This is a genomic window from Mycoplasma pogonae (assembly GCF_054170725.1).
In genome coordinates this window covers 1-48,681 of sequence record NZ_JBSWZS010000013.1, presented here as the reverse complement: position 1 = coordinate 48,681, position 48,681 = coordinate 1, and the positions used below count along the sequence as shown (strand labels likewise).

Here is a 48,681-nt window from a genome sequence, read left to right as displayed (position 1 = left end):
AAATTTTAGTTTCAATAGTTGTTTGGTCACTATTAAAATCAATTGTTTTGGCTTCATTAATGAAGCTATCTTTAGCAGCTTGTGAAAGATGATTTAAGTCATTGATATTAGTATCTACTTGTCTTAATTTAGTATTAATTGCACTAAATTTAGTAGCTACAGCATCAAGCGCTGCTTTATAACCATATTTATTAATATTATCTAAATCTGTTGTGATATCAGTTCTAGTTGAATCTAATAAGTTAGTTAAACCATCAATAGTTGTTTTAGTGTTAGCTAGGTTCTCATTTCCATCAAGAGCAGCTTTAGCAGCATCGGCTGAAATAATTGCACCTTCTGATTCGGCACTATTAGTATCATTATATAAGTTTTTAATTAATTGTTCTTTTAATTTTTCCAAAGCTAAATCATAATTATTTTTTTCTACACCGCTTGCTAATTTATAGTTTGGATCAGTTTTGAAATTTTTTAATTCAGTAATTTTAGCTGTTAAACGATTATGTAAATCTAAGGTTTTGCCTGCTTTAGTGTCAATTGCATTAACTTCTGATTTGGTGTCAGTTTTAGGTTTATCTATGTCATGTAAAATAGCAGTTTTTGTATCATCATTTAAAGGATTATAGATTCCTGTAGCGCTATTAACTTTATCTCTAATTTTTGTTTTGTCATCATTAACTTGGGTTAAACCATTTAGTGATTTTAAAGCATCAGTTATTTTAGTAATTGCATCTTGAACTATCGCTAGTGTTACTCCTGATTTATATGTTTCATTTGTTAACTCAGCTAAATCTGTTTCAATATTAGTATAAGTTTTGTCTTTTAAAACTGATTCTAAAGCATCTTTAACTTTTTGGTTTTGATCATTTTTATTTTCTGAAGTTGCCTCAGTATATTCTGGTTGTGTAAGTGCAATTTTATATTTAGCAACTTCAGATTGTAAATTATTAAATTTATTATTAATTGCTTGAGCCTCGGTGAATTTAGTATCAATTTCTGATTTAATATTAGCTGCATCTTGATTTAAATCATTAATATTTCCAAATTTTGCTTTAAACTCATCTTGAAGTTCAGAAGAAAGATGATCCAATGCTTCAATTTCTGTTTTTTTAGTTTCAATATAACTATTAACATCGGTAAATTTAGTTACTAAATTGTCTAATTTTGTTTTATCATCAATCTTTGTTAAATCTTTAAGTTCAGAAATAATTGTATTTTGCTTATCAGCTGGTAAGTTTATTAATGCCTTAATATCTCTTTCTGCATTAGAAAGATTGGAATTACCATTTAAAGCGGCGTTTGCATCATTGATAGGTTTGATAATATTTGCAATTTCTATTGTTGATTTATTAAATAAATTATAATTTTTTAATTGAGTTTCTAAATTTGTAATTTCAGTGTCAAAAGTATTTTTTAATCCAGTATTAGCAAGTTTATAATTTGCATTATCTTTTACTAATTTCATTTCAGCAATTTTAGCTGTAATCGTTATATTGTCAGCTACTGCTTGGCTAGCTTTTGAAACAATTTCACGAAGATTAGAATAAGAAGTTGCGGTATTAGCAGCTGCTTTAATACCATCTTTAGTAGCGTCGTTCAAACTACTCAAAGGATCTATATCTAATTGGTCAATTATATTTTTAATTTCTGTGTCACCATTTAATTTAGCATAGTTTGTTTCAATATTAGCAATTGCTGTTTTAACTAGATTTACATCATTAGTTGATAATTTTTTATCATCAACATTAAAGCCGTTAGTTAAAGTTGTTGCAGTAATATCACTTAATACTTTTTTTAATTCAGAAATTACTTCTTGATCAACATTTGCAACATTTTGAGTCACATCATGTTTTGATTTACCAATTTCATCGGTGTAATTTTTTAAAGCTGCTTTTAATTTAATTAATTCCTCTTTTAATGAATTATTTAATGTTTCAGATGCATTAACAATTTCATTAATTTTTGTTGTAGCTGTAGCTTCATTAACAAATGAAATGTCAATTTTCCTCAAATTTTCTATTGCTTTATCTTTAGTAATTTTAATTAAATGTGATAAGGTATTAATTTTAGATTTAGCTGCTTCAATTTTATTATTAATATTAGCAAATAGCGTCTTTGCAGTTTCTAAATCAGCTTTTGAAGTAATTTTTGTTAAATCTGCTAATTTTGTTTCTGCTTGACTTTTTTGATCGTTACTTAAGTGGTCTAATGCTTGAACTTCTTTAATAACATTTTTTAAATTATCTTCACCATTTAATTTACTTTCAGCAATAGCTATAGTTGAATTATTTAAATCAGTAGTTGCAGCAGATCTTTTTGTATCATCAAATAAATTTTCTTTTAAATGATCTTCTAATTTTTTAATAATATCATCAAATTCTTTTTGCTTTGTGGCGTCAGATAATTTGTAATTTGTTTCTATAAGTTTTTCTTTTAATTTTTCAATTCTTTGTTTAATTTGACTAGTTACTAATGCTGTATCATCAATTACTTTATCTAATTTTTCTAGTTCTATTAATGATGTTGAATTATTAATTTTATTTTTGAAATTAGTTACATCATCAGTTGGTAATTCATTAAACTCTGACTTACTATCAACTTTATCAATTAAATCTTTTTTCTTATTTGCAATTTTTGTTGCTAAGACATTTTCGCCATTTAAGGCATCTTTTGATTTTTCGATTTTTGTTGATACTTCACTAACTTTAATTAATAAAGCATCTAATAATGCCTCTGTATCTAATGAATCATCAGTTCCAGGACCAATTTTTAAAGTATTGATTCTTTCTGTAGCAGCTAACACTGAAGGTTTTGTAATTTTTGGAGCAACGATTTCATTTAATGCTGCATACACAGCATTATTTTGTTCATCTTTGTTATCAGCTTCATCATATTTAGTTGTGCCAATTGTGCCAACATAAGCATTAAATTTAACTTCAATTTCATTTGTATATTTATTATTTAATGCTTTTGTCTTATTAACAATTTGATCTAATTTTGTTTTAAAATTAGCTTCCGTTTCACTGGGATCAACTTTATTAAAACTATTTAATTTGGCCTTAACTTTTTCAATTAAAGTATGAGATAAATGCTCTAATCTTTCTATTTCTTTAATGGCTTTATTAAATCATGCAGTTTTTTTAGCTTCTAACTTAATTTCATCAATTTTATTTTTGGCTTGTTCCGCAAAAAGATCACTAATATCTATATCACCTAGTTTGTTTTTAAATGTTGTTTTTTCTGAAAGAATTAAATTATCAGTTGCATCAATTATTGTTTTGGTGGTTCCAATTTTATTATCGATATCACTAAATAAATTCTTAGCATTATCTAAAGTTGTTTTTGAAGTAATTTTTGTAAAATCTGATATTTTATCTGTGGCTTGTTTTTTTTGATTAATACTTAAATTTGTTAAATTATTAATAGCTGTTTTTGTTGCCGTTAGATTGCTATTGCCATTTAAATCATTTTTGGCACTTTCTGCTTCATCAGCTAAATTAGTAAATGTATTAGGCGGCGCATCTAAAATATTTCCTGTTTTAGCTAATTCTTTTTTTGATGCATCTAAACTTGTATCAAATTTAGTTTTTTTACTATCATCTGCCAGTATATAATTAGGATTATTTTTATATGATTCTAAATTAGTTATTTTATCTTTTAAAACTTTAAATGCTGTTGCAACATTTAAAGCTTTTGTATCTAGTGGGTTTAGCGTTTCTGTATCAGTAGCTGCATTAATTTGCTTATTAATTTCAATAATTGTTTCTGCATTTAATTCAGTTAAAGGCGAAACGCCTAACTTATCTCTTGATTCTTGTTTTCTTTTGTTTAATAAACCATTTAAATTATTTTTAGCTGTTTCAGCATTAGTAATTAGTTTATCTAATGAAGTTATAGTTTTATCAGCGATATTTTGAATTTCAATTTTGTTTTTTAAATTAGTTAATTCTGCATCAAAAGTATCTTGTAGAGCTTTTGTAGCTAAGCTATAATTTTCACTTGTTTTTCCAGCTTCTAATTCAATAAGTTTAGCTTTTCATTCATCCATTTTATCAGCTAATGCTTTAGCTTGAGTTTCTATTGGAGTTAAAGCACTAATATCTGAAATTGCATTAATTTTTGTTTCAAATTCAGTAATTGTTGCTGCATTTAATTTATTAAATGGAGATGTTTTTAATTTTGCTTTTAAATCTACCTTAGCCTTATTTAAATTATTTAAAATTGTTGCTTCATTTTTTACAGTATTAATTTTTGCTTTTAAAGCATCAATTGATTCAATTGTATCCTTTGCGTCAAAAGTACCTAATTTATCAATAAAAGTTTTTTTCTCAGCATCTGATAAATTTTTATGAGCATTAATTTCTGCTTTTGCATTATCAATTAAATTTTGTTTATCTCTTTTTTTAGCTACATCATTACCATCAAGTGCTTTTAAAGCATCATCAATTGATTTAATAGTAGCATCAACAGCGGCTGCATTTGTTGCATTTATTTTTCTATTATTAAGATTAGTAGAATTAGAAATATTAGTAATTTTGGGAGACTCTAAAATTAAATTTAAAGCATCTATAACTTTATTATCTAAATTAATTTTATTTGTTGCAAGATCATGCTGCTCTGTACCGATTGTATCAGTATACTCTTTTAATTTATTTTTTAAAGCATCAAATTTATCATTAGCAGCTTTAAGATCAGCTAACTTTTTATCCAAAGTAGTTTTGTCAGGAATAGTTACCTTATCATCTATGCTATTTTCCATTTCTGTTTTTGTAACATCATCTATATTTAGTAAACTAGTTATTTCTGCAATGGCCTTATTTTTATTTTCTCTACCTTTTAATGTACTTTTAGCATTAGATAAATCAACTTCTGCAGTTTTAAAATCAGATTTTGAAGCATCATTTCAAAAATTAATTCCACTAGTATTTTGAGCATTATCAATTTTATTTTTTAAAGCTGTAAATTTTGCATCATAATCTAATTTTTTATTATTTTCAGCTAACCTGTAATCAACTTCAGAAGCAACAGAAGTTTTATAATCATCAAGATCTCTAAGTGTGTTTTTTGCATCACTATATTCGCTACCCAATTTATTTAGTTTTGTTTCAATGGCTATTAGATCAGAATCACTTACTGCATCTATTGCAGAACCTATTGTTGCAATCGTTGATGGATTTCATTCATTAAATGGCACCGTTTTTAATTTAGCCTTTAAAATATCTTTTTTGTCAGAACCATCAAGATTATTATAAGTATTAATAATATTGTTTTTTAACTCTTCAATTTTAGTAGGGTTAATGTCCGAGTAAGATGTATTTATTGTCCCAGCAAGAAGAGCTGAGTCAAAAGCACTTTTAGTTCCAGTTGTTGATGTTAAATATTTCGTACTTGTTTTTTTATTTTTGTATTCATCTAATGTATTTTTTAGAATAAGCATTTGATTTTCTAAATCATCAGTTTGTTTTTTATATGCATTTACTTTTGCTAAGAAAGTGCCATTTATATTGTTTTGTTCATCAGATTCATTTCTTTTTATTTTTTTTAGTTCTTTTGTAATTTCTGTTTCTAAATTGTTTTTTTGTGAATTTGTTAAATTTCTTTTACTATTAATAAGTTTTTTGATTTCATTTGTAAAACCATTTAACTTATTTAAACTTTGTAAAAATTCACTTCTTCTCCTTTGTATTGTAGCAATGTCAATGATTGAATAATCATCTTTAAACATGTTTTTAATTGCAAAAAATTGGGATTGGAATTCTAGAGCCAATCCCATGTCAGCGTGTTTATATAAATCTAAATATGGATTTGAATCATTATAAATAATGCCATTAGCAAAAGAATAATGAATGCGTAAATCTTTCATCATTGTATTAACTCATTTTATATCTTTTGTTATGAAGTGTTTTTCAAGAGAAGGTAAAAAAGCTTTTTTTTGAGCTGATGTTAATGAATCGAAAGATCTGTTAACTCAATTCTCGATTGATTCACCTTCTCGCGGACCTGTCGGCTCCGAAGAAACTATAGAAGCAGCTAATAAAACAGGGATACTACCCATTAAAAAGAAACAATTTTTTTTAATATTTTGATACTTCTTATTTTTAAAATTTTTCATAAAACCTTCTTTAAAAGTTAGATTTAATAGCTAAAATTGTGTTTATAAGATAAATTTTTAATTAACGAATTTAAAGGTATTAAAATGATTCTAAAAAATCAAATTTAACACTAGGAAAAACTAATAAAATGAAGCTTCGATATATCCATTAATATTAGTTGTTATATTCTAATATATATATATATATATATATATAAGAAGCATTTAATTAAATTCATTAAATTAAATAAATATTTTTCAGAAAATTTCAACAAAAATAATCTAAATTAAGGTTAAAAAAATAAATTTTACATAAAAAAATATCCTGCTAGTTCCTTATAACTTAGCAAGATATTAGTTTATAAATTCAAATAATTTGGCTATTTAATTTTGTGCTTAAATTTGGTAAATAATAAGCCAATAGAAATAGGAATTAAAGCAAATAATGATAGCAATCATCAAATTTTATTTGAATTTGTTTCATTAGTTGGTGTGGGATTGTAAAAATCTTGAAATTTTGATACATCAACTAAATCAACTTGTTTAAGTTGTTGCAATTCAGTAACCTTTTCATAATCAGCATTTGCTTCAGCTAAAGCAATATTAGCATTAATTTTTTCAAGCTTTAGTAATGCATTTTCAGCTTCTTGTTTAACTTCTGTTATTTTTTGTTCTCAGTCATTTTGATTACTACTAATTGCATTAATTAATTTTTGTAATGTTGCTTTAGAAACTTCAGATAATGACTTAAATTTTTCATCTGTAGTGAATATTTCTGCTGCTGCAGCTTTGGTTTTTAAAATTTGTGCTTCACCGTCAAGCGCTTTAATTGCAGCTTTTGTTGCTGCAATTGTTTGTTCAACTTTAGCCATATCAGTACCATATTTAAAAGTGTTTGTATTAAAGTTAAAGTCTAAATCTTTACGTGTATCAGATAAAACAGTATTTAAAGCTTTTGTTACAGCAGTATTTTGTTGATTTTTATTAGTTGAAGCCTTATAAATTGATGTTTGGTGTAATGAAATATAATCTTCACTAGCATTTTGGAATGTTGGGTATTTTTTGTTTAAGGCAACTGCTGTTTGAGTCACATTATTTGTGTGTTCAAGATTATTTACCTTAGTTTGATCAACATTAATAGCAGCTGCTTCTACTTTTAAAATAGACCTGAATTCTTGACTTAATTTTAAAAGAGTTTCAATTGTAGATTTGTTATTGCTGATAGTTGTATTAACTTCTACTAAGTCACTAACTCTTTGGGTTAAATCAGTTAGTGTAGTTTTTGGTAAGCTTAGCTTAGCTTTTTCTCTTTCATTTGCTGGGATGTGTTCTAAACCAGCAACTTTAGTTTCAGCATTAATTAAGTTTGTATTACCATTTAAATTTGTTAAAGCAGTATCTGCATTTGTTTTATGTTTTTCTAATTCCGCATCAGATGTATCTTCTAATAAATTTGTTGCTTTAAAAGTGGTTAAATTTGCTAAAGCATCATCAACTGCTTTAATTTCTGGATCATTAGCTAATTTATAATTAATTTCAGGTTTAATATTTTCTAAATTTGTAATAGTTTGAAAAATAGTGCTAAATCTTTTAAGGGCCTTTACACCTTTGGCATCTACTGCTTCAACTTCTGATATAAAATTGGCTACATTAATTTGTTTATTAAATTCTGTTTTTGTTGCTTCATTGAAAACAGAAAATTCAGCCCCTTCATTTGTTTTAGCTTTTGTTTTATTTTTTTCTGATTCTAAATTAGTATCACCATCTAATGTAGCTATCGCAGTATTAATTGTATTAATTGCTGATTCAATATCAGCAACTGTGGCATTTACTTTTACTTTACCTTGCAATTCATTTGTAACACTTGGTGTAGTTGAAGCATCTAAAACTGAAGTTAATGCCGAAGCAACCTCAGCATCCTGAGATAATTTTATCCCTTCTGTTGCATCAACATATTTTGCTTGTGACATTTGAGATTTATAGTTATCATAAGCAGCTTTTAATTCAACAAATTTACTATTTAATGCTTGTGCATTAGTTATTTCTGTGTCTGACTGTGTTTTCATTTGTGATGCTGTAAGATCAGTGACATCAATTGCATCTAATGTTTCAATAAATTTATCTTTTAATGCATTACTTAAATTAATTAAATTATTATTAATTAGTGTTTTTGCTGTTGATAAATTAGTGTTAATCTCAGTAAATCTTACAATAGCATCATCTAGCTCTTGTTTTGAAAGAAGTTTTTCTAATTTTAAATTTGCTTGATTTCTTTGTAATCCACTTAAACTAGATAAAAGATTAATTTGCCCTTTTGCAAAAGTTAAATTAAAAGTTCCATTTAGTTCTAAATTATTTGCTTCAGCTAATTTAGCAGTCGTAGCTTCGCTAGTTGTAGAATCAAATAAATTGGAAGTATTAGAAGTTAATAGTGCGTCTAGAACATTGGTGAATTTATTTTTTTTATCTTCGTCTGCTAAATTAAAGTTTTCAGCTGGATTAGTTTTTTGAGTTGTTAATTCTACTATTTTAGAATTAAGTTGGCTAACTAAAGTTTTAGTTTTTTCAACATTAGTTTTAATGGGTTCTAATCCTTCTTCGTTATCAATTTTTTCTAATTCTGTTTCTAATCAGTTTTTAGCTACTTGAGCTAATTGATTTAAAGGTGCATCATTTAAAGAATTTTTAATTTCTTGCTTTTTATTTTCTAAAACAACCTTATCACCATCTAGTGATTCTGCTGCTTCAGTAATTTTTTGAATTGCTGCAGTAATTTTTTCAGTTGTAGCTCCTACTTTTACTTTAAATGTATTAACACTATAATCAGCATTTAGACGACCACTATTAACTCTTTCAAGTGTGTTTGCATTTTCTCCAGTACGAGATGGATCACTAAATACTGATTCCAAGGCTTTAAAAACTTCTTCATCTTGCGCTGCTGCGTTAGATGCTTGAACATATTTTTGCGTAGTTAATAAATCTAAATATTTTTTAAGCTCTGGAGCAACTTTTTTGGACTCACGATCTAAACCTCGAGCTTTTGATTTCAATTGATTAGTTTTTACTTTGTATTGAGCTACTTGAATACTTGGGTTATCAGTTTTAATTTTTTCAAGCTGAGATTTTAAATCATTTTTTAATTCTTCAGATAAACTTTGTAAACCTTGAATAACACCCGTAGTTTCTGTTTTGATACTTTCAATAGTTTCTGCAGGTTTTGCCGTTGTTGTAGCAGCACTATAACTTGTAAATGTGACTGCTGTTGGATTTGCTACATTTGTTTTTGGAGCAATTGTGCTAAAAGCAAAAACTGCAACTGCTAATGGTGTTGCAGCTAATACTAATAATACGCTCCTCCTTATAAATTTAGAATTTTTGCTTTGACTTTTAAAACTTTTCATAATACCTTTTCTTAATTTAAATTACAATAATTACAATAAATATCATTAATTAAATTTTGATTAAATAATTGATATTTATTAATTTGCTTTTTAACTAGTGATACTTTTTGCAAATTTTACCCTGGATGTAACAATGAATATACTTGTCCTTTAAAGTTATAAGTAATAGTTATTTTATATTTTAATATATATAAGATATAAATATTGAAAAATTTATTTTTTTATAAAATTTATTTCAAAAATTGGTTTTTATAATTAGGAAATTATTAATTTACTTTATTTAAATAAAAAAAAATATCTTACTAAAATTTTTAAATAATTCTTTAAGATATTTTTTTAGATATTAATCGTTTGAAATAAAGTTATTTCTTCTTTTTGAATTTAAAAAAAATTAAGAATCAAATTGCCAATGGAATTAGAGCTAATAATGATGATAATAATCATCAAAGTTTGTTTGGCGAATTTCCTGATGTTTCATCACCATCTTTATATTTTTCACTAGGCAAAGTTACTAAACTCGTTTCTTTAGCTTCTTGTAATTTTACTACTTCATTAGTTAACCCAGCAATTTTAGCCTTAGCAATTGCTAAATCAATTTTCAAATAAAGATTTAGTGCATTATTAGCTTCTAATAAAACATTGCTCAGTTTGTTTTCTCAATCAGTTTCATTAGCTCCTATTTCATTCACCATTTCTTTTAATGTTTGTTTGGTTGCGTATGATAAAGTTTTATATTCACCAGCAGTTGCAATGGTGTCGAGCACATTTTGTTTTGCTCTAATAACCTCTTGATTACCATCTAGTTGTGCAATTGCATTTTCAATTGCTTTTAAAGCAATATTGATATCAACTACACTAACTCCATGCTTGAAAGTGCTGGTTTGAGTCACTTCTCCGGCACTTTGGACATGATTTGAAAGAATGCTATTAATTGTAGCTACAACTTTTTGATTTACTATAGCATTATTAGTTGCAGCTGTATAAGCTGGTGTTTGTTGTACTGATAAATAATTATCAAGATCTAATTTAAAGTCGATAAATTTATTATTTAAATCAACTGCATTATCTTTAACATTATTTGAGTTTTCAATATTTTTATCTTTTGATTTTGATAAATCAACATGAGAAGCATCTTCATTTAATTTATCTTTAGTAGCTTGATCTAAGTTTGGTAATTTACTAATAATGTCTTTATTTGCAGCAATGTTGCCATTAATTTTTTTTAAATCATCCACTTTTTGATCTAAATCAGTTAGTGATGTAGTTGGCAAATTATCACGTGCGCTATTTCTTGCTGCTTCAGGAATATCATTAAAACTGTCAACTTTCGCTTTTGCTTTATCTAGATTTTCATTTCCATCTAGATTATCAATCGCTTCTGCGGCTTTAGGCATTGTGGTATTTAAATTATGTTTAGCACTAGCATCTAATAAATCGCTATTTTTTAAATCTTTTAAATCTTGCAATACATCATTAACCTTAGTTTGTTTATCATCACTAGCTAACTTATAATCAACTGTTGATTTAGCATTTTCAAGTTTTTTAATTGTGTCTTCAATACCTTTTGAAATATTTAGAGCATCTTTTGCTCTTTGATTTGTGTCATTAACATTGCTTGCAAATTTAGCATCATTAACATTTTTTCTGATTGTTTCTTTTGTGGCATCACTTAAACTATTGAATTCATTACCAGGTTCTAATTTAGTTAATACTTCTTCTTTTAATTTAGCTAAATTTTCATTACCATTTAATGAATCTAGGGCTTTTTCAATAGCTGTTTTGGCTTCTTGAATTTTAGCGGCATCAATATTAGCTTTAATTTTTCCTTCTAAATTATTATTTGCACTTGGTATTGTTGTAGCATCTAAAATTGAATCCAAAGCATTTTTAACTGTTTGATCAGCTGTGGTTTTTGTACTTTCTGTTGCATCAACATAATCAGCAGTTGCCATTTTTGCTTTATAAGCATCATATGCGGTTTTTAAATCATTATATGCTGCATTAGTTTCTTTGGCTGTGGTTTTAACTTCAGCAATTTTAGCTTCAATAGCTGCTTGATCCGCATTTAAATTTTCAATCTTTTGCGCTTTTGCTATGAATGCCTCTTTAGCTACTTGAGATAAATGTTCAAGTGGCGAAGTTGTATAAGTTTTTAAAGCATTTTTTAAGTCTTCTAATTTAGTATTAATTGAAGTTCATTTTAAAACTTCATTATTTAATAATGTTTGATCTGAAAATTTATCAATATTATCTAGCGAAGCTTCAATTATATCTCGAGTTGTAGTTTTATTTAAATTAGATAAAGCTTGAATATCATCTTTAGCTTTTTGTAAGTTTTCATTTCCTTTTAAAGCTGTTTTGGTTGTTTCGGCTACTGTAATTAAATCATTAGTAGTTTTTTCAACTTCTGTTTGGTTATCGTATAAATTAGATTTAACTTGTTGTTCAAGTTTAGTTAAAGCTGTATCAAAAGCTGTTTTTTGTTCAAGTGAAGCTAATTTATAGTCTTTATCTTTTTGATATTCTTTTAATACATTAATTTTATCTTGCAATTTAGTTTGAAGATCTAAAGCTTTAGTAGCTTTTTCATCAATTACAACTACTTCAACTTTTGTATCTGTGTCTACATTATTTAAATCATTTAAAATTGCTTTTTTAGTTGCATCATTTAAATCTTTATAGTCTCCAGTGGTTGTATTTTCAACTTTTTGTTTTAATTTTTCTTTGTCTTCATCAACATGACTTGATCCATTTAAAGAAGAGCGAGCAGTTTCAATTTTAGTGATTGCTGCTTCTACTTTAGCAAGTGTTGTTCTAGATTTAAATTTTTCTATATTTAATTCTTGTAAATCTGTTTCAATATTTGCATAAGTTTTATCTTTTAAAACTGATTCTAGTGCATCTTTAACTTTGTTATTTTGTAATGTTTGATTTTCAGAAGTATCTTCAGTGTAGTCTGGAGTTGTCATGGCATTTTTATATGCTGCAACTTTAGTTTTTAATTCAACAAATTTATCATTTGTTGTTTTAGCATTATTAACAACAGTTTCAATTTCTGATTTTAATGTAGCTTCATCTTTAGTTAATAAGCCTTCAAGTTTTTTAATGTTAGCTTTTACTTCATCTTGCAATTCTTTAGAAAAATGTGTTAAGTTATTAATTTCTGAAATTTTTTCTCCAATAAAATTATTAACATTAGTAAATTTATCCACCACTTCATTTAACTTTAATTCGCTATTAATTTTTGCTAAATCACCTAATTCTGTCAAAATTGTATTTTGTTCAACTTTATTAATATTTGACAATGCTTTAATTTTAGTTTCAGCTGTAGTTAAGTTTTCATTTCCATTTAAAGCAGCAACCGCATCATTAGCTGGTTTTAAAATCGCTTCAATATCGCTAGAAGTTTTGCCATATAAATCATCATTTGTTAATTTATTTTCTAAATCAAAAATTGCACTATTAATTGCTGCTTGTTTAGCTGGAGAAGCAAGTAAATAATATTTATTATTTGCATCATTTTTAATTGCTTCTAATTCAGCAATTTTGTCAGAGATTGCTTTGTAATCTTTTGCCGCTTGCTCAGCTTTAGCTTTAACAGCTTCAAGTTCTCTAAATGAAGTAACTTTATTTGCTTCTTCAGTAATTTTAGCTTTAGTTGTTGAATTTAATAAATTTAATTCAGCATCAGAATTTAATTTATTAGTTAATTCTTTAATTTTATCATCGCCATTTAATTCATTTAGTGCTGTAGTAATTTGGTTAATTGCAACTTGAATTGCATCAGGATCATTAGTAGTTAATTTATTATCATCAATAGCAAATGCATTAATTAATTTAGTATCATCTGTAATTTTGTCAATAACCGTTTTAAGTGCACTAACTACTTTGCTATCTATTGCTACTACATTTTCCGTTACATCATGTTTTGTTTTTCCAATTTCACTAGTATATTTAGCAAGTTCTTCTTTTAGTTTAGTTAACTTTTCTTCAAGTGAAGTATTTAACTCTCTAGCTTGATTTACAATAGTATCAATTGCAGTGTGAGCTTGATCAGTTGTTAAATCAGTAATATTAATTTTACCTAAATCTTCAATTGCTTTATCTTGAGTGGTTTTTGTTAAATGCGGTAAATCTTTAATATCATCATTAGCTTTTTTCAATTTATCATTAATTTCACTTAATAAATTCTCAGCTGCTTCTAGTTTTTCTTTACTATCAATTTTATTAAAGTCTTTTAATTTATTTTCAGCTTGTGTTTTTTGTTCATCACTTAAATTAGATAAAGTTTTTGCATTATTAAGAGCTTTGTCTAAATTATCATTGCCATTTAATTTAGCATTTGCAGTGGTATCTGTTATATCATTTACTACAACTAAAGCAGCATCTTTTTTAGCTTTATCAAATAAATCTTTTTTTAATTGATCTTTTAAATTTTGAATTAATTGATCAAAATCTTTTTTATTAGATTCGTTTGCTAATTTGTAATTTTTATCATTTTGTTTTGTTTCTAATTCAGCAATTTTGTCATTGATTGTTTTAATTGTATTTTTAGCATCAACTATTTTTGTTTCCAATTCATTTAGTTTATTTAAATCTATTTTGGTATCGCTAACACCACTAATTTCATTTTTAATTTTATTTTTAACACTGTCTGGCAATGAATTGAATTCAGTATTATCGTTTAAGAAATCTTGTAATTCTTTTTTCTTTTCACTAATTTTTGAGCTAATAATAGTCTCGCCATTTAAATCAGCTTTAGCTTTATTAATTTCATTTATAACATCAGAAGTTTTGGCAATTAATTCATCTAATAAATTTTCAACCTCTTTAGAAGCATCGGTTGTTTTAAATCCAACTTTTAAAGTATTAATATTTTCAGCATTTGTCAATGTTGTAGGAGCTGATACCTCAGGTTTAACAATTTCACTTAATGCAGTATAAACGACATTATTTTGCTGATTTTTATTAGTTGATTCATCATATTTATCGGTTCCAACTGTTGCAACATAATCACTAAATGCTTTTACAACTCCATTAGTTGTATTTTTAAATTTGTCATTTAATGTTGTGGCTTTGTTTTTGATATTATCTAATAATGTTTTAAAATCATCCTTAGTTTGAGTAGCATCAACTTTGTTAAAATTATTTAATTTATCTTTAATTTTTTGAATTAAAGATGGTGATAAATTTGTCAAATTATTTACTTCTTTAATAGCTTCATTTAACAATGCAGTTTTATCTGCTTCTAATGTAACTTCATTAATTTTATTTTGTGTAGTTTCAGCTGTAAGATCACTAATATTTATCGCTTCTAACTTATCATTTAATGCGCTTTGTTCAGTTGATATTAATTTATCATTTGTACTAATAACAGTTTTTGCCAAACCAAATTTAGTATCAATGCTAGTAAATAATTTTTCTTTATTATTTAAATCTTCTTTAGAAGAAACTGCTTCTAATTTATTTTTGGCTTGAATTTTTTGATCACTACCTAAATTATCTAAACCATCTATTACTTTTCGAGCAACATCTAAATTATCATGACCATTTAGCGCTAATCCATCTGCTGTTTTTAAAACTGCTTCAGCAGTACTTACTTTTGCAGAATCAAATAAATTTTCTTTTAATTGATTTTTTAAATCATTTATAGCTTTGTCATATTGAACTTTTTTATCATCATCAGCTAAATTATAATTTAATGGATGATCTGTTTTTGCTTTTTCTAGTGCAGTAATTTTATTATTTAATTTTTTAATAATTTCATTAGCTGCATAAATTTTAGGTTCAATTTCATTAGTTAATTTTTCTAAGCCTGCTTTGGAATTACCAACACTATCAATTTTTGTTTTTATTGCATTTTTAACTTCATTAGATAAACTACCAAATTTTGTTTCATCATTTAATAAATCATTTAATGTTTTTTGTTTTTCAGCAATTTTAGCAACTAAAACATTTTCACCATTTAAATTATTTTTAGCTTCTTCAATTTTTTCAGCAATTTTAGTTACCTTAGTGATTAAATTATCTAATAAAGCAGGAATTGCTGTAATATCGGATCCAGCATCAATTTTTAATCCACTAATTGAAGTGGTTTTTGTTAAAGTTGTTGGTTTTGTCAATACTGGCTTAGCAATTTCATTTAAAGCTGCATAAACTATATCGTTTTGTTCGGTTTGATTAGTTGCTTCATCATATTTAACGGTACCAATTGTACTTAAATAATCATTAAATTTAACTTCAATTTCATTTGTATATTTATTATTTAATGTTTTAGCTTTCGACTTGATTTCATCAATTTTATCTTTAAAGACATTTTCAAATTCACTAGAATCTGTTTTACTAAAACTATTTAATTGATTTTTAATCTTATCAATTAAATCTCCAGATAAATGTAATAAGGCTTCAATTTCTTGCGCAGCTTTATTAACTCATGCTATTTTTTTGGCTTCTAGCTTAATATTCTCAATTATAGTTTTTGCTTCAGCATCTGTTAGATTGGTGATATTAATTTGATCTAATTTTTCTATAAAAGTTTTTTTCTCATTTTCAGTTAAATTAGCTATAGCATTAATGGCTGACTTAGTCGTTCCAAGCTCGGTATTGATATTAGTAAATGTTGCCATAACACTATCAAGTGCTGATTTTGAATTAACTTTTGTCAAATCTTTAATTTTAGTTTCAGATTCAGTTTTTTGGGTAATACTTAAATGATTTAAATCATTTTTAATTTTGCTCACAGCATTTGATAAGTTTGTATTTCCATTTAATTGGGCTTTAGCTATTTCTACTGCAGTTTTTGCGGAATCAAATACAGAAGATGCAGTATCTAAAATATTAGTTGGGCTATTAACAAGATCTTCTAATGCTTTTAGTTTTTGGTCAAATGTTGCTTTTTTATCATTATCAGCTAGTTTATAATTAGCATTACTTTGATAACTTTTTAAAGTTTCTGCTGCATTTTTCGCATTATTAAAAGCCGTTGCTAAACTAAGAATTTTTGTATTTAAGGCTTTAACAGAATCAACATCAGCTGCACTATTAATTGCTGAATTAATTGCAGTAATAGTTTGTGCATTTAATTTATTAATTGGCTCTGTCATTAATTTTGATCTTAAATCATTTTTAGCTTTATTTAATAATCCATCTAGATTACCAAATGCTACATCTAGATTAGAATCTAAGCTATTTAAGTCTGAAACTGATTTTTCAGAGATATCTTCATTATTAACTTTGACTTTTAATGCATTTAAAGCCGCATCAAAATTAGCTTTTTTAACTGTTGAGGCTAAATTGTAGTTTTCATTAGTTTTAGCTGCATCACCTACAGTAATTTTAGCTTTTAACCGATCCATTTCATTTGCTAATTTTGTAGCCTTATTTTTAATTGCTTCTAGTTCTGATGAGCTATTGGAATTATTGATTTTGTTTTTGAAAGCTGCAATTGTTGCACTATTTAATTTATTAAATGGAACTGCATTTAATTCATTTTTTAGAGATTCTTTTTTAGTATTTAATTCTTCCAATCCTTTTAAAGACTTTTTTGATTCATTAATTTTTTTAATAACTGCTTTTACATCATCGATTGTAATGCCATTTTTAAACATTACACTATTATTAGTTTGAAGTTCATAAGCGGGAGAAATAGTTTTGCTCAGCGATATAGATATAACGGTATTTAGCTCATCAATAACTTTATTTCATTCACTTTCTCTATTTGTTGCTTCTGTGCCTTCTGGAGCTTTATAGTATTTATCTCTAAAACTAATTAAGGCAGCATTTACATTACTAAATTCATTTTGTAATTCAACAGCTTTATCAGTAATAGGCTTGATTTGATTTTTTTCAAAATCAGCCAATGTTTCAGTTTTATTATCAACATTCAAAGCTAATAGCTTGTTAGTAAAATCAGATTTTAATGCAGGACTCAATTTATTTAAGCTATTTATATTTGCTTTAGCAGCATTTACCTTGGCAACCTTATCACCATTAAGCTCAGCAATAGAATTTCTAATTATTGATATAGCAGCTTCAATAGACCCTACATTAGTAGCTTTCAATTTTTTACTATCAAGATTTGTAGTATTGCTAATTGTTGTAAATTCATCTCCATTAATTACTGATTTTAAAGCATTTTTAACATTAATATCCATTGAATCTTTATTTGTACTTAAATTATGTTTTTGATTTCCAATTAAATCAGTGTATTTTTTTAATTCAATTTTTAAATCTGTAAATTTATTATTAGTAGCTTTAAGATTATTTACTAATGCTTGCATTGCTGTTTTGCTTTCGATTTTTTCAGCTTTGTCATTTTTTTCAATTTGATCTTTAATAGCTTGTTTTACTGAATCAGCAATATTTATTAAATTGTCTATATTTGTGAAAGCTTGATTTTTATTTATTGTTCCATTTAAATTATTTTTTGCTGTTTCTAATTCGCTAAACGCATTGGCAAAACCATCATTTTCTCAAATGTTTATTCCACTAGCATTTTTAGCGTTATCCAATTTATTTTTTAATGCATCAAATTTTTGGTTGAAAGCAATTTTTAAACTATCATCTGCTAATCGATAATTTAGTTTGCTTGCTAATGTTGTTTTATAATTTTTTAAATCAGATAGTTCACTATTTGCAGCATTAAAATTAGTAGCAAGTTTATCTAACTTTATTGATATTTCATCTAATTTATTTTTAGTAATTGCTTCATCAATTGCTTTTATAATTGCATTTTTAGTTGTTGTATTTAGGTGAATCAAAGGAGCAATATTTAGTTTATTTTTTAATTCAGTTTTTTGGGCACCTAGTTCACTACCGTTAAGGTCAGATTTAGCTTGTCTAATTTTAGATGCGGCCGCAGATATTTCAGCTTCTGTTTTGCCAGTTTTAATTAGGTTATTACCAATAGAAAAATTTTTTTCTAATGGCGAGGGTTGTGTTACTGAATTTTGCAAAATTTCATTTAAGGTATCAAAAACAATTTTATTTTGTTCAGCTTGGTTAGTGGCTGTGTCATATTTTCCAGTACCAATTGCACTTAAGTAATCGTTTAGAGCAGAAACAACTTCGCCATTAAGAGCTTTTATAGCACTATCAATTCCATTAATTGTTTCTTGAATTTTTCTTTCATTAATTCTTTCTTTAATTTTTAAGTAAGTAATATGATATTTTTTAGTTAAATAAGGACGACCTTTAGAATCTACTGGTTTTCAAAGTGTATCCGATGTTGCTCCATCGCCACGCCCTGGGTCTGATAGAATTTCTTCAATTAATTTAAGAACTTTATCATCTTCATTTAATTTATTAGAAGCTTGATCATGTTTTGGAGTACCTATTACAGCAGTATATTTATTAAATGCTTCTTCTAATTGCGGGAAAGTGTTATTTAATTTTTCCAAAGCATCTGTTCGAGCTTTCAAAAATTCACGAAATTGTTCTTCATTTCTAGCTTGACCTATAGTAGCACGACCTTCTAATAAAGTCAACACATTGTCTTTAACTTGTTTAGATAATTTGTCATAACCTGAAATTACTCTAGTTTTTGCTTCTTCTAATATTTTATATTTTCATTCACGGTTATCAATTCCGGCTAATGCATTCCATTTATTTTTAATATCTTGTTTAAAATTATTAATAAAACTATCTTGTGTATAAACAAAATCTTTTTTAGCTTCGGCAATTGCATTATCAAAAGCTCTTCTTGTTTCCGGGGTAGCATTTGTATATTTAAAAAGAACTTTATTAGCTTCATAAATTTTAATAACATCTTTTAAAGATGCCATTTTTTCATCCAACTGATACATTTTTTTAAAATTATCTTTTGTTTTTTTAAACTCTTGTAAGACTTCTTTTCACTGATTTACATAATTTTCATTTACATGACCTTCATTATTAAAGGGTTGAATTTTTTTATCTATTATAAATTGTTTAAATAGCTGTATATTGTTAAAATATGCCGCCTTTTGCTGAGGGTTTAAATTATTTGTTTCTTTTTTGGTTTTTCTAAATATTTCATTAAGTTCTTCTGCAAAACCATTTAATCCACCTCAAGATCCACTAAGTTTTATTATTGCTTGTGTAATATTATTTTCATCAATCGGGGAAACATCAGTTCCGAAATCATCTTCTAGTAAAATATTAGAAACTCTTGATAAATCAACCGCAAATGGTGAATTAACACTATAGTTAGTATTCTTTAAAAAATGGGGTGAAAAATCCGTTTTACCATTAACGGCACTGTCAATAAGCTTGTGCATCATGCGCATTAAACCCATTTTGTCATTCATTACATGAATTCATTGAGCTTGATTAAAATTATAATTTAATTTATTTAATTCATCAATTTGTCGAGAAGTAAAATTAACAAGGCGATTTTTTTTAATTCAATCTCTTATTGATTCTCCATCTATTTTTTTAAGTCATGTATAGTGCTTATCTGCTGAAACGATCGCACCAATTGCACCTAATAAAGGTGTCATAGATAAAACTAATAAAGTTGATTTTGTAAATTGTGAAAATTTTTTATTTTTATTACTTATTTTTTTCATAAAGCCTCATTTTAAATATAAATTTTTTAAATTTTGTAGTAATTATTTTTTGCTTTTCTATGTTAGAATTTTCTTAAAACTAAATAAATTTTTTATAATTGCACTTATTTATGACTAAATTAGAATAGTTTAATATTCTTTAGTGTCCACTAATAAATTTACTATTAATATTCAAAAATTTTTACTTATTTTTAATACTTCTTATTGTTATTTTGTTATTCAAAAACAAAAATAGTAAAAAATGAAATAATAGTTAAAGGTAATTTTAATATATATATATATATATAAAGCACAAAAAATAATTCCTAAAAAATAAACAATTTTTTCTTTAAATTTTTCTGTAAAAATAAAAAAATATAAAAAATATCTTTCAAGTCAATAAAGCTTCGAAAGATATTTTTTAATTAAATATAATTAAATTAATTACTTATTTTTTTGTTTGAATTTCACAAAAAATGTTGCTATTCCGATTGGGATTAAAGCAATTAATGCTAATAAGCCTCACATTTTATTCGGTGATGATTCAATATTTGGTGTTGAAGGTAAAAGATCACTAAACTTTGTTAAATCAACTAAATTAACTTCTTTTAATTGTTTTAATTCAGCAACTTTATCACGTTCACCTTTTGCTTCAGCTAAAGCGATATTAGAATTAATTGTTTGCACTTTAACTAATACGGTTTCAGCTTCTTCTTTAATTTGTTCTATTTTTTCTTTTCAATCATTACGATTACTACTAATAGATTTTACTAATGATTGCAATGTTGTTTTTGTTGCTACCGGTAAAACTTCATATTTAGTATTACTATCAAACTCTTCAGCGGCGGTTGTTTTGATTTTTTGAATTTGAATTTCACCATTAAGGGCATTCATTGCTGATTCTGTAGTTGCGATTGTTTGTTCAACCTTAGCCATATCTGTACCATATTTAAAAGTGTTTGTTTCAAAGTTAAAATTTAAGTCTTTACGTGCATCAGATAATACATTATTTAATGCTGCTGTAACAGTTTTATCTTGTTGTTCTTGATTAGTTGAAGCTGCATAAACTGCTGTTTGATGCACTGAGATGTAATTTTCACTTGCCTTTTGGAAATCTGGGTACTTTTTATTTAGTGCTACAGCAGTTTGAGTTACTGTATTAGTATGTTTAATATTATTATCTTTAGTTTGGGTGACGTCAATAGCTGCGGTTTCTACTTTTAATTTAGTTCTAAAATCATTGCTTAATTTTAAAAGAGTGTCTATTGTAGCCTTATCTGTTCCAATTGCTGTATTAACTTCTTCTAAATCAGTTGTTCTTTGAACTAATTCAGCTAACGAAGTTTTTGGCAAACTAGTAACAGCCTTAGTTCTTTCGGTTTCTGGAATGTGTTGTAAACCTTTAACTTTACTCTCAGCATTAGTTAAATTAGTATTTCCATTTAAATTAGCTAATGCAGTATCAGCTTGATTTTTATATTGTTCAAATTCTACATTAGAAGCCTCTTCTAATATATTAGTATCCTTAAAAGTATTTAAATTTACTAATATATCATTCACAGCTTTCATAAGTAAAGGATCAGCTAAAATGTAATTAAGATCACTTTTAATATCTTGTAATTTTTTAATAGTTTCAAAAATACCTTTAAATCTTTCTAATGTTTTTTCTGCCTTGGCTTCTACCTCATTAACTTCAGCTATAAACTGTGCATCATTAATTTGCTTATGAAATTCCGCTTTTGTTGCTGTGCTAAATGAAGAAAATTTTTCACCGTCATTAGTTTTTACTTTTAAAGCTGCTTTTGCAGCTTCTAAATTTGCTGCACCATCTAGTGCTGCTAAAGCTGCGTTAATGTCAGCAATTGCAGCATCAATATTTGCAATGGTAATATCAACTTTAATTTTACCTTGTAAATCATTTGTTGATCCAGGTTTTGTGGAAGCATCTAAAACTTTATCTAAAGCTGAAGTAACTGCAGCATCTTGCGATGTTTTTACAGTTTCTGTTGCATCAACATAATTTGCTTTAATCATTTCAGCTTTATAGGTTTCATAAGCCGTATTCAAATCATTAAATTTAGTATTCAATTGAATTGCTTCAGATTTTATTTCAGCATTTTTTTCCTTCATTTGGTTAAGTGTCAAATTGGTGATATCAATTAAACCAAATTTCTCAATAAATTTATCTTTTGCTAAGCTGCTTAAATGTTTTAAATCATTAATTTCTTTTTTAGTTAATTTAACATTTGCGTTCATGTCTATGAACATTAATCCTTCATTTTCAAGCGCTAACTTTGATGTTATTTTAGTTACATTTCTTAAAGCTGCTTTTGCTTTAGTTTTTTGATCACCACTTAAATGATCTAAATTCTCTATTTGACTTTCATAAAAAGTTAAATTATCATTCCCGTTTAATTTTAATTCATTTACTGCTGCCAGTTTAGCTTCTGCTGCCTCTACTATTGTTGTATCAAATAAATTATTTTTTTGATACTCTTTAAGTTCACTAATAGCATTATCAAATGCCGATTTTAAACTATCATCAGATAAATTATAATTTAACACTTCAGTAGTTTTTCTATTTAAAAGCTCATCAATTTTAGCTTTTATTTGCTGAGCTAATTTTTCAGCGGTTTCTACTTTGTATTTAAGAGTTTCTAAATCTGATGGATTAGCTGCTTCCGTTATTTCATTTTCAATATTTTTTCTTTTTGCTTCCGCAACAAAACTTAATGGTTCTATTTGTAATTTTGCTTTTAATGCATCCTTAGCTTCTTTAAATTTTTCTCTTCCGTTTAATGAATTAGTCGCATCACCAATTGCATTAATTACAACATTTACTTGATTAGAATCATTAGCTTTTATTTTTTTAGCATCAATAGTTGTTGAGGCTGTTAAATAGGTTATTGATGAATCTAAAACTTTATTAAGTGCTTCTTTAACTTTATTATCATTTTCAGTTCTGTTTGTTGCATAAATATAATCAATTGAATTCATTAAAGTAGTATATATGCCAAGTTTTTCTTTCAAAGGTGTAAATTTGCTATTAACACCTTGATATCTTTGAACAATACTTTTTAACTTTTCATTTGTATTTGTTTCAGAAGTATTGTTAATTTCTGTTTCAGCCGCTGTTTGTGTTGCTTCAGATAAATTTGGTAGTTCTTTTATTGTTTTAATTGCATTAGCTTTGTTAGCATTACCATTTAATCCTGTTTTAGTTGCTTCTGCTGCTGAAACAAAACTTGTATATTCTGAACTTGAAGTTGATCAATTAAATCCAGTCTCATTTGCTTTTGTAGTTAACTCTGTAATTTTGTTATCAAAAGCTTGTTTTTTATCATCATCAGCCAATAAATAATTTACATCGCTTTTATAATTAGTAAAAACTGTTGCTTTATCTTTTAAAGCTTGCTTAGCTGCTGCAATTTCTTCAGCAGTGGGGCTTGGTGCTGGAGTTACGGGCGCAGCAGGTGCTACAGTTTCATCACTATAATTAGTGATTATAGTTTCTAATTGCTTTGAGTTAGCCTGCTGAGTTTTGCTAACTGTTACAAAAGCAATAGCTCCAGCCACTAATGGTGTAGCAGTTAAAACTACTAAAGCTGATTTTTTTATAACATTTTTATTCTTAGAACTTTTCATAATACCTTTTCTTAATTAAAATTTAAGTAATAATATTTTCAAAATATTTTCACTTAAATTTGAAATACTTTAATAGATGCGTAAATGAATTGTCATTTACTTATTTCTAACTTCTTTTAGTTATTTGTGCTATTACTAACATTATTTCTTGAAATTTTTTCTAAATAAATAATAAGTTTTAACCAGGGTGTTGCAATTAAATTCATTCTCCTAAAAATATTAAGTAATAACCATGTTTAATTTTAATATAGTAATAAAATAAATTAAATATAAACAAAATAATTGTAAAAATAATTTAATTTTTACAGCTAATTTAAAGCAAATCATTAAAAAATAACAAAAAAATATCAGTTAGATTGAGTATTGTCAATTAAACTGATACATTATATGAGTTTTTATGATTTATTTTTCTTTCGAAATTTTATAAATAACAATGCCCCAATAACCGGAATTAATCCCAATAATGATAAGAATCATCAAGTTTTGTTAGCATTTGCTTGTGAAGCTGCAATATTTTCAAAAGCTAAAGCAACTAAATCAACTTGTTTTAATTGTTGTAATTCTAAAACTTTGCTTGTATTGCCGTTAGTTTGAGCTAATGTAATTTGGGAATTAATTGTTTGTAATTGATTTACCGCATTATCACTTATGTCTAAAAGCTGTTGTAATTTTTCTTTTCAATCCGAATGGTTAGGATTAATTTCATTAATTAATTTTGCTAGAGTTGCTTGTGAAGCTGCTGGTAATTGTTGATATTTAGGATTTGTTGTAAATTCTTCAAGTAATTTAGCTTTAGTCTCTTCAATTATTTTTGCTCCATTTAAATTTTTGATCGCTTGTGAAATTACAGTAATAGCTTTTTCAACTTTTGCCATATCTGTACCATATTTAAATGTATTTGTAATAAAGTTAAATGCCAAATCTTGCCGCATATCAGAAAGAACAGTGTTTAATGCTGTGATTACAATTTTATCTTGCTCTTTTTGATTTGTTGAAGCTGCATAAACTGATGTTTGATGTAATGAAATGTAATTTTCACTTGTATTATGAAAATCTGAATATTTTGCATTTAGCAATATCGCTTTTGTAGCCACCGTGTTTGAATCACTAATATTTTTAGCCTTGGTTTCTTCAACATCAATTGCAGCTACTGCTAATTTTAAATGACTTCTGAATTCATCACTTAATTTTGCTAATTCAGCTACTGCTAATTTGTTTTTCAAAATAACATTATTAACTTCTTCCAAATCAGCCACACGCATTAATAAATCTGATAATGAAGTTGTTGGCAAACTATTTTGTGCTTTTGCATTTTGATCTGCCGGAATGTGATTAAAGCTAGCAACCTTAGATTTAGCTGCATTTAAATTGGTATTACCATTTAAACTATCCAAATCTCTTTGAGCTTGATTTTTAAAATGATTTGAATCTCTTGATGCACTATTTAACAACAAATTAGTATTTCTTAACACTGCTAAATCCTTTAGTGTTTTATTAATTTGGTTAATTTGATAATCATTTGCTAAAGTATAACTAATTGTAGTTTTAATTTCATTCAACTTTTTAGTAGTAGCATCAATCTCACCAAGAATTGTCAATGCTCTATTAGCTTTGATTTCAACTATTTCAGCAGCATCTAAAAAATTAGCTGCAGCTATTTCACTATTAATAGCAGCTTTAGTCGGCTCACTTAGTGATGAAAATTCACCTGATGCAGTAGTTTTAGCACGCATTGCTGCTTTATATTTACTTAGATTAGTATTACCATCTAATGCAGAAAAGGCGGCATTAATTTTTGCAATTGCAGCATCGATCATTTCTACAGTGATATTAGGTTTAAATTTATCAACTAAATCTTGTTTAGGACTAGGTAAAACAGCATCTTCTAAAATTGAATCTAAAGCATCCAATACATTTTTATCTTGAGCTGTTTTAACAGCAGGAGTTGCATCAATATAATTTGCTTTTGACATTTCGTTTTTATAAGCATAATAGGCAACTTCTAAATTAGTATATTTAGTGTTAATCTTTTTAGCTCGATCTAGTATTTCATTAATTTTTGTTTGTAATTGCGCCACTGTAATTTCACTAATATCAATTCCGCTAATTTCATCAGTGAAAACATTTTGGGCATTTAAACTTAGATTTCTCAAAAGATATAAACGAACAGTTGATTTTTCTAACTGTGAATCAATATCCTTAAATCTTTGAACATTAGTTTCAAGTATCTCTTTAGAAGTCATTTTGGACTCATTATTTAACAATAATAGTGCTTGTGATCTTTGAGATACACTTAAATAGTCTAAATTGTAAATTTGATTAATAGCAAAAGATAAATTAAAATTACCATTTAATGATAAATCTATTGTAGCCGCTAATGCATCTGCTATTAATTGAAGTTTATTATTTTGAAATAAATCTTGAGTTAAAAAAGCTTTTAAATCGGTAACTGTTTGATCAAATTTAACTTTTCTTGCTTCATCAGATAAATTAAATTTACTTACATTTGTTTTCTTTTCATTTTCAAGCTCAGTAATTTTAACTTTAAGCTGAGTAACTAGTTTTGTTGCTTCTTGAATTTTAGTTTCAATTGAATTTAAAGCATCTAGTGAGCTAGCACCATCAATTTCTTGTGTTATCGCTTTAACACTTTCAGCTAATTCACTTAATGGTTCAACTTTAATTGAATTTTTTAATTTTGCTTTTGCTTCATTTAAGCTATTTGCCGTTGTTTTAATAGCATTAACTTTTATTTCAAAATCAGACTTAGTTTCGCTAGCATCATTAGTGTTAAGAACATCAAGTTGTGACTTAAAACTATTTTTTAATGTTATTGACAAATTTGAAAATGTATTTTCAATATGTTTTTTTGCTTCACTAACTAATACTTGTTTTTCATTAGGTGTTGTAGTTGTTGAAGCGCTATTATCTGCTGCTGCTAATGATAAAAATGATAGTGTTAGTGGAATAACTGATACCACTAGTCCTGATGTTTTCACTAAAAACTTATTTGTAACTTTTTTCTTATTAAAATTTTCCATAATTTCTTTTCTAAATACTGAATATATTATGTTTAGTTAAACCTAAACTACTAATTTTTAGTACTATTGATATTTTTCTATTACAAAATTAATTTTGAATATTTTTGAAATAATTGCTAAATAATGTGTTTGTAAAAAATAGTAAATTTCTTACTAATATTTTGTAATAGGTTTATTAATTTTATTACAAAAAAAGCTATAAAAATAATAATTTTAAATTTAAATCTTTTTTTTGATTGTTTTTTGAAAAAAAGTGTAAAAAAGTTATTTTTTTACTTAGAAATATTGAAAAAAGTATTTAATTATTGAAATAAAAAGCATAAACTTAGCTTTAAAAATTAAAAAAATGTTAAATAGTTTTTGGGATAAAAAGTCATTTTTTATTGAAATATAAGGTTTAACTTTTTGGGGTCTGTGCATTTAATTTAAGTCATATTTTTTTAATTATTCAATTTCAATATATTTAGATTCAATAATTTAATTTTCTGACTGGAAATTATGCTTGCTAAAAATTTTTTATATTTTCTATATCTATTAAACCTATTTATAATGTTTTTTTAACATTTTTTGCACTATTAGTTTTTGAAATTATTACAAAATATGTTAAATGTTCGAAAAACATAAATAAACAAAAATTTTAACTATAAAATTGATAAAAATGACTCCTATTAAATTTATGAGTCATTCAAATACTTCAAATTTATAAGTCTGGATTTTCAGGTTTATTGCGAGATTTAAATTTGTAAGATGAAAAATACATTTTATTATTAATTTCAAAAATTTTTGATTCAATAATTTTATCTTCTGATTTAAAAATTATTCCAGCTGGAATTGTTTTTCTATATTCTTCATATGCCTTTGCTGTTTCGATGAAATTCATGTGAAATTTTCTTACATTATTAATTTTTGGCACAATTACAAAATATGTTAATGGACTAGAAAATGCTGTTTTTACTGTTGTGATTGGGTGTCCTTTTTCCATTTCAAATAAAACAAAAGTAGAATTAACAATATTAAAATAAATGTCATTATTTTTAATATCAATAGAATCTAGTCATCTTTTTCCCGAAATGGTTGGAATGGTTCTAAATAAATAAATTAAATCAAATTTTTTAAAAAATTCTGCATTAAATTCTTTTTTATAAAAATTTAAAAATTTATCTAAAAATTTTGTATTTTCTTCATAAGTATTATTTCATTCGTTTCATACTAAAACATTTTCTCTTAATTTATTATCAAATTCATTAAATTCAGAAACATTACTTACTAAGCCATAAAGTGATTTAAAATAATTATAATTAAATCTAACTTCTAATATGCTAGGTTTTTTATCAATTTTTTCATTTATTTCAAAATCATTTTCTATAGGTTCATTTATTTCGATTTTTTTATCAACTAATTCTTTTTCTTTTACATTGATTTTATTTAAATTATCCTTTTTTTTTATAAAGACTAATACTGGTATTAAAACTATTGGAATTACAAGTACAGAAAATATAGAAAAAATAATTAAAAATTTCTTTTTATTTTTCATAAATTTAAAACCCCTTTTAATATGAAGAATTTATTTAAAAAAACCTCTTTTTTATTAATTATAAAATAAAAAATAATTCAATTTGAAAAAATTGTATTTATTAAAATTTATTTTAGATAAACTAAATTACAAATAATTTAAAATAAATTTTAAAAAAGTTAAATATTTTACAAACATTGTTAAGTTCGTGTTAATTTAATAAGTTAAAAAGCAAATTTAAAAACATAATATTTTTGTTTTCGCTTTTTTCTTGTGAAAAATTAAATTGATGATATTTTTGCTATTAGAATTTCTTTTTATTTTTTCTTTAAATTGTAGTTTTGTTTCTTATTAAGATTTTGGCTATTTGATAATTGAAGTAAACATTTTTTTATTTTTTTTCTCAATAAGATTGTAAAAAATGCAACGACATCATTAATCGTTGCATTTTATATTTCAAATCAAAATGGCTTTTAGGATAAAAAGTAATTTTTTACTATTTTTTATTTTCTTAAGAAATTTTTGAAATTAATTTTTGCGTAAAAATATTTTTCAAAATTAGTAAAACTAAAAAAAATACCTTTGTAATTATCTTGAAAATAATTTAAAAAGTATTTTTTGTTTTAAATTTGTTTTAATTTCTCATTAATGCTGAATTAGTATAGTGTTCAAGTTCATTTAATTTTTGTTTTCAATCATGCTGGTTGCTGTTAACTTTTTTAATTTCCATTTCTAAATAATTTTTAGTTGTAATTGATAAATTACTATTATTTTTAAATTTTTCAATTAACTTATTTTTTGCTGCTTCAATATGAAATTCACCATCTAAATTTTTGATTGCTGTTTTTACTATTTGCATAACATTGTTTACTTTTGATATATCTATTCCATATTTAAAAGTGTTTGCTGAAAAATTAATATAAAAATCATTTACAAAATTATTAAGTACAATATTGACTGCATCAAGCGCAATTTTATCTTGTTCTTTTTGATTGGTTGATGCTCCATAAACTGCTGTTTCACGCATTGAAATATAATTTTCAACAGCATTTTGGAAATCCTTATATTTTGCATTTAATTCAATAGCATTTTTTAATGCAAAATCAAAATCTTTATTTGCACTTTCATCATCAGTTTTAGTAATATCGATATTATTTAAACTTTGTTTTAATTCATTTTTAAGTTCATCACTTAATTTTGGTAATTGATCAATAATATCTTTTTGTTTAGAAAGTGCTATATTTTGTTTTCTTAAATGATCAAGGTATTGATTTAAATCTGCTAATGAAGTAGTTGGAATATTTGTTTTTGCAATTGTTTTTTGATTTTCAGAAAAATTTTCAAAACTATCAATTGTAGTTTTAACGTTTTCGAAATTTTGATTTCCGTCTAAATTTGCCAAGCTTTGGTTTGTTTGATTTTCATACTCAGTTAATTTAGTATTTAATGAAGTATCAAATAAATTTGCCTCTTTAAAATTATTCAAGTCATTTAAAACGTTGTTTACTGCATTGATTTTAGAATCATTAGATAATTTATAATTAATATCGTTTTTTTCATTATCTATTTTTTGAATAATTTTAAAAATTTCATTAAATTTTTCTAAAACCTTTCCTGCTTCATTGTCAACTATATTAACTTTTGCAATCGAATCAGCTTTATCAACTTTATTATTAAATACTATTTTAGTAGAATTACTAAATATTGCAAATTCGCCTTCTTTATTAACCTTATTTTTTAATATGTTTTTCGCTTTTGCAAGATTTTCGTTTCCATCAAGCTGAGTTAGTGCATTCTTGATTAATTGAATTGCTGTATCAACATCATTTGCTGTAATATTTGCTTTAAATTTACCTTGTAAATTTGTTGTAAGACTTGGTATTATTGAACTATTTAAAACTGATGATAATGCTGAAGCAACTGCTGCATCTTGGGTTGTTTTTACAGTTTCAGTTGCATCAAGATAATTCGCTTTTGCCATTTCATCTTTATATTTATCATAAGCAGATTTTAAATCAAGATATTTATCATTCAGTGCTTTTGCTTTATTAACCTCTTTATCAGCTTTTGTTTTAAATTCTTCTAGTGTCAAATAAGTAATATTGATGTGACCCAATTCCGCACTAAATTGATTTTGAGCTTCTTCACTTAAATTATTTAAATTACTAATTTCATTTTTAATTTTTTGAGCTTTTTGATCCATTGCTACAAAATTTTGAACAGCATTTTCTAAACTTGATTTAGAATTGATTTTTTTAGTATCTTCTAATGCATTTATAGCTTGAATTTTATTAGCTTCACTCAAATTAGTTAAACCATTAATTTGTTTTTTAGAATTATCAAAATTAGTATCACCATTTAGTTCGAATTTATTTGCTTCTGCTAGTTTTGTTGAAGCTAAATTAATATTTTCGTTGTTAAATAAGTCACTACTTCTTATATTTGTTAAATCATTAATTAAATTTGTTAATTGATTTTTAATTGTTTCATCAGATAAATCAAAATTTCTACCTTCTGATTTTTTAGTTGATAAATTGTTAATTTTATTAGAAAGTTCATTTCCTTTTGCTTCAGCTTGATTAATTTTTGTTTCAATATCATTAAAATCTTTATGACTTTCAATTTCATTGATTTTTTCAGTAATTTTATTAATTGCGGATTTTTCAATAAATACTAGTGGTTGAGTTTTTAATTTATCAAGTAGTTTTTGTTTTTTAGTTTTAAAAATTTCTTCTCCATTTAATGACTCTTTTGCCTCAGTAATTTTTTTAAGAGCTTTATTAAATTCATTGACATTAGAAATTTTTATTTTCATGCTATCGATATCTAAAATTTTATTAGTTGCATCTTTGACTTCATCATCAATTTGTGTTTTATTAGAGGCTCAAAGATATTTTTTTGATGACATTGTATCTAAATATTCTTTTAATTTATTTTTTACCTCTACAAGTCTACCATTTAATCTTTGTAGTCCTGATACATAATTTTCTAACTTTTCTTTTGAATTAATTTCTTTAAGATTATTAACCAAATCCTTAGCTGATTGAGAAATATTATTTAAATTTTTAATTTTTTCTAAAGCCTTCGCTTTATTCGCATTCCCATTTCATGTATTTTTAATATTTTTTAACTGCATAAGAAATTTTTCAAAATCTTCATCTTTAGCAGTTGCAAAAAAATCTTTATCATGTGCTTTAGCTTCAATTTGGCTAATTGTTGAATTAAAAGATGATTTTATATTTGCGTCTGAAAATACAAAATCTGCATCTTCACTAACTTCCTTTTTAAGTGAGTTTATTACTCCAATTAATGTTTTTCTAGTTAATTCTATTTCTTCTTCAGATTTAGGCCCAAGTTTTTCAGATACTGAATTATATTTTTCAAATACTAATGAATACTTTTCATTTTTATTTTCATTAGAATATTTAAACATTGCAGCAAAAGAAATAGATGCGACAGCAAGTGGTGTTGCAGTTAGAATAAACAATGATGATTTTTTCAATCATTTTTTTATTATTTTTTTATTGGTTATTTTTTTCATATTAATTTCCTTTTGTTTATTTAATTACTTATTTTTAAAAATCTTAAAACCACACAACTATTTAATTGTGTTATGTAGTTTTGTTTGTAAACTGTTTAAAATTTGTTTTGTTATTTTGCTATTACTTAAAATTGTCAAAATGTAATATTTTTTAATTTTTTGAGAAAAACAATTTTTCTTAAAAAGAGTAGGTAATAGCTTCCTTTATTCTAATATAAAAAACAAAAAATTTAATAAATATTTTTTATTTAAATTTAAATTAATTTTTGATTCATAAAAAATTAATTTAAAAAAAGAAAATTAAATTTTTAAAATCTGCTGCATTAATGTATTTTTCAATCATTTTAGTATAAAAAAATAACACTTAGTTTTTATAACAAAAACACAAGTGTTATTCTGTTTTTTGCCACTAAAAAATAGTTTGCTTAAAAATTTTAATAACTATCTTTTCTTTTTCATTTTAGCTCAAAGAGCAGCTAATGAAACTGGAATTAATCCCAAAAGCGATAATAATCATCACAATTTATTAGTTGATTGTGATTCAGAATTTTGATTATCAACCAGCTCATCTTTTGGTAAGTTGATTGGACGTGTTCAATCTTGTTCCAATATTTTTTTCAATTCGGTAATTTCTGCTTTGTATTTCGTAGCACCTAAGGTTTCAAGTTTGACAATTTTTGCTAAAACTTGACTTACTCTTGTAATAATATCTTCAACTTCTAAAAGAATGATATTTAGCTGTTCTTTTCAATTACTTTCATTTGGATTAACAGCATAAATTTTTGCTTTTAGTGATTCTTTAGTAGCTTGTGATAAATGTTTATATTTTGCATCATCATCGATCATATTAATTAATTTATCTTTAAATTTATTGACTTCAATATTTCCATCTAAATCTGCAGTAGCTTGTTTAATTTTAGCAATCGCTTCATTAATTTTATCCTCATTAACTCCGGCTTTAAAGCGATTTACAATATTGTCATCGGGATTGGTGATTGGTTTTGCAATTACCTCATTTAAAGCATTCACAAATTTTTGATCTTGTTCAACACCATTTGTAGCTGCTGTGTAGGTTGGTGTCTGTCTTACTGATAAGTAGTTGTCAATTACTTCTCTTAAATCATTAAAGTAGTTATTGATATCTAAAATATTATCAACTACTTTTTGAATATTTTCAATATTTTCTTCTTTAGATTTATCTAAATCAACAACCTCAGCAATCTTGTCTTTAGCTTGTGTTTTGGCATCATCAGAGAGATTTGGTAACTTATCAATAAAATCATTTTGTTTTTTGATTTCGTCATTAATTGCTTTAATGTCATCAACATATTTATTTAAATCATCTAATGAAGTAGTTGGGATGTCAATTTTAGCTTTTTCACGATCTGCTAGTGACAAGTTAGTAAACCCATCAATTGTTTTTTGAGCATTATCTAGATTTGCCTTACCATCTAATTCATTAATAACTTTATCACTATTAACCTGAGCTTTATCTAATTTATCTTTAATAGAGGTATCAATTAAATTACTATTTTTTAAATCCGTTAGCTCTTTTAAGGCTTCATCAAATTGTTGTTTTTTATCATCGCTAGCTAATTTATAATCATCACTAACTTTAGCATCATTTAATTTTTTAATTTCTTCTTCAATTGTTTTTAAAGTATTTAATGCTTCATCAGCTTTGTCACTAATATCTTTTACATCTTTTTTCGAAGTAGCATTATTAACTTCTTCTTTAATTGCATTCTTAGTTGCTTCATTTAATGGATCTAATGTATTACCTGGATTGGTTTTATCAACTAATTTGTTTTTTGCTTTTTGTAATTCAGTATCACCATCTAAATTATTTAGTGCTTTTTCAATGTCTTTAATTGCTTGATCTAAATCTGTCGTTGTTGTTCCAGCTTTTACTTTACCTTGTAACTCAGTTGTAGCACTTGGTATGGTTGGCGAATCTAAAACATTGTTAGTTGCAGCTGTAACTGCTTCATCTTGTTCAGCTTTATTTTCATCAGTTGCATCTTTATATTTGGCACTATCCATTGCATCTTTGTATTTATTATATGTCTCTTTCAAATCATTAAATTTATCATTTAAATCTTTTGCTTTTTGAGTCACTTCATCGAGCTTTTTAGCAATCTCAGCAGTTGAATTATTAGCATCAATTGCTTTGGCCTGATCTTTTAAAGCTGTTTTAGCAGCATCAGAAAGATTTGGTTGTACATCAATTGCTTGAATTGTGTCATCTAATTTTTGTGCAATTTCTTTTGCTTTATTAACTTCATCAGTTAATTTTGAATTGCTTCCATTTCCTGAAGCGGCAATTGTATCTAAATTATTTTTAATATCATTTTTAACTTCGTCTGGTAAATTAGTTAGTTTGTCAATTTCTTCTTTAGCTTTTGCTAAATTAGTATTACCATCAAGAGCTGTTTTAGCTGCATCAGCAGCACTCATTGCTGTATTTGATGTAGTTTTATTATCCGGATCAAGAAGATTTTTATTTAGTTCTTCTTTTAACTTTGTAATTGCATTATCATAAGCTGTTTTTTCAGCATCAGAAGCTAATTTGTAATTTGGATTATCTTTAAAATCTTCTAATTCTTTAACTTTATTAGTTAGCTCATTATGTGTGTCAAGAGCTTCTTTAGCTTTTTGATCAATGTCATTGACTTCAGCTTTAGTGTCGGTATTGGCATTATCGATTTCATCTAAAATAGCTTCTTTAGTTGTGTCATTTAATTTATTGTAAATTCCATCTGGGTTATTAATTTTGTCTTTTAAGGCTTCTTTAACATCATCAACTTGCTTGGTGCCATCTAATGAATTGACTGCATCTTTAATTTTAGCAATTGCATTTTCAACATTATCCAGTGTTGTGCCAGCTTTTAAGGTTTCATTATTAATTAATTTAAATTCATTTATAAAATTAGTATAAGTTTTATCTTTTAAAACAGATTCTAGTGCTTCTTGAACTTTTTGATTTTGTAAAGTTTGATTTGCTGGGTCAGCTTCTAAATATTTTGGAGTTTCCATAGCTGCTTTGTATTTTTCTGCCGCCTCAGCAAGCTCAGCAAATTTAGCTTCAAGCTCTTTGGCATCATCTACATGTTTTTTAATTGTTGCTGTAATTGTATTCTGGTCAGCATCGACATTAATATTAGCAGCCTTTGTCTTAAATTGATCTTGCAATTCTGGTGATAAATAGTTTAATTTTGCAATTTCAGTATTGGCATTAGCAATTGCGGTATTTGCTGCGCTAAACTTAGTAATCAAGTCATCTAAGGCGGCTTTGTTATTAATTTCTGATAAATTATTAGCTTGAGACTTTATCGCTGTCCTTTGCGGTGTTGCAGGGATATTTGTCATGCCCTCAATATCTCTAAGAGCTTTTTCTAAATTGCTATCACCATCTAAAGCGGTATTTGCATTTTTAGTGGGGTCTAAAATAACATCAACTTCATCAGATGTTTTATCATATAAATTATCATTAGCTAAAGTATTCTCTAATGCAGTAAGTTTTGAATCAAAATCAGCTTGTTTAGTTGGATCAGCTAATTTGTAATTTGCTGATTCTTTTGCAGTTTTTAAATCGTTAATTACTTGTTGTAATTTGTTTTGATCTAATACAGCTTGATTAGCTTTGTCTTCAATTTCTTTTAATTTTTCAAGTGTTTGTGCTTTATTAGCTTCAGCGATAATTGCATTTTTTGTTGCTTGATTCAAAGTACTTAAAGCGGCATCGCTAGTTAGTTTATCTATTAATTCTTTAATTTTTGCAGCTAAAACTTGCTCACCATTTAATTTGTTTAATTCATCTTCAATTGCTGTAATTGCTTTCTGAATATCTTCGGCATTTGCTTTTTTTAGTTTAGCACCACTAATATCATAGTTTTTAACTAATTCACCACTTGGTAAATTATCAAGCACATTTCCAAGTGAGCTTTTTATAACTTGATCAATTGCGTTGACATCATTTGTTAAATCATGTTTTACAGTGCCGATTGTGTCGGTGTATTCTTTTAATTTTGTTTGTAATTGATCAAATTGATTGTTTACTTCTATTAATTTATTAACAATTTCGTCACTTTTTGTTTTTACTTCATCACTTGCAAGGTCTTTAATGTCGATTTTGTTAATGTCATCTTTTGCTTTATTTATAACAGTATCATTTAAATGATTTAAATTCGCAATTTTATTTTTAGAAATTTTAACTTCTTCATCAATTGTTTTAAAATTCTCTACAGCTACATCCAAATCTGCCTTTGAAGTTGGATTACCTACTGTATTATTTGCTGAATTTGCAATTTCATCTAATTTAGCTTTCGCTTGATTTTTTTGATCATCACTTAAGTTAAGTAAATCATCAATTTCTTTTTTAGCAGCTTGTAGGTTTGCATTACCATTTAAAGTTACATTTTTAGCTGCCTTAATATTTTCACTAGCCTTATCTACATTAGCACTATCAAATAAATCTTTAGTTAAATCTTCATTTAATTTTGCTAATGCTTCATCTAAATTATTTTTATTTGCTTCATCAGCTAATTTGTAATCTGAAGTAGCTTTTTTAGCTGTTAAATCAGTAATTTGTGCTTTAACTTTTTCAAGTATGTCTTTGGCATTATCGATGCGATCTTTAATTTGATTTAAATCATCTAAATCCGATTTGGAATCAATTTCTTCTTTTAAATTATTTTTAATAGTATCAGGAAGATCGCTTAATGGCGGATTTTTCAATAAATTTTTTAATTCATCTTTTTTATTTTTTAAAACAACTTGATCACCGTCAAGAGCTGCTTTAGCAGCTTTAATATCTTCAACTGCTTTATTAATCTTTGTCAAATCAATTCCAGCTGCTAGTTTTAAACTATCAACTTTATAATCTTTTGCTAGTCTTGCTGGTTTTGTTAATTTTGGATCAACAAGTGTATTTAGGGCTGCAAATACTGCAGCATTCTGAACTTCTTGATTAGTTGCATGATCATAAGCATTAGTTCCGATTGCACTTTGATAATCAACAAAAGCAGCATTAACTTTTGAATACTCAGCATTTAATTTTTGAGCTGTTGTTTTTACTGCATTTACCAGTACTTTAAAAGCATCTAAATCTTGATCGGCATTATCTAAATAAGGGGCTGCAATTTTATCAATTTGTTCATTAAATTCATGTGATAAATCAACTGAAATGTGATTTAGTGCAGCAATCTCTTTTTTAATTTCAGTAACAAAATCAGTTTTTTGTTGTTGTAAAACAGTTTCACCATCAAGCGCTTGTAAAGCTTTTTCAATACTATCAATTGCTGTTTGAACTTGAACTTCTGTGTTAGCTGAAAGTTTATAAGTGGAAATATCAGTTGATTTGTCTAGTGTTGTAGAAGTGGCAAAGTCTTTTAAAACAGATGCTAAAGCATCAATAACAACTTTATCTTCTTCTGTGGCATTAGTTGCTTGAGTATATCTAGCTTTATTTAATACAGCTTGATAAGCTTGTAATGCTGTTTGTAAATCATTAAATTTAGCATTAACATTTTGTGCTTCTTTAACTTTAATTTCAATTGCATTTTCAATTACTGTTTTGTCAGCATCAACATCAATGTTTGCAAGCTCAGCTTTAAAGTGTTGTTCTACTTCAGAAGCTAAATGTTTTTGATTAGATATTTCAGCTTTTTTAGTGACTAATAATGTGTTGATGTCACTAAATGTGGTTACCAATTCATCTAATTTAGTTTTAGAATTAATTTGAGTTAAATCATTAATTTTATTTTCAATTAATGTTCTTTTTGAATCAGCAATTTCACTTAATTTACTAATTTCAGTAAGTGCATAAGTTTTATTTGTATCACCATTTAATTTGTTAAATGCTTGATTAATTTTAGCAATTGCATCAGAAACTTCGCTAGATTCTGAAGCAGTTAATTTGTAACTATCAATGTCTATACCTTTTGTTAAGGTTGTCGCATCGAAGTTTTCTAATACAGCATTAAGTTGTTCAGTTACTTCTTGATCTGCTGCAGACGGATTATCAGCTAGCACATGTTTTACTTCACCAATTTGGTTAGTGTAATTTTGAAGTGCTGTTTTTAATTGGTTAAATGTATCGTTTATTGCTTTAACTTTATCAACAATTAGCTTGCTTGTAGTTTCAACTCCTGAAGCTGTTGCATCTGTAACATCAATTTCACCTAATTTTATAACTGCATTAGTTTGGGTTGTTGTTACTAAGTGGGTAAGATCTTGAATTGCAGTTTTTGCTTCGCCTAATTTTGTATTGATTGTTTCAAATTCATTAACAGCTGTGTCTAAAGCGGCTTTTGAATTAATTTCTGACTCATTATTTAATTTAGTAAGAGCTTGTGTTTTTTGAGCGTCACTTAAATTAGCTAATTTTTTAACTTTTTCTTCTGCTTCAGTTAAATTAGTTTCACCATTTAATTTTGCAAGCGCTGCCTCGATTACTTTAGTTGCATTAGCTAAATCATCTTTATTATTAGTTGCTAATTTTGCATTATTAAGATTTATAGAATTAGTTAAACTAGTATCTGAAAAACTATCTATAACTCCTTTAAGTGCAGCAAGCACCTCTTGATCTATCGCATCTTTGTTATCAGCTAAATTGTGTTGATTTGTTCCGATTGTATCGGTGTATTTTTTTAAAGCTGCTTTTAATTTATCCAATTCTGCTTTTAATTCATTTTGTTTGGCAAGTACTTTATCAATTTCACTTTGAGCTTGATCAGTTGAAAGACTAGTGATATCGATTGCGCCCAATTCTGCTTCAACTGCTTGTTTAGCTGTTTCCGTTAAATGATTCATTTCACTAACTGTAGTTTTTGCTACACCAAATTTTGTATTAATACCTTTTAATGTTTCATCAACTGCATCTAAGGTTGCTTTGCTATTAACATTTGTGCGATCTTCTAATTTTTTAATTGCTTCAGCTTTTTGAGTAGCACTTAAATTAGTTAAGTGATCAACTTTATTTTTTGAAGCCACTAAATTAGCTCCTCCGTTTAACATATTGCTATTTGCTGCAGCGACTGCATTATTAGCTTCTGTTAATTTTGTAGCATCAAACAAATCATTAGTTAAATGATTTTTTAGGCTTTGAATTAAATCATCAAATTCTTTTTGTTTTACATCATCAGCTAATTTGTAATTATCGCTATCTTTAACAGTTTCAAGTTCAGCAACTTTTTTGTTAATTTTTTCGATTCCGTTTGTAGCATCTTCAAGTCTTTTTTGAATTGGATTTAAATCAGTTAATTCAACAGCATTATCGATTTCTGTTTTAATTGCATTTCTAAAAGCTTCTTGTAATGTGGTTAATGGTGAAGCATTAACTAAAGCAATTAATTTTGCTTTTTCATCATTCAATGCATGAGCTTTAGTTGTAATTGGATTTACTTTTGCTGCAAAAGCAGTTTCATCTTCAGTTTCATCTTTTGTATCTAGTTCAGTTAATTCATTTTTAAATTGATCTATCAATGTTTTTGATAAATTAGAAAGTTTTTCAATTTCTTTTTTTGCAGTATCAACTAAGGCAATTTTTTTGTTTTCTAAAATAGTTTCACCATTTAAAGCAGATTTTGCGGCCGCAATCGCCTCTATAGCTTTGGTGATTTTATCTGAAGTAGTTCCGGCTTTCATTTTAAAATCAGCAATTGTATAACTATTATCAAATGGTTCTGGTTTTGTAACTGGAGTTTGAAGTATTTCATTAAGTGCATCAAATAATGCTTTATCTTGAGCATCAGCATTATTTGCTTCTGTGTATTGCACCTTATCTAAAACGGCTAAATAATCTTTTAAAGCTTGATCAACTTTATTATATTCATTATTTAGAGTTTCAGCTGTTGTTTTAATTTTAGCTACTTCTGATGCGAAAGTATCTTTATCTTGTGTTTTATCATTTCTTGGTAAAGCATCAATTTTATCAGTGAATTCTTTTGCCAATTCTGGTGATAAATGAGCTAAATTACCAATTGCAGTTTTAGCATTATCAGCAAGCTGAGTTTTTTCTCTTTCTAAAACAGTTTCGCCATCAAGCGAATTAATTGCAGTTTCAATTGCATTAATTGCTTCAGTAATTTTTGCAATATCATTAACACTTAATTTTTCATCATTAATAGTGCTTGTATTTGTTAATGTTGTAAGCTGTGATGTTTCTAAAATGCTATTAACTGCGGTCATAACGGCGGTATCTTGAGTAGCTTTATTAGTAGCTAAATCATGTTTGGCCTTACCAATAATATCAGTGTAGTCTTTTAATTTTGCAACCAATTCATTAAATTTATCATTTAGCTTTGTTGCTTGAGTAACAATTGCAGAATTATTTGCATTAATTGTAGTTTTATCTTGTGTAGGGTCAATATTTTCTAATTTCCCATTAAAATGATTTTGTACATTCGGAGCTAAATGGGTCAATCCTGATATTGTTGTTTTTTTGGTTCCAATATCACTATTAATCTCTTGATAATCACTTACTAATTCATCTAATTTATCTTTGGTATTAATTTTTGATAAATCATCCATTTGAGTTTTGATATCAATACGTTTGGATGAATTGATGTTAGTTAATTTATCAATTTCATTTTTAGCTTCAATTTTATTATTATTACCATTTAAAGCTTTTTTAGCATCTTGAGCAGGTTTTGATAAATCATCAATTTCATCTGAAGTTTTATCATAAATATTTTCATTAGCTAATTTCGCTTCTAATTCTGTTAATTTTGTATCAAAATCACTTGCTTTGTCTGTTGAAGCTAATTTGTAATCTGCTGTATTTTTAACAGGTTGCAAATCTGCTATAGCTTTTTCAAGTGTAGCTTTATTTTCTAATGCTTTATTAGCTTTATCTTTTACTTCATTTAGTGCAACTGCAGTTTTTGCAGCTTCGGCAGCTTTTCTAATTGCTTGTTTTGTTGCTTCATTTAATTTTTGTAAATTTTCATCAGTATCTAATGTAGCAACAAAGGCATTAATTCTATCTTCTAAGACCTTATCACCATTTAATTTATCAAAAGCTTCAGTGATTGCAGTAATTGCGGTCTCTACATCTGCAGCATTAGCTACTTTTAATTTGTTATAACTAATATCAAAAGCTTTGGTTAAATCTGTTGAAGTTACACCATCTAAAACTGATTTTAACGCACTTAAAACATCCTGATTTAATTTATCCTTATCATCAGCAAGGTCATGTTTAGTTTCGCCAATTGTATTAGTGTATTGAGCTAGTGCTTCTTTAAGTTTAGCAAATTTATCATTTAGTGCAGTAGCTTTGTCTACGATTGCAGCAATTGCTTTTTGAGCCTCCTCAGTTGAAAGGTTAGTAATATCAATTGCTTCTAAGGAAGTTACAGTTGCTGCTTTATTTGTTTCATTAACATGAGTTAAGTTAGTAATAGTGTTTTTAGCTGTTCCTAATGCATCATTAATAGCACTCAGTGTTGCATCAGTTGCATCAAGCGTTGTTTTATTAGTCACTTGTGATCGATCCATTAATTTGGTTTTTGATTGAGCTTTTTGAGAAGTTGATAAATTATTTAGAGCATTAATTTTAGCTTTTGAAGTAGATAAGTTTGTATCACCATTTAATTCCGGAATTGCTGTAGCCAATTTTTCATTTGCTTTAGCAACTTCTGCTGCATCAAAAATATCTTTTTTAAAAAGCTCATCAATTTCTGTGCTGAAATTATCAAATGCTTGTTTTTTATCATTATCGGCTAGTTGGTAATTATCAGTTGCTTTAATTGTGTTTAATTCAGCGCCTTTTTGATTAATTTTAGCAATTAGATCAGTGGCTGCATCAATTTTAACTTTAATTGGATCTAGCCCATCTAAATTAGTTTGACTTTCAATATCTTTTTTAATTGTATCAATAAATGTTGTATCAATAACATCTTTAAATGGTACATTATCAAGTTTTGCATTTAATTCTCGTTTAAATTCATCAAGTGCAACTTCATCACCATTTAATGCTACTTTGGCTGCTGTGATTTTTGCTACAGCTTTGTCGATTGTGGTTGCGGTTGTACCTAATTTCATTTTTGGAACTGCAATTACATAATCTTTAGTTAAATCACTAGGTTTTGTAACACTCGGTTCCAAAACTTCATTTAATGCTGCAAATACTGCATTATTTTGCTCATCTTGATTAGTTGCTTTGGTATATTTAGTTTGCTCAAATGTATTTAAATAGTCTTGTAAAGCATTAGCTAATTTATCATAATCAGTATTTAAGCTATCAGCTTCGGTTTTTAAAGCATCAATTAATGGCTTGAAGTCAGCAAGCGATTGAGTTGCATTATTAACATTAGCTGTAACAAGTGCACTAATTCGATTACCAAATTCAGCTCCTAAATCATTTGAAAAATGTGGTAAAACTTTAATTTTATTTTTAATCTCATTAGCATAATCGGTTTTTTGTTTTTTAAGAACATTTTCACCGTCAAGCACTTTTAATGAATTGTCAATTACAGTAATTGCCTCATCAACTTTAGTACCATCAGTTACCCTCAAAGTTTTACTATTAATATTTGTTGTGGCAGTCAATGTCAAAATATTTGGAGTTTCTAAAACCTTAGCAAGTTCAGCTATAACTTTATTATCTTCAGCAACCTTATTAGTTGCTAAATTATGCTTTGGTGTGCCAATTACATCTGTATATTCTTTTAATTTAGCTTTTAAATCTGTAAATTTAGCATTTAAATCTTTAGCACTAGCAAGATCTTTAGCAAGTTTTGTATCAATTTGAGTTTTATTTAAACTAGGGTCAATATTTGATAATTGATCTTTAAAATGTTTTTGAACCTCAGATGATAAATGCAATAAACCACCTACTTCAACTTGTTTTGTTGCAATATCGTTATTTACTGCAGTAAATATAGTAACTAAATCATCTAATTTAATTTTATTATCTATTTGATCTAAATTTTTAGCTTTTGCAACAATCCTTGCTTTTTGTGTAGTTGCAATATTTGTTAAGTCACTTAATTTTTTAAGAGCAGCTTCTAAATTTTTGTCTCCATCTAAAGCTGTTTTTGCCGCTTCAGCCGCTTCTGATATTTTAGCTATCTCATCAGCTGTTTTATCATAAATATTATCATTAGCTAATTTGGTTTGCAATTCAGTTAATTGGGTATCAAAAGCAGCCTTTTTACTTTGTTCAGCTAATTTATAATTAGCTTTTTCTTTTTCAGCAATTAAATCAGAAATTGCTTTTTCAATTTTTGATTTATTTTCAAGTGTTGTTTCTACTTTTGCTTTTACTTTATCTAATTCAGCTTCCGTTGTAGCTGAATTAGCTGCAACCGTAACCGCAGCTTTAGTTGCGGCATTTAAAGCATCTAATTTTGTGTCTTTTAAAAATTCTGTAATTTTTGCTCTTAAGACTTCATCACCATTTAGTTTTTTAAACGCATTTTCAATTTCTTCAATTGCAGTGGTAACGGCGGTTGCATTAGCTGCAGAAAAAGTTAAATTTTCAATATTTGTATCTTTAGCTAATGTAGTTGGTGGATTATTTAGCACAGTTGCAAGTGCAGCAAGTACTTTTTGATCTAATTTATTTTTATCATCAGCAAGATCATGTTTGGTTTGACCGATTGTTGCAGTATATTTTCCCAATTTAGTTTTTAAATCATCAAATTTATTATTTAAAGCTGTTAATGGATTAATAATTGCATCAACACTTGCTTGTGTAGTTGTTAGAACAAGATCACTAATATTAATTTGCTCTAGTTGTTTTTTAGCTGCATCTTTAGCTGTTTGGCTTATATGTTTTAAATTTTGAACTTTAGTTTTGGCGGTTTTTAAAGCTGTATTAATTGTTGTGACATTAGCTATTGCATCATCAAGTTTTTTCTTAGTGTCAACTTTAGTTAAATCTTTAATTTTTTGTATTGCTTGGTTTTTTTGATCGTTACTTAAAGCATCAAGTCCATTAACGCTTCTTTCAGCAGTTGCTAGATTAGCATCTCCATCTAAATCAATATTATCAAATGTTTTTAGTGTTTCTTTTGCTTGATTTAATTTTGCATTTTCAAATAAATCTTGATTTAGCAGTCTTTCGATATTGTTTTTAATTGTATTAAAACTTGATTGTTTGTCATCGCTAGCTAATTTATAATTTGGTGATGCCAGCATATCTGTAAGCTTGGTAATTTTATCATTGATTTCTTTTACAATTGGATTTGCATTATTAATTTTTGTTTCTATCGGTGCAAACTGATCTAATGATATTTTTGTATTAATCTCATTTTTTAGATTGTCAATTATGAGTGAAGCCATATTACTAAATGGTTTTGCATCTAATTTAGCTTTCAATTCAGCTTTTTTAGCTACAACATCACCATTTAAAGCAATAATTGCATTTTGAATTTTTGTTATTGAATTATTTATCGGTTCTGAGCTAATTACTGAAAATACACCATCAGTAATTGTTGTTGTAGAAGAAATTGTTTCAATTCTAGGAGATTGTAAAACACTTTGAAGTGCTTCTTTTACTTTTGTGTCAGAATCAACTTTAGTAGTAGCACTATCATGTTGAACTGTACCAATTTTATCAGTATATTCTTTTAATTTTGCAGCTAACTGATTAAACTTCTGGTCAAAATTTTTAGCATTAACTAAATCAGAACCAGACATAATCATAGTTCTTAGTTGAGATTCATCTTTTTGCCCTAGTGAGTAATTCTTAATTCTATTAATAACATTAGTTTTGTGAGTTGAATTTAAATGGGATAAGTTATTGATTTCTCCTATGGCTTGACCTAAAATACCATTAGCTTTACTAAATAAACTAACTAATGCATCAAATTTAGCTTTTGTATCAACACGTGAATCATTTGAAGCTAAAATATTTTTTGTATCAGTTTTTTGGCTAGTTCCATAATTTACATAACCATCAATTGTTGCTTGAGCAGCTCTTAAATTAGCATCCCCATTTAGCATGTCAGTATTTGCGTTTATAGCTAATCTATAAATTGCATCATCATCATAAGTGTTTTGATTTTCTTTTGCTTTTAATGAAGCAAGTAAATTATCGAATTGTTGTCTTTTTTCATCATCGGATAAGCGATAATTTGCTGTTAATTTAGCAGCTTCAAATTGAGTTATTTTTTTGGATAACTCAGTTGCTTTATTCATTTTGGCTTCAATTTCTCTTAGTTTGTTGCTTAATGTTCCACCATTTGGAGTATTTATTGCATCAATTGCCGATATAATAGCATTTTTAGTTATTTCGTTCAAAACATTAAAAGGAGCGCTATTTAATTTATTTTTTACATTATTTTTTAAATTGGTTTGAACTTCAATACCATTTAATGTTGATTCTTGTAACTGGATTTTCCGTTTTGCTGCATTTATTTTTTCAACTGTCATGTCATCTTTCATTGTTAAATGATTAATGTCATAATTTGAACGAAACGGTCAAGGTTCTCATATAAATGAACTAATAACTTCTTTTAATGCATTATAAACATTTTGGGCATTAGAATCTCGATTACTTGCTGAATCAAAATTAATTGTACCTACAAGATTTTTAAAATGATCAAAAGTCTTTACATATTCTAGTCATGCATCTTGAATCGCTTTAGCTCTATTCCCTGCTTGAGTGATTTTGTCAATTATATCTGTAACCGCTTCATCATTAGCACTAAAATTTTTGAATTCATCAAAATACTGATTTTTTAAATTATTAGAAAAATTATAACCACTAATTTTAACTTTTTCAGCACCAATTTTTTCATTAATTACTTTAAAATCATCCTTAATTTTGATTGCAGAAGCTTGTGTTCCAATGGCTGCTATTTTATTTTTAATAATTGTTCGATTTTCTTCAGTTATATTATTGAAACCATTAACATCAGCATCTAGTGAGTTTTTTATTTCATTACCATTTAATTCATTTTTAGTAGTTATAGCTGCAGCAACTAAATTATTAAAAGTAGAAACCGGAGCTTCTAAAATGTTTGCAGTTTTTGATGCTTCAATTTTTAATGCATCTAAATTATTATCAAAATTAGTGCGTTTATCATTGTCAGCTAAACGATAATCAACGTTTGTTTTATAAGCTTCTAAATTTGCAATTTCATCTTTCAATGTTTTAAATGCATTTGCGATTGCTGTAGCTTTTGTATCAAGTGAATCTAATTCAGAAACTCTATGAGCTCCATTAATTTTTGCTTCAATTGCTTCTTTTGTTTTTTGATTTAAAGCACTTAAAGGTGAAGTTTTTAATTTCTCTTTTAGTTGGTTTTTTCTAACTTCTAAACCATTTAATTTAGTTTTAGCTTGTGCTTCATTAGCAGTAAATTTTGTTAAATCATCAATTGAATCTGCAAATAAATTAGTATTTAATTTATTTTTTAAATTTTGGAGTGCTAAATCATATTCATTTTTATTAGTTGCTAATAAATATTCGCCATTTTTTTTGTAATCTTCCATATCTGCAATAACAGATTTTAAATACTTTACTTCATTAACTAAACCATTAGCTTTAGCCTCTATATCAGAAAGTTCTGAAGAATTTTTTACACCATTAATTTTAGATTTTATATCATTTTTAGTTAAAAGATTTAAAGTATTTAATGGTTCTTTATTTAATTTATCTATTAAAGCTTGTTTTTTTCTTTGAAATTCTTCCACACCATTTAAAGCGGTTTTAGCTTGATTTATTTTTTGTATTGCGTTTTCAACATCTCTTAAATTTCCGGTAAATTTTAATTTGAAATACTGTAAATCATATGACTTATTCAAAAGATTATCTACTGTTTTTGCAATTGAACCATCTGGTTGCGTGGGATCTTCTAAAATAGATGCTAAAGCTTGAAAAACTTTTGTATCTTCTGTTAATTTATTGCTAGCTTCATCATATTTTATTGTTCCAATAGTATTTTGGTAATTTTTAAAGACTTCTACAACACTATTGAATTGATTATCTTTTTCTCTAGCATTTGCAACTATTTTTTCTAAATCTTCGCTATATTTTGCATTTGTTTTACTTAAATTTACAGGTCTTTTACCACTAGAATTTAATAAATCGATAATCTTTTGTTTATAACCGTTGGTTAAGTGTGGCAATTTATTAACATCTTGAATTTTGCTTTCTAGAGTTCTTAAATTTTCATTAGAATTTACTAAGCCATCTAAGTTATTTCAAGCATTAATAATTTTTTGTTTTTCAGATTCGATGTCAGGTGTCATGATATTTGCTTTTACAGCATTTTCAATTGCATTATCAAAATCTTCTTTTAATCTTGGTGTTGCATTTTGATATTTAGATTCATTTTTTTTAATTTTATACTCATTAATAAAATCGATATAACCTTCAAATTTTTTTGTCGCTTCAACGATCAATGATTTTCATTCATTAACTTTTGCTAAATAGTCATCATTTATATTATTTCTTTCCCCCATTTCATTTTCTCGCATATTTCTTAAATTAACTATTATTCAATTATTAAAATAAGCTTTCATAGCGTGTGTTAAAACTTTTTTTGAAGCAACTTCTTTAAGAAGAATATTTTCAAAACCATCAAGGGCATTTCATTTTTGATAAAGTTCTTCCCCTAATTTTTTTATTTGAACAAAATCAATTACATTGTATTCTGGATTGGATAAAGCATTTTCAGCATCTTTTAGCGCTTTATCAAAAATAGGTCTAACAAATTCTTCTGACTGAGAGTAATGAGAATAATATTTACCACTAGTGTTATCTCTTAATTTTTTCATAGCTATATAGCGCTGATAAAGCTCAGCCATATCAGATTCCACTTGGCGAATATCATTTTTTCCAAAAGCATGGGCATTGCCATTAGCAAACGCTTCTTTTTGACCGGGGGTTAAATTTTTGATATTGTTAACAGGATTTTCAATTCAACCCATAATACTTTCGCCATCATACCAGTCATTAGGTCCATTACCCACCCCTGAAATAGCAATACTTGATGCTATTAATGGAATGGTTGATAAAACAAATAAACTAGTTTTTCTTAAATTTTGTAATTTGAAATTATTATTTGTTTTTTTCATAAAAACCTTCTTTCAAAAAGCCTAGTGTAATTTATTTTTATTAATTAAAAATTTAATTAATAAATTGGTAATGCTAATTTTGAATTGATGCTTAATGTAATTTAGGCTTTAATTTATAAATTTATTTAAAATCTTTTTTTTAATAAAAAAAATTATTTTGACTTGTTTTTTTATGGTATTTCAAACTTTTTTGATTATTTCAAAAAAATAAAAAATAACTAATAAATAAGATTTATCTCCCGCCTCATGGTTATTAATTATTTATATTTTAATATATATATATATATATATATATATAGATGATACTAATTCGATGATAAAGTTAGGAAAAAGTGCAAATAATAAGTAAATTTAAACGATATTAACTCTATTGTTGCATTTTTTTCGTTTGGGGGTCTGGTTTTTTAGTGCATCAGACAATAGAAATCAGTTAATATAGTTTCCGCCTTTTGCTCTTCATTTATTTTAATGGGGGGTAAGGGGGGTTGTGAAACAACATAGGAGAGACCCCCACCCCACCGCCGCGGCAAAGCACGCTTGGGCGGATGGGGTTGGGTGGTCTCTCCTTAATATATATTAATTAATAAATTAATTAATATGGGAGACCACCCGGTCTCCTTTTTTTGTTTTATTCCATTTCATTTATGAAATGGTTTCAATGTTTATAAACACAACATGCTTGACCTCGGGTAATCAAAACCCAGAGGTCAAGCATATTGATAGATTAATAACAATTCAATATTTTTAAATGAAATGGAATGTCGGATTAGGGAGAAAATTCATTAGTATCATATATACAAAAGGTACTAAAATAGTACAAAACAGGGATGAATTAGCAATTGTTAAAATACATTGCCAAAAAGGGGGGTACCCCCAGAAAAAAAAATTGCCCTT

The 48,681-nt window shown here is 26.6% G+C and carries 8 protein-coding genes; all 8 read right to left on the bottom strand.

Features of this window, described 5'->3' with window-relative positions; all coding sequences use genetic code 4:
- A partial coding sequence (locus ACW95P_RS04290; protein WP_457962017.1) for a hypothetical protein occupies window positions 1-6,109 on the bottom strand: 6,109 nt, incomplete at its 3' end.
- 359 nt (window positions 6,110-6,468) lie between these two features.
- Window positions 6,469-9,489, bottom strand: a complete 3,021-nt coding sequence (locus ACW95P_RS04285) for a hypothetical protein (protein WP_457962016.1) — start codon at window positions 9,487-9,489, stop codon at window positions 6,469-6,471.
- Window positions 9,490-9,851: 362 nt separating this feature from the next.
- Window positions 9,852-20,036 (bottom strand): hypothetical protein, encoded by a 10,185-nt coding sequence (locus ACW95P_RS04280; RefSeq protein WP_457962015.1) that lies wholly within the window; start codon window positions 20,034-20,036, stop codon window positions 9,852-9,854.
- A gap of 423 nt (window positions 20,037-20,459) precedes the next feature.
- A complete protein-coding gene (locus ACW95P_RS04275) occupies window positions 20,460-23,660 on the bottom strand; it encodes a hypothetical protein (protein WP_457962014.1) in 3,201 nt (1,066 codons plus the stop codon).
- A gap of 395 nt (window positions 23,661-24,055) precedes the next feature.
- Window positions 24,056-26,701, bottom strand: a complete 2,646-nt coding sequence (locus tag ACW95P_RS04270; protein WP_457962013.1) for a V-type ATP synthase subunit I domain-containing protein — start codon at window positions 26,699-26,701, stop codon at window positions 24,056-24,058.
- Window positions 26,702-27,401: 700 nt separating this feature from the next.
- Window positions 27,402-28,235, bottom strand: a complete 834-nt coding sequence (locus ACW95P_RS04265; protein ID WP_457962012.1) for a hypothetical protein — start codon at window positions 28,233-28,235, stop codon at window positions 27,402-27,404.
- Between the two features lie 613 nt (window positions 28,236-28,848).
- Window positions 28,849-31,755, bottom strand: coding sequence for a hypothetical protein (locus ACW95P_RS04260; RefSeq protein ID WP_457962011.1), 2,907 nt, complete (start codon window positions 31,753-31,755; stop codon window positions 28,849-28,851).
- A 441-nt stretch (window positions 31,756-32,196) separates the two neighbouring features.
- Window positions 32,197-47,787, bottom strand: a complete 15,591-nt coding sequence (locus ACW95P_RS04255) for a hypothetical protein (protein WP_457962010.1) — start codon at window positions 47,785-47,787, stop codon at window positions 32,197-32,199.
- Window positions 47,788-48,681: the final 894 nt, after the last annotated feature.